This window comes from Sphingomonas crocodyli, assembly GCF_004005865.1.
GTDB lineage: Bacteria > Pseudomonadota > Alphaproteobacteria > Sphingomonadales > Sphingomonadaceae > Rhizorhabdus > Rhizorhabdus crocodyli.
In genome coordinates this window covers 166,448-223,384 of the sequence record NZ_SACN01000002.1, presented here as the reverse complement: position 1 = coordinate 223,384, position 56,937 = coordinate 166,448, and the positions used below count along the sequence as shown (strand labels likewise).

General features: G+C 64.7%; 54 protein-coding genes (2 of these 54 only partly in view). 27 read left to right on the top strand and 27 right to left on the bottom strand.

Annotated features, from left to right (window positions below; all coding sequences use genetic code 11):
• On the bottom strand, positions 1-1,201 hold the 5' portion of the coding sequence (locus tag EOD43_RS15665; protein WP_127744977.1) for a hydantoinase/oxoprolinase family protein. 893 nt of this gene lie to the left of the window's left edge; only the first 1,201 of its 2,094 coding nucleotides appear in the window; the start codon lies at positions 1,199-1,201; the stop codon falls past the left edge of the window.
• Positions 1,202-1,276: 75 nt separating this feature from the next.
• Positions 1,277-3,736, bottom strand: a complete 2,460-nt coding sequence (locus EOD43_RS15660) for a TonB-dependent receptor (RefSeq protein WP_127744976.1) — start codon at positions 3,734-3,736, stop codon at positions 1,277-1,279.
• A gap of 290 nt (positions 3,737-4,026) precedes the next feature.
• Here EOD43_RS15660 and EOD43_RS15655 point away from each other — a divergent pair, with 290 nt between their 5' ends.
• The gene (locus tag EOD43_RS15655; RefSeq protein WP_240653261.1) at positions 4,027-5,472 is read left to right on the top strand and encodes an aldehyde dehydrogenase family protein; all 1,446 of its coding nucleotides are present in this window, start codon (positions 4,027-4,029) and stop codon (positions 5,470-5,472) included.
• On the opposite strand, the gene EOD43_RS15650 is transcribed toward EOD43_RS15655, so the two are convergent.
• Positions 5,462-6,604, bottom strand: coding sequence for a CaiB/BaiF CoA transferase family protein (locus EOD43_RS15650; RefSeq protein ID WP_127744975.1), 1,143 nt, complete (start codon positions 6,602-6,604; stop codon positions 5,462-5,464). The two genes, EOD43_RS15655 and EOD43_RS15650, sit on opposite strands and share 11 nt — an antisense overlap.
• Positions 6,604-7,767: an acyl-CoA dehydrogenase family protein gene (locus tag EOD43_RS15645; RefSeq protein WP_127744974.1), complete on the bottom strand. Its 1,164-nt coding sequence runs from the start codon at positions 7,765-7,767 to the stop codon at positions 6,604-6,606. Before EOD43_RS15645 ends, EOD43_RS15650 begins: the two co-directional genes overlap by 1 nt.
• A gap of 246 nt (positions 7,768-8,013) precedes the next feature.
• On the opposite strand from EOD43_RS15645, the gene EOD43_RS15640 reads away from it, so the two are divergent.
• Positions 8,014-10,074, top strand: coding sequence for a hydantoinase/oxoprolinase family protein (locus tag EOD43_RS15640; protein ID WP_127744973.1), 2,061 nt, complete (start codon positions 8,014-8,016; stop codon positions 10,072-10,074).
• Entirely contained in the window at positions 10,071-11,840 is a 1,770-nt protein-coding gene (locus EOD43_RS15635; protein ID WP_127744972.1) for a hydantoinase B/oxoprolinase family protein, read from the top strand. Before EOD43_RS15640 ends, EOD43_RS15635 begins: the two co-directional genes overlap by 4 nt.
• Before the next feature lie 62 nt (positions 11,841-11,902).
• Here the strand turns inward: EOD43_RS15635 and EOD43_RS15630 are convergent, their stop codons facing one another.
• Positions 11,903-12,646, bottom strand: coding sequence for a cupin domain-containing protein (locus tag EOD43_RS15630; protein WP_127744971.1), 744 nt, complete (start codon positions 12,644-12,646; stop codon positions 11,903-11,905).
• A gap of 92 nt (positions 12,647-12,738) precedes the next feature.
• Between EOD43_RS15630 and EOD43_RS15625 the strand changes: the two genes are divergently transcribed.
• Both EOD43_RS15625 and EOD43_RS15620 read left to right on the top strand, forming a co-directional pair.
• Positions 12,739-13,530: a helix-turn-helix domain-containing protein gene (locus tag EOD43_RS15625; protein ID WP_164857264.1), complete on the top strand. Its 792-nt coding sequence runs from the start codon at positions 12,739-12,741 to the stop codon at positions 13,528-13,530.
• A 32-nt stretch (positions 13,531-13,562) separates the two neighbouring features.
• A complete protein-coding gene (locus tag EOD43_RS15620; RefSeq protein ID WP_164857263.1) occupies positions 13,563-14,801 on the top strand; it encodes an FAD-dependent monooxygenase in 1,239 nt (412 codons plus the stop codon).
• Here the strand turns inward: EOD43_RS15620 and EOD43_RS15615 are convergent.
• Positions 14,705-15,499, bottom strand: a complete 795-nt coding sequence (locus EOD43_RS15615; RefSeq protein WP_127744968.1) for an IclR family transcriptional regulator domain-containing protein — start codon at positions 15,497-15,499, stop codon at positions 14,705-14,707. The genes EOD43_RS15620 and EOD43_RS15615 overlap by 97 nt on opposite strands.
• A gap of 94 nt (positions 15,500-15,593) precedes the next feature.
• On the opposite strand from EOD43_RS15615, the gene EOD43_RS15610 reads away from it, so the two are divergent.
• Together EOD43_RS15610 and EOD43_RS15605 are read left to right on the top strand one after the other, a co-directional pair.
• On the top strand, positions 15,594-17,237 hold the full coding sequence (locus tag EOD43_RS15610) for an MFS transporter (RefSeq protein WP_127744967.1): 1,644 nt from the start codon (positions 15,594-15,596) through the stop codon (positions 17,235-17,237).
• Complete coding sequence (locus EOD43_RS15605) at positions 17,234-18,115, top strand: MBL fold metallo-hydrolase (RefSeq protein ID WP_127744966.1); 882 nt, start codon at positions 17,234-17,236, stop codon at positions 18,113-18,115. The genes EOD43_RS15610 and EOD43_RS15605 overlap by 4 nt, the downstream gene beginning before the upstream one ends.
• Before the next feature lie 13 nt (positions 18,116-18,128).
• Here EOD43_RS15605 and EOD43_RS15600 read toward each other — a convergent pair whose 3' ends face one another.
• Together EOD43_RS15600 and EOD43_RS15595 are read right to left on the bottom strand one after the other, a co-directional pair.
• Entirely contained in the window at positions 18,129-18,986 is an 858-nt protein-coding gene (locus tag EOD43_RS15600; RefSeq protein WP_127744965.1) for an alpha/beta fold hydrolase, read from the bottom strand.
• Between the two features lie 155 nt (positions 18,987-19,141).
• Entirely contained in the window at positions 19,142-20,041 is a 900-nt protein-coding gene (locus tag EOD43_RS15595) for a helix-turn-helix domain-containing protein (RefSeq protein ID WP_127744964.1), read from the bottom strand.
• Between the two features lie 146 nt (positions 20,042-20,187).
• Here EOD43_RS15595 and EOD43_RS15590 point away from each other — a divergent pair, with 146 nt between their 5' ends.
• Positions 20,188-20,421 (top strand): hypothetical protein, encoded by a 234-nt coding sequence (locus tag EOD43_RS15590; RefSeq protein ID WP_164857262.1) that lies wholly within the window; start codon positions 20,188-20,190, stop codon positions 20,419-20,421.
• On the opposite strand, the gene EOD43_RS15585 is transcribed toward EOD43_RS15590, so the two are convergent.
• The 4 genes from EOD43_RS15585 to EOD43_RS15570 all read right to left on the bottom strand — a co-directional run bounded on the left by EOD43_RS15585 (position 20,408) and on the right by EOD43_RS15570 (position 25,145).
• Positions 20,408-21,238, bottom strand: a complete 831-nt coding sequence (locus EOD43_RS15585; protein ID WP_127745343.1) for an alpha/beta fold hydrolase — start codon at positions 21,236-21,238, stop codon at positions 20,408-20,410. The two genes, EOD43_RS15590 and EOD43_RS15585, sit on opposite strands and share 14 nt — an antisense overlap.
• Before the next feature lie 113 nt (positions 21,239-21,351).
• Complete coding sequence (locus EOD43_RS15580) at positions 21,352-22,065, bottom strand: hypothetical protein (RefSeq protein WP_240653260.1); 714 nt, start codon at positions 22,063-22,065, stop codon at positions 21,352-21,354.
• 26 nt (positions 22,066-22,091) lie between these two features.
• Complete coding sequence (locus EOD43_RS15575) at positions 22,092-23,549, bottom strand: catalase (RefSeq protein ID WP_127744962.1); 1,458 nt, start codon at positions 23,547-23,549, stop codon at positions 22,092-22,094.
• 78 nt (positions 23,550-23,627) lie between these two features.
• On the bottom strand, positions 23,628-25,145 hold the full coding sequence (locus EOD43_RS15570) for a sensor histidine kinase (protein ID WP_127744961.1): 1,518 nt from the start codon (positions 25,143-25,145) through the stop codon (positions 23,628-23,630).
• A 163-nt stretch (positions 25,146-25,308) separates the two neighbouring features.
• Here EOD43_RS15570 and EOD43_RS15565 point away from each other — a divergent pair, with 163 nt between their 5' ends.
• A complete protein-coding gene (locus EOD43_RS15565; RefSeq protein WP_127744960.1) occupies positions 25,309-25,683 on the top strand; it encodes a response regulator transcription factor in 375 nt (124 codons plus the stop codon).
• Positions 25,680-26,363 (top strand): response regulator transcription factor, encoded by a 684-nt coding sequence (locus EOD43_RS15560; RefSeq protein ID WP_276318202.1) that lies wholly within the window; start codon positions 25,680-25,682, stop codon positions 26,361-26,363. The genes EOD43_RS15565 and EOD43_RS15560 overlap by 4 nt, the downstream gene beginning before the upstream one ends.
• On the opposite strand, the gene EOD43_RS15555 is transcribed toward EOD43_RS15560, so the two are convergent.
• Positions 26,360-27,415, bottom strand: coding sequence for a PAS domain-containing sensor histidine kinase (locus tag EOD43_RS15555; protein ID WP_164857261.1), 1,056 nt, complete (start codon positions 27,413-27,415; stop codon positions 26,360-26,362). The two genes, EOD43_RS15560 and EOD43_RS15555, sit on opposite strands and share 4 nt — an antisense overlap.
• 137 nt (positions 27,416-27,552) lie before the next feature.
• Between EOD43_RS15555 and EOD43_RS15550 the strand changes: the two genes are divergently transcribed.
• A complete protein-coding gene (locus tag EOD43_RS15550; RefSeq protein WP_206363572.1) occupies positions 27,553-28,242 on the top strand; it encodes an MOSC domain-containing protein in 690 nt (229 codons plus the stop codon).
• On the top strand, positions 28,232-29,014 hold the full coding sequence (locus tag EOD43_RS15545) for an NUDIX hydrolase (protein WP_127744958.1): 783 nt from the start codon (positions 28,232-28,234) through the stop codon (positions 29,012-29,014). The genes EOD43_RS15550 and EOD43_RS15545 overlap by 11 nt, the downstream gene beginning before the upstream one ends.
• 81 nt (positions 29,015-29,095) lie before the next feature.
• On the opposite strand, the gene EOD43_RS15540 is transcribed toward EOD43_RS15545, so the two are convergent.
• Positions 29,096-30,001, bottom strand: a complete 906-nt coding sequence (locus EOD43_RS15540) for a LysR family transcriptional regulator (protein ID WP_127744957.1) — start codon at positions 29,999-30,001, stop codon at positions 29,096-29,098.
• Positions 30,002-30,088: 87 nt separating this feature from the next.
• Here EOD43_RS15540 and EOD43_RS15535 point away from each other — a divergent pair, with 87 nt between their 5' ends.
• Complete coding sequence (locus EOD43_RS15535) at positions 30,089-31,123, top strand: aldo/keto reductase (RefSeq protein ID WP_127744956.1); 1,035 nt, start codon at positions 30,089-30,091, stop codon at positions 31,121-31,123.
• A gap of 12 nt (positions 31,124-31,135) precedes the next feature.
• Positions 31,136-32,317: an MFS transporter gene (locus EOD43_RS15530; RefSeq protein ID WP_127744955.1), complete on the top strand. Its 1,182-nt coding sequence runs from the start codon at positions 31,136-31,138 to the stop codon at positions 32,315-32,317.
• Between the two features lie 54 nt (positions 32,318-32,371).
• Here EOD43_RS15530 and EOD43_RS15525 read toward each other — a convergent pair whose 3' ends face one another.
• The 8 genes from EOD43_RS15525 to EOD43_RS15490 all read right to left on the bottom strand — a co-directional run bounded on the left by EOD43_RS15525 (position 32,372) and on the right by EOD43_RS15490 (position 40,354).
• Positions 32,372-33,133 (bottom strand): energy transducer TonB, encoded by a 762-nt coding sequence (locus tag EOD43_RS15525; RefSeq protein WP_127744954.1) that lies wholly within the window; start codon positions 33,131-33,133, stop codon positions 32,372-32,374.
• Positions 33,109-33,366, bottom strand: a complete 258-nt coding sequence (locus tag EOD43_RS15520) for a DUF3325 family protein (RefSeq protein ID WP_127744953.1) — start codon at positions 33,364-33,366, stop codon at positions 33,109-33,111. Before EOD43_RS15520 ends, EOD43_RS15525 begins: the two co-directional genes overlap by 25 nt.
• Positions 33,363-33,656, bottom strand: a complete 294-nt coding sequence (locus EOD43_RS15515; RefSeq protein ID WP_127744952.1) for a DUF3649 domain-containing protein — start codon at positions 33,654-33,656, stop codon at positions 33,363-33,365. The genes EOD43_RS15520 and EOD43_RS15515 overlap by 4 nt, the downstream gene beginning before the upstream one ends.
• The gene (locus EOD43_RS15510; RefSeq protein ID WP_127744951.1) at positions 33,653-35,218 is read right to left on the bottom strand and encodes a PepSY-associated TM helix domain-containing protein; all 1,566 of its coding nucleotides are present in this window, start codon (positions 35,216-35,218) and stop codon (positions 33,653-33,655) included. The genes EOD43_RS15515 and EOD43_RS15510 overlap by 4 nt, the downstream gene beginning before the upstream one ends.
• A gap of 73 nt (positions 35,219-35,291) precedes the next feature.
• Positions 35,292-37,733, bottom strand: coding sequence for a TonB-dependent siderophore receptor (locus EOD43_RS15505; protein WP_127744950.1), 2,442 nt, complete (start codon positions 37,731-37,733; stop codon positions 35,292-35,294).
• A gap of 132 nt (positions 37,734-37,865) precedes the next feature.
• Entirely contained in the window at positions 37,866-38,816 is a 951-nt protein-coding gene (locus EOD43_RS15500; protein ID WP_164857260.1) for a FecR family protein, read from the bottom strand.
• Between the two features lie 103 nt (positions 38,817-38,919).
• Entirely contained in the window at positions 38,920-39,432 is a 513-nt protein-coding gene (locus tag EOD43_RS15495; RefSeq protein WP_127744948.1) for an RNA polymerase sigma factor, read from the bottom strand.
• 274 nt (positions 39,433-39,706) lie between these two features.
• Positions 39,707-40,354, bottom strand: coding sequence for a cysteine hydrolase family protein (locus EOD43_RS15490; RefSeq protein WP_206363571.1), 648 nt, complete (start codon positions 40,352-40,354; stop codon positions 39,707-39,709).
• 666 nt (positions 40,355-41,020) lie between these two features.
• Between EOD43_RS15490 and EOD43_RS15485 the strand changes: the two genes are divergently transcribed.
• From EOD43_RS15485 to EOD43_RS15450, 8 genes are all read left to right on the top strand, one after another.
• Positions 41,021-42,232 (top strand): NAD(P)/FAD-dependent oxidoreductase, encoded by a 1,212-nt coding sequence (locus tag EOD43_RS15485; protein WP_127744947.1) that lies wholly within the window; start codon positions 41,021-41,023, stop codon positions 42,230-42,232.
• 80 nt (positions 42,233-42,312) lie between these two features.
• The gene (locus tag EOD43_RS15480; protein WP_127744946.1) at positions 42,313-42,705 is read left to right on the top strand and encodes a hypothetical protein; all 393 of its coding nucleotides are present in this window, start codon (positions 42,313-42,315) and stop codon (positions 42,703-42,705) included.
• Between the two features lie 125 nt (positions 42,706-42,830).
• On the top strand, positions 42,831-43,745 hold the full coding sequence (locus EOD43_RS15475; RefSeq protein ID WP_127744945.1) for an MBL fold metallo-hydrolase: 915 nt from the start codon (positions 42,831-42,833) through the stop codon (positions 43,743-43,745).
• 68 nt (positions 43,746-43,813) lie between these two features.
• A complete protein-coding gene (locus EOD43_RS15470; RefSeq protein ID WP_127744944.1) occupies positions 43,814-44,242 on the top strand; it encodes an organic hydroperoxide resistance protein in 429 nt (142 codons plus the stop codon).
• 37 nt (positions 44,243-44,279) lie between these two features.
• Entirely contained in the window at positions 44,280-45,029 is a 750-nt protein-coding gene (locus tag EOD43_RS15465; protein WP_127744943.1) for an SDR family oxidoreductase, read from the top strand.
• A gap of 96 nt (positions 45,030-45,125) precedes the next feature.
• Positions 45,126-45,776, top strand: coding sequence for a response regulator transcription factor (locus EOD43_RS15460; protein ID WP_127744942.1), 651 nt, complete (start codon positions 45,126-45,128; stop codon positions 45,774-45,776).
• Positions 45,777-45,858: 82 nt separating this feature from the next.
• Positions 45,859-46,221, top strand: coding sequence for a response regulator transcription factor (locus EOD43_RS15455; protein WP_127744941.1), 363 nt, complete (start codon positions 45,859-45,861; stop codon positions 46,219-46,221).
• A 35-nt stretch (positions 46,222-46,256) separates the two neighbouring features.
• Positions 46,257-48,272, top strand: coding sequence for a sensor histidine kinase (locus EOD43_RS15450; protein WP_127744940.1), 2,016 nt, complete (start codon positions 46,257-46,259; stop codon positions 48,270-48,272).
• Here EOD43_RS15450 and EOD43_RS15445 read toward each other — a convergent pair.
• From EOD43_RS15445 to EOD43_RS15430, 4 genes are all read right to left on the bottom strand, one after another.
• A complete protein-coding gene (locus EOD43_RS15445; protein WP_206363570.1) occupies positions 48,269-49,237 on the bottom strand; it encodes an oxidoreductase in 969 nt (322 codons plus the stop codon). The two genes, EOD43_RS15450 and EOD43_RS15445, sit on opposite strands and share 4 nt — an antisense overlap.
• A 4-nt stretch (positions 49,238-49,241) precedes the next feature.
• Positions 49,242-49,421, bottom strand: a complete 180-nt coding sequence (locus EOD43_RS15440; protein WP_127744939.1) for a hypothetical protein — start codon at positions 49,419-49,421, stop codon at positions 49,242-49,244.
• A 168-nt stretch (positions 49,422-49,589) separates the two neighbouring features.
• The gene (locus EOD43_RS15435) at positions 49,590-50,054 is read right to left on the bottom strand and encodes an Rrf2 family transcriptional regulator (protein WP_127744938.1); all 465 of its coding nucleotides are present in this window, start codon (positions 50,052-50,054) and stop codon (positions 49,590-49,592) included.
• Positions 50,055-50,142: 88 nt separating this feature from the next.
• Positions 50,143-50,823 carry an alternative oxidase gene (locus tag EOD43_RS15430; protein WP_127744937.1) on the bottom strand — a complete coding sequence of 227 codons (681 nt, stop codon included), beginning with the start codon at positions 50,821-50,823 and terminating at the stop codon, positions 50,143-50,145.
• Positions 50,824-50,986: 163 nt separating this feature from the next.
• Here EOD43_RS15430 and EOD43_RS15425 point away from each other — a divergent pair, with 163 nt between their 5' ends.
• From EOD43_RS15425 to EOD43_RS15405, 5 genes are all read left to right on the top strand, one after another.
• Positions 50,987-51,364: a group III truncated hemoglobin gene (locus EOD43_RS15425; protein WP_127744936.1), complete on the top strand. Its 378-nt coding sequence runs from the start codon at positions 50,987-50,989 to the stop codon at positions 51,362-51,364.
• 21 nt (positions 51,365-51,385) lie between these two features.
• The gene (hmpA, locus tag EOD43_RS15420; protein ID WP_127744935.1) at positions 51,386-52,600 is read left to right on the top strand and encodes an NO-inducible flavohemoprotein; all 1,215 of its coding nucleotides are present in this window, start codon (positions 51,386-51,388) and stop codon (positions 52,598-52,600) included.
• 10 nt (positions 52,601-52,610) lie between these two features.
• The gene (locus tag EOD43_RS15415; RefSeq protein WP_127744934.1) at positions 52,611-52,952 is read left to right on the top strand and encodes a TehB family protein; all 342 of its coding nucleotides are present in this window, start codon (positions 52,611-52,613) and stop codon (positions 52,950-52,952) included.
• A gap of 53 nt (positions 52,953-53,005) precedes the next feature.
• A complete protein-coding gene (locus EOD43_RS15410) occupies positions 53,006-53,302 on the top strand; it encodes a hypothetical protein (RefSeq protein WP_164857259.1) in 297 nt (98 codons plus the stop codon).
• 216 nt (positions 53,303-53,518) lie between these two features.
• On the top strand, positions 53,519-56,617 hold the full coding sequence (locus EOD43_RS15405) for a sensor histidine kinase (RefSeq protein WP_164857258.1): 3,099 nt from the start codon (positions 53,519-53,521) through the stop codon (positions 56,615-56,617).
• Here the strand turns inward: EOD43_RS15405 and EOD43_RS15400 are convergent.
• A protein-coding gene (locus EOD43_RS15400) for a response regulator (protein WP_127744931.1) crosses the window boundary here: on the bottom strand, positions 56,614-56,937 show its 3' portion. The gene runs 309 nt beyond the window's last position; 324 of the gene's 633 nt are visible here — the last part of the coding sequence; its start codon lies off the right edge, out of view; it ends in the stop codon at positions 56,614-56,616. The genes EOD43_RS15405 and EOD43_RS15400 overlap by 4 nt on opposite strands.

Sequence of the window (56,937 nt, the reverse complement as noted above, 5' to 3'; positions counted from 1 at the left end):
GCGTTTCGAGCGCGGCTTCGGATGCCGCGCGATCGAGCCGGACGGCGCCGCCCGCCAGTTCCTGCGGAAGTCGGCCGAGCAGCACGTTCGCGTCGGTCACGGTCGGCTCGGTGCCGCCGCGGCCATAGCAGGCCGGCCCCGGATCGGCGCCGGCGCTGCGCGGACCGACCTGGAAACGGTTGCCCGGAACGATCGACGCGATCGATCCGCCGCCCGCGCCCACCGACACCACGTCGACCGCAGGCGTGCGGATCGGATAGACATCCAGCTCGACCTCGCTGACGAGCGCCGGATAGCCCTTTTCGATCAGCGCCACATCGGTCGACGTGCCGCCCATGTCGAAGGTCATCAGATCGGGCATATCCGATCCACGCCCGATCCACGCCGACCCCATTACCGCCGCGGCGGTGCCCGACAAGGCGGTGTGGACCGGCTGTCGCGCAGCGAGTTCGGCCAGCGTGGCGCCGCCCGCCGACTTCATGATGTAGAGCGGCGCATCGATGCCCAGCGCCTTCAGATGGCCTTCGACATTGGCGATGTAGCGGCCCAGGATCGGCATCAGCAGCGCGTTGGTCGCGGTCGTGATCGCGCGCTCATATTCGCGATATTCGGGCAGGGTCTCGCACGACGTCGCAATCTGGCAGTCGGGATGCTCCTCGGCGAAGATCGCCTTGGCGCGCATTTCGTGCACGCCGCTGGCATAGGCATTGATGAAGCAGATCGCGACCGAGTTGATCCCCTGATCGCGATACCAGCGCGCCTGTTCGCGGCATTCGGCTTCGTCGAATCCGGCCAGCACCGCGCCGGTGCGATCGAGGCGTTCGGTTACTTCGCGGACATTGCCCAGCGGCACGATGCGCGCGGGCTTGGTCCAGACGTAGATCGATCCGCGCTCACCAGGGATCGTCTGCCGCCCCATCTCGAGCACATGCCGGAAGCCGCGCGTCACGAGCAGGCCGATCGGCGGGAATTTGTGCTGCAGGATCGCATTCACCGCCACGGTGGTGCCGTGCAGGACCGCCTCGATCCGCGACGGATCGCCACCCAGCCGATCGATCAGCGCAGCCAGCGCGTTGCGAACGGCCAGATCGGGGCTGGCCGGCGTCGATGGAACCTTGATGATCTCCTCACGACCATCTTCATCGACCGCGAACAGATCGGTGAACGTGCCGCCGGAATCGATTCCTACGCGAAATCCCATGTTGATCAGTCTTCCGTATTTTTCTGACGTAAGAAAGACCCGAGGGCGGCGCCGCCCTCGGGCCGTTCCTCCTGCTTAATCGAACTTGTAGCTGGCCCGGACGCCGAAGGTCCGCAGGCGCGGCAGCACCGTCGTCGCCACCACCTGCGAAACCGATGTCGTGCCGATCGAATAGACCGACTGCGTGCTGCGCAGACCCGACAGCCAGGTCTTGTTGTTCAGTAGATTTTCGACATAGGCCTCGACGCGGATCCCGTCGCGGGTACCGCCCACGCGCAGGTTCCACTTCACCCAGGGCTTGATCCAGCTCTGGTTGATTTCATCGACGTAGATCTTGCCGGTATAAGCGGCATCGGTGTTGATGAAGCCGTCCCAGCCGCCGGCGACGGGCATGGTGTAGCCGGTGGTGAACACGCCCTGGACCGAGGGGAAGCCACGGATCGTCTTGCCGCTGGCATTGGTCTGTCCGGTGGCGGCGGCCGCCAGCGGGGCGAAGTAGCGATCATATTTGGCGTCGGTGTAAGACCCGCTGATCGACGCCGTCCAACCGGTGGCGAGCTGCGCATCCATTTCGACTTCGATACCCTTGATCTTCGCCGACTGGCCGATCGTGACACCGGCAAAGGCGCCGAAGATCGTCGGGCCGCAGACGTTGCCGGGGCACGGGATGTTCACCGCATTCTTCAGATTCTTCCACTTCATCTGATAGCCAGTGATCGCGTAGCGGAACCAGCCGAGCTTCTGCTTCACGCCCAGTTCGTAATTGTCGATCTTCTCGTCCGCGACGTTGACCGAGAAGCCGGGGATCGCGTTGACCTGCGCCTGGATCGCGGCGCTGTAGAGCGGGAAGGACGAATTGGTCGTGCCCGGCAGAGCGCCGCGCGCCCAGCTGGTATAGAGCGTCAGATCCTCGACCGGCTGCCAGGTCAGGATCGCGCGCGGTACGAAGTTCTTGAAGGTCCGCTCGGTCTGCGTGGCGAGGCCCAGCGAGGTCGTCAGCTTGTCGATGACGTAGCGGCCCTCGACATCGAGGCTGAGGCCATCGAGGATTTCATAGCCAAGCGCACCGAACAGCGACTTGCTCTTCAACATGCTCTGATTGTTGAAGACGGTCGGCTCGTTATAGGCGACCACGCGGGTCGAATCGAGCGTCGAGGGGATGGCGCCGGTGCCGGCCGAGCCGCCGAGCGACTTCTGGCGGAAGGCGTTGGCGCCGACCAGCCAGGTGAACCGGTGCGACGGGTTCGACGAGATGCGAAGATCGGCGCTGCGATCGCGCAGGATGGCGGGCGAGATAACCCACGCATTGCCTGCATCGCCCGACGTCGTCTGCGCCGAGGTCGACCGCGCCTCGCTGTCCGACACGACCAGGTCGATCGACGTGCCGCCGTCGAACTTGTACCCGACTTCGCCCGATGTCCGGGTGAAGCGACCGGCGAGGCCGGCATGGTTCAGGCTGGGCGTCTGATCGAGATAGGGCAGGCCGTTGCGGACCAGCGGATTGCTGCGGTTGTTGTTCAGGATATCGACCAGGATGTTCGGATTGTTCGACCGCGCAAAGGCCGGCGGCAGTAGCGAGGTCGCCACGCTATAGACGGCATTGGGAACGCCGCGGCTGCCGAGGTTGGGCACCGAACCGCAGAAATAAGGCTGCGTGCCGGTGGTGCAGCGGTTGGGCGCATTGGCGAGCAGCGGGCTGCTGGCGTTCATGAAGACGACGGCGCTGCGCGAGTCATCCTGCCACACTTCGCTGTGGCGAATGCGGACACGGAAATTGTCGTTGGGCTTGAACAGCAGCTGCGCATTGACGGCCTTGGTTTCCTCGCGGCCCAGATCGCCGCCGTCGGCGGTGTGGAAGTGCGCGCCCTTCACATTGTTCGCGCCGCTGATGCGGAAATAGAGGCCTTCGGTGATCGGCCCTTCGGCGCTCAGCGAGAAGTTGCGCGTGCCCTTGGTTTCGACCCCGGCCGAGGCGCGGGCCGAGAAGTGGCTCGACGGCTCGCGGGTGATGAAGTTGATCGCACCCGAAAAGGTGCCGCGACCGAACAGCGCGCTCTGCGGCCCCTTGATGACTTCGACCCGTTCGATGTCGTCGAAGGTGAGCGACGAAGCGCCGCCCAGCAGATAGACGCCGTCGACGAAGGTGCCGCCCAGCTGCTGGATCGCGTCGTTCGTGTCGTTGTTCATGCCGCGGAAGCGGAAGGACGGTGCGGCGCGGGTCGAGCTGAAGCTCGCCTGCTGCGTGTAGTAGAAGCCCGGCGAAAGCTGCGCGACGGCCGCGATATCCTGCACGTTGGCGCGTTCGAGATCGGCCGAGCTGAGGCTGGTGATCGACAGCGGCGCTTCGAACAGATCCTCGTCACGGCTGCGCGCCGTCACCACGATATCCTCCAGCGCGCCGCCGGTGCTGGCGGCCGTGCTGTCCGGCGCGTCCTGCGCGAAAACCGGCGTTGCGGGAATCGACAGAGTCAGAAGCGAAACGGCCGCAAGCAGACTGGGCCTCGTCACGGCCTTCGAAATACGATCAGTGGTCATCGATAAACCCCCCTTGTCCCTTTTACCCGCCCCTGCCGGTCGCCAAGGTCGCAAGCCCCCGTTCGCCTCCGCAGCGCGGTGGCGATGGCTCGCTACCGTGACAGTCCGAACCACACGGGTTCAAACCGCTCACAGCCTCTCCATGTGACTGTCTCTGCCGCGCTTCCTCCGTTGCGCGGTGGACCGATACCGGCCACTCGGTTCGAGTTTCCCGGTAGGCGAAACATTGCACCGAGTGGAATTGTCTGCAAGTTAAATCAAATCACCCAACAGACCCTTGGAGACATGTGTTGAGCACCCCTTTCGGTGACCGCCCGATGCTGATCGGCGGAGAGTTCGTGACCGGCTCGGATTGGATAGAATCGACGTCCCCTGCGACCGAGGAATTGCTCGGCCGGGTACCCGCCGGAACCGCCGAACATGTCGATATGGCGGTGCGTGCGGCGGCCGCCGCACAGCCCGCCTGGGCGGCGCTGAGCGTGTGGGAAAGGGGGGTGAAATTGCGGGCTACGGCGGCCGCAATTCGCGCCAGGGCGGACGAGGTTAAGCAGCTTGAGGCGCAAGATTCTGGCAATACAATCAGCAACTTGAACGGAGACCTCTACAAGGCCGCCAATCAGCTCGAATATTTCGCCGGGCTCGCTACCGAGATGAAGGGAGAGACGGTTCCGGCCAGCGCCGCGAACCTCCATTTCACCCTTCGCCAGCCCTATGGCGTGGTCGGCCGGATCGTCCCTTTCAACCATCCTTACATGTTCGCGACAGCCAATTTGGCAGCACCGCTGACGGCCGGAAATACCGTCATCGTGAAGTCGCCGGAGACATCTCCGCTTAGCGCAACGATCATGGCGGAAATCGTCCGCGAGACGCTGCCTGCCGGGGTGGTAAATCTGCTATCCGGATTCGGCATGCCCGTCGGGGACGCGATCGCGCGGCATCCGCAAGTGCGCAGAATTGGCTTTACCGGATCGGTTGCAACGGGTCTCGCGATCCAGCGGGCGGCCGCGGAAACCTGCGTAAAGCATGTCTCGCTCGAGCTCGGCGGCAAAAACCCGCTGATCGTGATGCCCGATGCGGACGTCGAACAGGCGATGCGGATCGCCGTTGCCGGCATGAATTTCGCCTGGGCAGGCCAGAGCTGCGGATCGACGAGTCGCATTCTTGTCCACGAAAGCCTGTATAATCGCGCGGTTGAAATCGCTTCGGCGCTGCTGGATGCGATCGTGGTCCGCGATCCGCTCGATCCCGCGTCGCAGATGGGCCCGCTCAATTCGCGCGGCCATCATGCGCGCGTGCTGCAGCATGTCGCCAATGCGCATCAGGATGGCGCGCGGCTCGTCGCCGGCGGCGAACGCCCGGCGGGCGACAGCTTCAAGCGCGGCTTCTGGCTGCGGCCGACCTTGTTCGCGGATGTTACCCCCGACATGCGCATCGCGCGCGACGAGGTTTTCGGCCCCGTCATGGCGATCATGCCGTGGTCGGATCTCGACACCGCGATCCGGATCGCGAATGACAGCGATTATGGGTTAACCGCGGGAATCGTCACCAACCATATCGGCGACGCTCTACGCACCGCCAAGCGGATCGAAAGCGGCGTCGTGACGATCAACGGCAGTGCGATGCATTTCGTGGGCATGCCGTTCGGCGGCACGAAGGATTCGGGGATCGGCGGCGAAGAGGCGCTCGAAGAACTGCTGAGCTATACCCACGCCAAGAGCGTGCACATCATCCTGTAACCGGCTGGCGCTCGGGGTCGAACTCGGCCCTGAGCGCCGCGTCGTGCTGGCCTATGGCGGGAACCGCGCCCAGTGCCGGCACCTCCCCGTCCCAGCGCGCGGGCGGCGCCGGAATCATCGCAGGCCCGGTCGGCGTATCGACCGCGACGCGCCGCAGATGCGGATGCGTCGACAGATCGGCGACCTCGCTGACCGGCGCGCAGGCGATGCCGCCGGCGATCAGCCGATCCATCCAGGTCGCGGCGTCGGCGGTCATCATCGTCTCGGCGATCGTCGCGTCGAGCGCCGGTCGATCGGCGCAGCGCCCGACATTGGAGCCATAGCGCGCATCGGCCGCCAGATCGGGTCGATCGAGCGCGACGCAAAGCGCCTTCCATTCGCGCTCATTCTGGATCGACAGCACGATCTGCCGCCCGTCCGCAGTGGGGAAGGCGCCATAAGGCGTGATGCTGGGATGGTTCAGCCCGACCCGGCCGGGCGCCCGGCCGCCATAATCCTGATGCAGCAGCGGGACGGCCATCCAGTCGGCCAACCCATCGAACAGCGACACCGCGATGCCGCGCCCCTTCCCCGTCCGCGTCCGTTCGTAGAGCGCCTGAAGGATCGCGGCATGCGCATTCATCCCGCAGCCGATGTCGGCCACCGACACGCCGACGCGCCCCGGCGCCTCCGGACTGCCGCTGATCGCCGCCAGCCCGGCCTCGCACTGGATCAGCAGATCATAAGCCTTGCGATCGCGCGCCGGGCCTTCCTCACCGAAGCCGGAGATATCGCAGGTGATCAGGCGCGGGTGCCGTTCGCGCAGCGCGGCCGATCCGAAGCCCGCCCGCTCGGCCGCCCCCGGCGCCAGATTCTGCACGAAGACATCGGCCTGGGCGAGGATCGCATCGAGCAGGGCGCGATCCGACGCCTGCTTAATGTCGAGCGTCAGCGATTCCTTGCCGTGGTTCAGCCAGACGAAATAGGCGCTTTCGCCATGCACGACATGATCATAGCCGCGCGCGAAATCGCCCTCCGCCCGTTCGATCTTGATCACCCGCGCGCCGGCGGCCGCAAGCCGGCTGGTGCACAGGGGCGCGGCCACCGCCTGTTCGAGCGCGACGACCAATATGCCGGAAAGCGCCCCCGTCATCAGAAACTCTTCGGCAGCCCCAGCACATGCGTGCCGACATGGCTGAGGATCAGGTTCGTGCTGATCGGGGCGACCTGATAGAGCCGCGTCTCCCGGAACTTGCGTTCGACATCATATTCTTCGGCGAAGCCAAAGCCGCCGTGGGTCTGGATGCACATGTCGGCCGCATACCACGAAGCTTCGGATGCGAGCATCTTCGCCATGTTCGCTTCGGTGCCGCAGGGTTTGCCCGCATCGAACATCGCGGCCGCATCGCGCACCATGCCGGCCGCCGCCGTCAACTGCACATAAGCGCGCGCGATCGGGAATTGGATGCCCTGATTCTGCCCGATCGGCCGGCCGAACACCGATCGTTCGCGCGCATAGGCGGATGCGCGATCGATGAAGAAGCGCCCGTCGCCGATACACTCGCTGGCGATCAGGATGCGTTCGGCGTTCATGCCGTCCAAGATGTAGCGAAAGCCCTTGCCCTCCTGTCCCAGCAGATTGGATGCGGGCACGCGCAGATCATCGAAGAACAATTCGGTCGTGGCGTGATTGATCATCGTCCGGATCGGCCGGATGGTGAGGCCATTGCCCACCGCCTCGCGCATGTCGACCAGCAGCACGCTCATCCCGTCGGAGGGCTTGGCACATTCCTCGCGCGGGGTAGTGCGGACCAGCAGGACCATCAGGTCGCTATGTTCGGCGCGGCTGATCCAGATCTTCTGACCGCTGACGATATAATCGTCACCGTCGCGCCGGGCGAAGGTGCGCAAGCGGGTGGTGTCGGTGCCACTGGTCGGCTCGGTCACGCCGAACGCCTGCAGCCGCAGTTCGCCGGTCGCGATCTTGGGCAGATAGGCGGCCTTCTGCGCGGGCGATCCGTGCTTGAGCAGGGTGCCCATCGTGTACATCTGCGCATGGCAGGCGCCGCCGTTGCAGCCCGAACGATGGATCTCCTCCAGGATCGCGGTGGCGGCCCCCAGCCCCAGGCCCGACCCGCCAAACTCTTCGGGGATCAGCACCGACAGGAAGCCCGCCTCGGTCAGCGTGCGGACGAACTCGGTCGGATAGGCACGTTCCGCGTCCAGCGCCCGCCAATATTCGCCGGGGAAGCCCGCGCACAGCCGGCGCACGGCCTCCCTGATTTCGGGAAAGCTGACATCTTCGTTCGCAGACATGGCGGCCCTTTCGCTCGTGACCACTCCCTTCCCCACTGTCCGCCGCGCGTCCAGCACTTGAGCGTGATTTCCGCTATGCCTCGAAGCTATGGGCCTGCGTATTGCCTTTGCGCGGGCCGTGTCGGAAGCTGAGGACACCAACAAGCGAACAGGGAGGGGGCGACCGAAAGGCGTCACCGGGCGAGCGGCAGCACAGGCTGTCGCCCGGCCCTGTCTTGCGCCCAATTCAGATCGAGGAATCCTATCATGCGGCTTGGTATCGATGTCGGTGGCACCTTCACCGATCTGCTGCTGCACGACGCCGATGGCGGGCGCACATGGCGGGCCAAGACGCCGACGACGCCGCAGGATCAATCGATCGGTATCCTGAACGGCATCCGCCTGATTTCCGACATCGCCGGGGTCGAGGCGGGATCGATCGAAACGATCCTGCACGGCACCACCGTCGCCACCAATGCGGTGCTGGAGGGCAAGGGCGCGCGCGTCGGCCTGCTGGTGACGAAGGGGTTCGAATATACGCTGCACCTGGCCAAGAGCTGGACGCCGGGGCCGTTGTTCGGCTGGATCATCATGGACAAGCCCGAGCCGCTCGCCGCGCTGGAGGATACGCGCGGCATCGTCGAACGGCTCGACGCGCAGGGCAATGTCATCGAGGCGCTCGACATCGAACAGGCGACCGCCGCGATCGAGGATCTGTGCGCATCGGGGATCGAGGCGCTGACGATCTCGCTGATGCACGCTTATGCCAATCCGGCGCACGAACGCGCGCTGCTGGCGATCGTGGAGGAACGCTTCCCCGATCTGCCGGTGTCGCTGTCGTCGTCGGTTCTGCCCGAATTCCGCGAATATGATCGTACGATCACCACGGTGATGAACGATTATGTGCGCCCGATCATGCGGCGCTATCTCGATCGGATCGAAACCAGCCTGTCGGCCGAGGACGTCCATAGCCGGCTGCACATCGTCCGATCCGACGGCGGCCTAATGAGCGCCGCGGCCGCCGCCGAACGCCCCGTTCACACCGTCCTCTCCGGGCCGGCGGGCGGCGTCACCTCCACCGCGCAGATCGGCCGGCAGACGGGCCGATCGAAGCTGCTCGCCTTCGACATGGGCGGCACGTCGACCGACGTGTCGGTGATCATCGACGGGCAGCCGACCATATCGCGATCGACCGAAGTGGGCCTGTTCCCCGCCAAGGTGCCGACGCTGGACGTGCGCAGCGTCGGCGCGGGCGGCGGATCGATCGCCGACGTCTCCCCGCTCACCAAATCGCTGCGGGTCGGGCCGCGCAGTGCCGGGGCGATGCCCGGCCCGGTCTGCTATTCGCGCGGCGGCACCGAACCGACCGTGAGCGACGCCAACGTCGTCCTGGGCTATCTGCCGCCTCGTCTGCTGGGCGGCGGCATGGCGCTGGACGTCGAAGGCGCGCGCGGGGCGATCGGGCGGTTGGGCGAGGATCTGGGTCTCGCGCCCGAGCCGACCGCCAAGGGCATATTGGCGATCGCCAACGAAGTGATGCTGGGCGCGCTGCGCGTCGTGACGGTGCAGCGCGGGCTCGATCCGCGCGATTTCGGCATCGTCGCCTTCGGCGGCGCCGGCCCGCTGCACGCCAATGCGATGGCCGAAGTGCTCGGCTGCTATCCGGTCGTGGTGCCGACGCATCCGGGCGTGATGTCCGCGCTGGGCTTTCTCCAGTCGGAGTTCAAGAACGAGTTCGTCGAAACCTTCATCCGATCGGTGGGCGCCGTCCCCGCCGATGCGGTGGCGTCGCGCTTCACCGATCTGGTCGCGCGCGCAGACACCTGGCTGGTCGAGCAGGCGGTCGACCTCGCCGATCGCCGCATCGTCCGCACCATCGACATGCGCTACGAACAGCAGGGCTTCGAAATCTCGGTCGAGATGGATGCGGACACGGCCGCGAGCGGCGATCTGACGCAGGCCATCGCCGATTTCGAAGCGATCCACGAACGGCTCTATGGCGTCCGTTTCGACGTGCCGACCGAACTGGTCGCGCTGCGCGTCACCGCCCTGGGCGCGGTGCCAACGCTGGAAACCAAGCCCGCCGCCACCGACGCCGCGACGCTCGACGAAGCCTTGATCGAAACCCGCCCCGCCTGGTTCGACGACGGGTGGATCGACACCCCCAATTACGACCGCGACCGGCTGCCCGCCGGCGCGCGCATCACCGGCCCCGCGATCATCCGCCAATATGACAGCACCGCCGTCCTCCTCCCCCGTCACTGGGCGGAGATCGACACCCACGGCAACATCCTGATCTGGCCCGCAGCCAAGGAGAGCGCACAATGAGCTCCGTCGACCCCATCACGCTCGACATCATCGAAAATGCCCTGAAAAGCGCGCGTTTCGAAATGGACACGGTCGTCGCCCGCATCTCGCTATCGCCGGTGATCCGCGAACAGCATGACGAATTTCCGATGATCTGCGACGCGCAGGGCCGCATGGTCGTGGGCCAGTTCGGCTCCTACATCCCCGGCGTGCTCGAACAGTTCGGCGACGCGATCGCCGAAGGCGACGTGTTCGTTTGGAACGATCCCTATGCCTGCAAGGGATCGGTCAGTCACCTGAACGACTGGTGCGTGATGCTGCCGATCTTCCACGAAGGCGAACGCGTCGGCTTCGCATCGATCTTCGGCCACATGGTCGATGTCGGCGGCAAGGTGCCCGGATCGATGCCGTTCGATGCGCGCAGCATCTGGGAAGAAGGGCTGCGCATCCCCCCGGTCAAGATCTACGACAAGGGCGTGCTGAACCAGGGCGTGCTCGACATCATGCTCAACAACAGCCGCACACCGGACATGAACCGATCCGATCTGTCGGCGCTGATCGGCGGGTGCCGCACAGCGGCGACGCGCGTGCAGGAATTGTGCGACCGCTTCGGGCGCGAGACCTACACCGCCGCCTGCCAGCGCCTGCTCAATCGCACGCGTGAGGCGATGCAGCAGCTGATCTTCAAATATATCCCCGAAGAGGCTGTCAGCTTCACCGACTATGTCGACGATGACGGCCGCGGCAACGGCCCGTTCCGCATGACGCTTTCGATCTATCGCCGCGGCGACATTGCGGTGTTCGACTGGACGGGCACCGACGATCAGGCCGAGGGGCCGATCAACTTCTTCATCCACGAAGGGCTCTGCAAGCTGTTCTTCGGCATCTACATGATCATGGCCTTCGATCCGGAGATCCTGTTCAACGAAGGCTTCTACGATCTGTTCGAGATCGTCCTGCCCGAAGGTTCGTTGCTCAACCCGCGCTTTCCGGCTGCGCTCGGCAACCGGCTCAACACGCACACCCGCTTCTTCGATTGCCAGGCGGGCGCGCTGGGGCAGCAGGCGCCGCACCTGTCGATGGGTGCAGGCTATGGCACCAGCCCGCACTTCATCTTCACGGGCAAGGATGGCGACGGCAAATATTTCCAGGTGATGGAACTGTTGTTCGGCGGGGTTCCCGGCCGGCCGCGCGGCGACGGGCTGGACGGGCACGCCTGGTGGCCGCTCTTTTCGGCGACGCCGATCGAATATCTGGAGAATTATTACCCGGTCCGCGTCGAAAGCTATCGCCCGGTCCGCGACAGCGGTGGCCCCGGCCTGCATCGCGGCGGCTGCGGGATCGAGAAGGTCTATGTCCTGCTCGAAGCCGGCGAAATCTCGATCCACGACGATCGCGAGACCATTCCGCCGTGGGGCATCAACGGCGGCCTCGCCGGGGGTACGTCGAGCAAGTGGATCCTGCGCGCGGGCACCGACACGCCCGTCCGCATCCCATCGAAGATTGACAATCTCGCGGTCGATAAGGGCGATCGTATCCTCTATCGCACTGCCGGATCGGGCGGCTGGGGCGATCCCCTCGATCGCGCGGCGGACGATGTGCTGCGCGACGTGCGCCGCGATCTCGTCTCGGCCGATCAGGCACGCGAAGGCTATGGCGTGGTGATCAAAGACGGCCTGATCGATGCTGTCGCGACCGACATGCTGCGCCGCCGCCTGCGCGAGGAGCGCGGCGAAGCGCCTCGGTTCGACATGGGCGCCCTGCCCGCCGAACTGATGGTGGCGTGAATATGCGACGGGCCGGCGACCGCGAAGGACGCCGGCCCGTTCGCGCGGCAGACGCTATCGGATCAAGCGCGCTCGGCGCTGATATGATGGTAGATGATCGAATCCACGATCGCGCGGAAACGCGGACGGAGCGCGCCCGGCATCAGGCAGGCATACCAGCCTTCGGAAAAGCGCCGGCCGTCCTGATCCTCGACCATGCCTTCGTAGATGTAGAACTCCTCGCGCGTTTCCAGCACGTCCGACGCCGGTTCGGCATCCCACGCGCCCGGCGCGTAGCGGCGCAGCACGCTATGTTCGATGCTGGACGGATCCTGTGCATAGGTGAACTGGCGGATGCGCCCTTCGGCCGAAGGAAGCTCGTCCCAGCGCGTCGCCCAGGGGCTCGGCACCACCACCGCCTGCCGGCCGGCCGTCTCGCCATAGCGATGGTGCAGGAAATCGTCGGCCGGCGCTTCGAAAAAGGTGAAATCGAGGTCCGCGCCGCTGCGCCACAGGAAGGTCGCGACCGGGGTCTGCGAACTTTTATAGCCGTGAATCCAACGCGGGGGATGATAGACATAACCCCCCTTCGCCAGCCAGCAGCGGCTGTCGAAGGTCAGTTGCCCGTCGAGGACCATGATCTCCTCGGTCGTTTCGTGGCAATGCGGCACCGACGGCGGGCCGCCGCCCTCGGGCTGGATGAGGCGGGTGATCACCGTTTGCGCGGTCGTTTCCTCGTCGCGGCTCAGCACCTTGCGCATCAGGCCCGGCTTGGGGCTGACCCAGGGCAGCGCGTTGGTGTCCATGAAATCGACCTGAGGGCGCATTGCACGATCCTTTCGGCAGGCAACCTATGCCCTGCCCGATCGAGCGCCAATCGCCGGAGCGCCGCGCGTTCGGATCGCGGACGGCCAGCAGCATGAGCGAGGAGGTCGCCACGTTGCGCAAGGGGCTGCGCCTCCTGCTGCTGATCAACCAATATGACGGGCTGACCGCCGGTGAGGCCGCCACCCACCTCGATCTCAATCGCACGACGACCTATCGGCTGCTCGAAACGATGGTCGATACCGGCCACATCGCACGCGATCCTTATGACCACCGCTACCGCGCGACCGCCCGCGCCGAACGGCTCAGCCTGCCCGATGGCGAGGCCGAGGGCTGGCATGCCGATGCGATCCGGCCCGTTCTGGCGGGGCTGGGGCAGCGGATCGCATGGCCCCTGTCGATCGCAACGCTGGATGGGGATGCGATCCGCATCGTCCACGAAACCGACAGCGACAGCGCGCTCGTCACGCGCCGCATGCCTTCGGGCACGCGCCTGCCCCTGCTCGATACGGCGGCAGGGTTGCTCTTTACCGCGCATGCTTCGCCGGATCGCCGGGGCGAGTTGCTGGCGCGCGCGCGATCGAGCCTGCTGACCCAGCCGATGAATGCGGGCGCGACGCTGTCCGAACTGTGCGATCAGATCGCGTCCGACGGCTATGCCCTGGTCCGCCAGCCGGCGTCGGGCACCTATGTGCTGGCCGTGCCGATGATCGTCGATGGCGCGATGACTGCATCGTTGTCCGTCCGGATCATCGAACGGGCGATGACGGCCATGAGCGCGATCGCCGCCTATCTGCCCCTGCTGCGCGAGGGCGCAGATGCAATCGCGTCCGCGATCCGAACGCCCCCTGCCGATCGCGTTGCCGGTGCATCGGCGCGCCGATAGCCCCGATGCCACACGCGATCAGGGAGCAGACAATGGGGATCGGACCGCAGCAGGTAGTGATCGTGGGCGGGGGCATTGGCGGCCTCGCGACCGCACTGGCGCTGCTCCGCCGCGGCGACAGCGTCCGCATCTTCGAACAGGCGCCCGAACTGAAGGAAATCGGCGCGGGCCTGACCATCTCCCCCAATGCGACGCGCGCCCTGATCTCGCTAGGCCTTGGCGATGCGGTCGCCGCGATCGGCAGCGTTCCCGACGAATCCGTCACCTATCATTGGGAAAGCGGCGACGTGATCCGCCGCCGATCGATGGGCGATCATTATCTGCGCGAATATGGCGGCCATTATTACCATATGCACCGCGCCGATCTGCACGCCGCATTGCTCGCCGAAGTGCGCAAGCTCGCCCCCGACGCGGTCCACACCGATCATGTCGCGACCGGCGTCGAACAGGATGAGACGAGCGCCACCGTACGCTTCACCAACGGCGCCCGTGCGACCGGCGATCTGGTGATCGGCGCGGATGGCGTGCGATCGATCACCTATGCAACCCTGTTCGGTGCGACCCCGCCGACCTTCACGAACCGCGTGGCATGGCGTGCCGTGGTCCCCGCCGCCGCGGTCGCCGATCTGGGCCTTGCCAAGATGGGATCGATCCCCGGCCCCGAACGGACCGCATCCTGGTACAATCTGCGCGGCGGCGAACTCATCAACCTGGTCTTCATGTCGCGCTGGGACGCGTGGGTGGATGAGGATTGGCGCGCCCGCGCCACGATCGACGATGTTCGCGAGGCCTTTGTCGGCTGGTGCCCGCTGACGCGCGAACTCATCGAACGCCTCCCCGCCGACGGTATCCTTCGCTGGGGCCTGTTCGATCGGCCGCCCTACGAACATTGGTCGCAGGGGCACATCGCCTTCGTCGGCGACGCCGTCCACCCGATGCTGCCCTATATGGGCCAAGGCGCGGCGATGGCGATCGAGGATGCGGTGATCCTCGCCCGCCTGTTCGATGCCGAAGCATCGCAGGCCGACGCGCTGGCGCGTTATGGCGAAGTACGACGCCCACGCACCGACTGGATCCAGATGGCATCGCGCCAACGCGCCGATTTCTGGGAAAAGACCGATCCGCGCGCGCAGCTGGGCACCGCAATGGCCGACGCGCATCTCGCCATCTATCCTTATGATGCGGCGACGGCTCCGTTGACCGCCGGCGCCTCGCGACCGCCGATCGCCGACGATATTTCCTCGGCTGTCGCCTTGAGCAGCGGCGCATAGCGTGCCTCGGCCGCCTGCAAGCGCATCGCCGACGCGATGATCCGGACGGTGAGGCAGCCGACGATCCCGCGCGGCCCGAAGATCGGCACCGCGACGAACAGGAAATCGGGGTCGCGCCTTTGCATGGCATAATGGCCACGCGCTCGGGTCGCCGCGAATTCGGCGACGATCGTGTCGACCGACACGGGCAGGCTGCCGCGCACATCTGGATCGGCCGCGGCTATTGCCAGCAGATTTTCGACATCGGCCAACTGCGCGAAGGCGAGATATGTCCGCCCGGCCGCCGACGCCGTCAGCGTCATCCGCGTGCCCGGCGCAACGGGGCGGAAGGCGTAGGGGCTTTCATCGTCGGTCGCATAGCGGACCAGCATGTGCGATCCCGCAAAGGTCGACAGCGCGATCGGCCAGTCGATCGCCTTCGCCAGCCGCCGGATCGGATCGACCGCGCTTTGCGCGATCCAAACCGACTCACCATAGCCTTCGGACAGCGCGCGCGTGGCCGGCGTCGGTTCATAGCGTTTGCCGCTCCGGGCAAGGAATCCTTCGGCCACCAGCGTGTCGGCGATCCGATAGACGCTCGTGCGGCCGAAACCGCTTGCCGCCGCCAGTTCGAACACCGTTCCCCCGCGCATCGCAACGGCGGTTTCGAGCAGCTTCAGCCCGCGTGCCAGCGAATGGACGCGATCGGATGATTTCATGGCACGAGCTTATGGGCGGGCTGGCGTCGGCACAATCGGCCAGAAGCCGCGTACCGCCGTCTAACAGCTATGCCGCGCGCGGGGGCGCCTGCCGATGACGAGCGCCGCCGACGAACCCCGCTCGCCCTTTGCGGTGCCCATCTACCGCGCAGTCTGGTTCGCCAACACCACATCCAATTTCGGCGCGATGATCCAGTCGGTCGCGGCGTCGTGGACGATGGCGTCGATGACCGCATCGCCGCAGATGATCGCGCTGGTGCAGGCATCGTCGACGCTGCCGATCATGCTGTTCGCCTTGCTGGCCGGCGCGGTTGCCGACAACCTCGATCGCCGCCGGGTGATGATGGCGGCGCAGATCTTCATGCTGATCCTGTCGCTGCTGCTGTCGGCAAGCACCTGGGCACAGTTGCTGACGCCGTGGACCTTGCTGACCTTCACCTTCCTGATCGCCTGCGGGACCGCGTTCAAGGCGCCGGCGTGGCAGGCTTCGGTGGGAGAAATGGTGCCACGCCCCGTCCTGCCCAGCGCGATCGCGTATAATGCCGTCGGCTTCAACATCGCGCGCAGCGCCGGGCCAGCTGTGGGCGGGCTGCTGGTCGCGACGGCCGGATCGGCGGCCGCCTTCCTCGCCAATGCCTTCAGTCATCTGGGCCTGATCGGCGTCCTGGCCCGCTGGCGCACCGACACACCCACTGCCCGCCTGCCGCGCGAGCCGCTGGGCAGCGCGATGGCGGCGGGCATACGCTATGTCGCCATGTCGCCGTCCATTCGCAGCGTCCTGCTGCGCGCCGCCCTGTTCGGCTTCGGATCGAGCGCGATCCCGGCGATGATGCCGCTTGTCGCACGCGACATTCTGCGCGGAGGCCCGACCACATACGGCCTGCTGCTCGCCGCCTTCGGCTGCGGCGCGGTCGGCGCGGCGCTGTCGAGCAGCCGGTTGCGGCGTAGCCTGTCGTCCGAGGGCATCGTGCGGCTGGCGATGGCCGTCGTGCTGATCGGCCTCGTCACGATCGCGACGGCGCCTCTGCTGGCGCTGATCCTACCCGCGCTGATGCTGGCGGGGGCCGGCTGGGTGCTGGCGCTGTCGACCTTCAACGTCAGCGTCCAGTTCGCCTGCCCGCGCTGGGTCGCCGCCCGCGCGCTTTCGCTATATCAGTCGGCCGTGTTCGGCGGCACCGCGATCGGCAGCTGGTGCTTCGGCCTGATCGCCGAACATCATGGCCCGACCGCGGCCCTGATGGCCGCCGCTATGATCCAGATCGTGGGGCTGATCACCGGACTGCGCCATCCGCTGACCCGGCTCGAGGATGTCGATCTCTCCCCCCACGGCTGGAACGCGCCCGAAACCGCCGTAGCGATCGAGGCGCGCGCCGGCCCCATCGAGATCCTGATCGAACATCGGATCGACCCCGCCGACATTGCGGCATTCCGATCCGCGATGATCGAACGCCGCCGCATGCGCCGCCGCGATGGTGCGCGCGACTGGCGGCTTCTGCGCGACCTTTCCGATCCACACCTCTGGATCGAACGCTATATGGTCGCGAACTGGACCGAATATGTGCGCCACAACGAACGGCGAACCCGCGCCGACGCCGCCAATAGCGAGATGCTGCGCACGCTGCAGATCGGCGGCGAGCCGGTGATCATACGCCGCATGCTCGAACAGCAACCCGCCACGCCGACCGACGGCGCCGGCCCCCGCATGATCTCCACACCCGACATGGAGGGCAATGCATGACCGCGCGACGCTGGGCGATCGGGCAGGCCACCGTGACCGCGATCATCGACGAACCCTGTTTCGAAATCGAACTGTCCCGCATCTTCCCAGGCGCCGATCCCGCGCGCTTCGCCGACGAACATTGGCTCGATCCCGATCATCTTGATCGCGCCCGCGCAATGGTGCGGATGGGGATGCAGAGCTGGCTGATCCGGACCGGGCGGCTCAACATCCTGATCGACAGCTGCATCGGCGCACACAAGGATCGCGCCGCCCACCCTGCCTGGCACATGCGCGATACGAACAGCCTGATGGACGGGCTGCGCGCCGAAGGATTGGGCCCGGCGGACATCGATCTGGTGTTCTGCACGCACCTCCACGCCGATCATGTCGGCTGGAACACCGAATTGCGCGACGGGCATTGGGTGCCGACCTTTCCCAACGCCCGCTACGCCATGTCCGCGATCGACTATGACGATATGGCGCAGCGCGATGCCGCCAGCGCGACCCCGGTCAACTTCGGCGCCTTTCGCGACAGCATCCTGCCCGTCGTCGCGACCAACCAGGCGATGTTCGTCAGCGGGGGCGACGAGTTGGCCCAGGGCATCTCGATCCTGTCGCTGGCGGGCCACAGCATCGATCACCTGGGCGTCGAAGTGCGCGGCGGCGGCAAAGCCGGCCTCTTCTGCGGCGACGCGATCCACTCCCCGATCCAGCTGATCGAGCCAGCCCTTCAAAGCGCTTTCTGCACGCTGCCGGAAGCCGCCGCCGTCACACGGCTTGCGATGCTGGAGCGCGTGGCGGAGCACGGCCACATGCTGTTCCCCGCGCACTTTCGCGGCGCGGGGATGGCACGGCTGGCACGGAAGGGTGCGTCCTTCCGGCCGATCGAAGACTAGCGGCCTTCAAGCCTCAGTGGCTGTCGAGGAAGTCGAACAGCACCTTATGGAAGGCGTCGGGCGTTTCGATATGCGCGCAATGGCCGACGCCCGGCATCTCGATCGCGGTGGCCGACGGGATCTGATCGGCCAGCTCGTGAGCAAAGCCGCGCGGCTTCAGCTTGTCCTCGGCGCCCGCGATCAGCAGGATCGGGGTCTTCACCGCATCGTAGCTCAGCTGGTTGCGGGTCGCGCGCTCATAGGCGCTTTCGCGCACGATGTTGGGCGCATGGAGGCGCGCGGCGGCGCTGCATTCCCACGCGCCCGGAATGATCGAGCTTTCGAAGCGACGCTGCACATAGGCCTCATCCTCCGCCCAGACATCGTCGTGAAACAAAGCCCACAGGACACGCTTCATCGACGGGATCGTGCAGTCATAGTCGGTCAGCGCCGCGCGCGCCTCATTGGCGGGCACAGCGCCGCCGCCGCTGATCGCGACGAAGCTGCTCGCCGGGAACAGCGGCTCGGCATTCGCCACGTCGCGGATCAGGAAGTTGGCGCCCATCGAATTGCCGACGAAGGGCACGTTCTCCAGCCCCAGCTGACGGCAGAAATTGGCGATGTGGCGAATCTTGAAGACGACGAAATCGTTGAAGTCATGCGCCTTCGCCGTCTCCCCGAAGCCGACGAAATCGGGCGCATAGACATGATATCGTTCGGCCAGCGCCGCGAAATTATACTCCCAGCTCAGCTCCGCACTCGCCCCGAACTCGCCGCTGTGAAGCAGCACGAGCGGCGGCCCTTCGCCGCATTCCCAATAGCGCGTTTCCAGCCCGTCGACCTGAATGACATGCGAGCGCGCTTCATGCTTCGCGGGCTTGGGGACGGGCATGCGGGTCTCTCCTGTGCGGGGCGGCTTATAGGGCCATGATCCGCCGGGTGATGTGCCGCGCGCAATCCCAACACATACCCTATCTAAAATAGATCGCGCACGATCCGATATGCGCGATCGTCGCTAGAAGGCGCGAAACGGCGGGGCCCTCAGGATCATGCATTCGCTTTGCGGAAGTCGCCAGGGGACATTCCAGCATGGCGGCCAAAAGCGCGTGTGAAGGTAGCCTGGGATGAGAAGCGGCATGCAAATGCGATGTCGGCCAGACTCAGGTCTGAGCCTCTGAGCAGCTGTTTGGCTCTCTCCAGCCGGCGTCGGCTGAGATAGCGGCTGGGCGGCAGGCCCGTCGCCTCGCCGAACGCGCGGACGAAATGGTGGCGGCTCAGGCAGGCGACCTCCGCAAGCTGCGCGAGACTCATGTCCGCTTCGATATTGTCCTCGATGAAGGCGAGCACCCTGTCGAGCCGTCGGCGATCCAGCGCGCCCCGGCTGGTGCGTTGGTCGTCATGTGTGCGAGCCTGCGCCGAATAGCGGCCGACCAGATGCGCGATCAGCGATAGCGACAGATGTTCGATCAGCAGCGATCCGGCCGCGCTTTCGGACGCCAGTTCGTCGACCACGCGGTAGCCGATCTGCCGGACCAGCTCGTCCTCCACACCCGCCAGATAGAATATGTCCTCGGGCGTCACCGGCTGCGACAGCGCCTCGCTGGCCAAGGCGAACTGTTCGGAAGGGAGGTAGAGGTGCATCACCTGGTCGAGCGGGTTCGTGATGCGGATGGAATCTTCCTGGACGCCGATCGGGCAGAGCCAGAGCGTGCCCGTCCGCGCGACGGTCCGCTGAAACGTGCCGTTGCCGCGCCGCTCGACCACCGCATTCGGCGTGCCGCGCACCGCCAGCGTGATTTCCATCTGATCGGGGCAGATCGCGGGAATGTCGCATGCGGGATGCGATCGCAGCTCGGCCGCGATCCCGCGCCAGCCGCGCCCCGACGAACTGTTCAGTAGCCCGGCCGAAGGAAATTTCTGTTCCCCGAATGCCAGCAGTGACGCCAATGCACGTCTCCGAAGCTTCGCCCCCGAAAGCCTGAATGTGCCCGTGCTGCGGCATCGGATCAAGCATCGCAATCGTGGCAAAGGATGCAGCAATCCCGGCCAAGACGAACGGCGCGATTCATGATCGATTGCGATCGAGAGGGTCGATGATGCGTGCTGGGCAGATGGATGATGGAGCCGATCGCGCCCTGTGCCGGCACGATCTTACCGAAGCCCTGACCGCCGCGATCATGGCGGCCGAAGCCCATCGCCGCTGGACCGCCAGCCCGACCGCCGATGCGCCCCAGCAAGCCCGCGCCGCGCTGAACCTGCTGATCGAGGAGGCCGAGCGCATGGCCGCCGCCGCGCGCGCCCTCCTCGGCGATGTCAGCTTCGGATGAAGGCCAGAAGATCGGGGTTCACGATGTCGGGATGCGTGGTGCACAGCCCGTGCGGCAGCGCCTTGTAGGTCTTGAGCGTGCCCTTCTGCAGCAGCTTGACCGATAAGGGCGCGGAATCGGCATAAGGAACGATCTGGTCGTCATCGCCGTGCATGACCAGGGTCGGCACCGCGATCCGCTTCAAATCTTCAGTGAAGTCGGTCTCGCTGAACGCCTTGATGCAGTCATAATGCGCCTTCGCGCCGCCCATCATGCCCTGCCGCCACCAATTGTAGATGACGCCCTGATCGATCTTAGCGCCAGCGCGGTTGTAACCGTAGAACGGCCCCGACGGCACATCGAGGAAGAATTGGGCACGGTTGTCGACCAGCGCCTTGCGGAACCCGTCGAACACCTCGATCGGCAGGCCGCCCGGATTGGCCGTGCTCTTGACCATCACCGGCGGGACGGCGCCGATCAGCACCGCCTTGGCGACGCGACCGGGCTTCGCGCGGGCGACGTAGCGGGTCACCTCACCCCCGCCGGTCGAATGGCCGATATGGATCGCGCCCTTCAGGTCGAGCGCGTCGGTGAGCGCCGCGACATCGGCGGCATAGGTGTCCATCTCATTGCCCGTCCACGTCTGGGTCGATCGCCCGTGGCCGCGGCGGTCATGCGCGATCACGCGATAGCCGTGCATCAGGAAGAACATCATCTGATTGTCCCAATCATCGGCGGACAAGGGCCAGCCGTGATGGAACACGATCGGGGTCGCATCCTTCGGCCCCCAATCCTTGTAGAAGATCTCGGTCCCGTCTTTCGTCTTGATGAAGGTCATCGTCATATCTCCCGGATTCGAGGGCGCGGCGAGCAGCGGCGACGGCAACGCCGCCACGCCCGCAAGGGTGAGGCCCGCGCCGATCGCGGCCCTGCGTGAGATCGCGTCCATGATCAGCGCCCGATCGTGCCGGGCAGGCTGAGATTGCCCGACGCGACATCGAACACGTTGGAGATGCACAGCAAAGGCGCGTGCAGATTGGCGTTGACCTTGAGCGCCGACGTCACCCCGTCGAAGCGGACGCCCTCGGTCGCGCCGATCACCTTGGCGGGCACCTTCACCTCGACCGTGTCGGTTTCGAGCGCGGTCGGATAGGTCGGGCTGTCGATCAGCAGCGGCACCTTGGGCCAGGTCGGCGGCACCTTCGGCGTCGTGCCCTCGGCAATGTCCTTCACCTTCAGCGATCCCTTGCCGCAGGCATCGTCGGGGACGAGCACCACCCAGTGCGGATGCCAGACGTGCCGGTTCACACCGCCATAGGCCGCATCGTCGAAATCGGGATGGAAGGTGACGGCCAGCGCGAGGATGCCCTGCTTGGTGTCGAAGCCCACGCTCGCGCTGTCGAGTGTGGTCGGCCACACATAGGAATAGACCGCGCTGCCGGCGAAGGCGCCGACGGGCTTCGGCCGGATCGCCCCGGCCTTGCCGCGCACCTGCACGCGGAAGACGATGTCGGACCCGACACTCTTCACGTCGGTGCGCACGATATCGAAAGATGCGTCGATCTTCTCGTCGGTGGGCGACACGACATGGCCGCTATGCTGGGCCAGCACGGCCGCGCCACTGAACAGAAGCGCGAACGACAGCGCGATACGGAACTTGGGCATGATGCTCTCCTGATGAATGCGCCGGATCATTCGGCGGCGGCGGCGATTTCGAGGTTGAGGGCGCGCGCGACGCCCGCGCCATAAGCGGGGTCCGCACGGGTGCAGTTGGCGATGTGACGCAGCTGGATCGGCACGGAAGCGCCGCCGATCTGGCGCGCCGTATTGTCGAACAGGCGCTGTTGCTGTTCGGGCGACATCAGGCGGAAAAGCTTGCCCGGCTGCTCCCAATGATCGTCATCGTCGCGATGATCCCAGTGGGTCGCCGCGCCATCGATCGGCAGCGCGGGTTCGGCGAGCTGGGGATGATCCTCCCACACCGCATGGCTGTTCGGATAATAGCTGAGCGTCGCGCCCAGATTGCCGTCCATGCGCATCGCGCCATCGCGATGATAGCTGTGGAACGGGCATTTCGGCGCGTTGACCGGAATGTGGACGTGATTAACGCCCAGCCGGTAACGCTGCGCATCGCCATAGGAGAACAGCCGCGCCTGCAGCATCCGATCGGGCGAAAAGCCGATGCCCGGCACGATATTGGCGGGCGAGAAGGCGGCCTGCTCAACCTCGGCGAAATAATTGTCGGGGTTGCGGTTCAGCTCGAGCGTGCCGACCGGGATCAGCGGATAGTCCGCTTTCGGCCAGGTCTTGGTCAGATCGAACGGGTTGTGGCGATGCGTGGCCGCCTGCGCCTCGGTCATCACCTGGATGCACAGGGTCCAGCGGGGGAAGTCGCCCTTCTCGATCGCCTCGAACAGATCTCGGCCGTGGCTTTCGCGGTCGCCGCCGATCACCGCGGCAGCCTCATCGTCGGCCAGATTTTCGATCCCCTGTTCGCAGCGGAAGTGGAACTTCACCCACACGCGCTCGCCCGCATCGTTGACCATGCTGAACGTGTGGCTGCCGAAACCGTGCATGTGGCGATAGCTGCGCGGGATGCCGCGTTCGGACATCACGATCGTCACCTGGTGCAGCGCCTCGGGCAGCAGCGTCCAGAAATCCCAGTTGTTCTCGGCGCTGCGCAGGCCGGTGCGCGGATCGCGCTTCACCGCGTGATTAAGATCCGGGAAGCGCAGCGGATCGCGGAAGAAGAAGACCGGCGTATTGTTGCCGACCAGATCCCAATTGCCTTCCTCGGTGTAGAACTTCACCGCGAAACCGCGAATATCGCGTTCGGCATCGGCCGCGCCGCGTTCGCCCGCCACGGTCGAGAAGCGGAGGAAGACCGGGGTCTGCTTACCGATTTCGGCAAACAGCCGGGCCTTGGTGAACGCCGTCACGTCATGCGTGACGGTGAAGGTGCCATAGGCGCCCGATCCCTTGGCATGCATCCGCCGCTCGGGGATCACCTCACGATCGAAATGCGCCAGTTTCTCGATCAGCCAGATATCCTGCAGCAATGCAGGACCGCGGCGGCCGGCCGTCATGATGTTCAGATTGTCGACGACCGGTGCCCCATTGGCATGGGAAAGGGGTTTGTCGCTGGACATGGTTTGCTCCTCGCTTTGCCGTGCGAGGAAGCTGCCGGAATCGATGGTGCCGATCGATTGAACGGTGGGATTGCCGAACTATACCAACGTATGGTCCTCGTCCGGATCGGGCGCGGTCTGCAGATCGAAACGGAAGATCGCGCCGTCGCCGGGCCGGCTGTTCACCCACAGGCGCCCGCCATGTGACGCGATGCAGGTCCGGCAGATCGCAAGCCTCATCCCCATCCCGCCCGGCTTGGTGGAGAAAAAGGGATCGAAGATGGACTTCTGCGTTTCCTTGTCGATGCCGTGGCCGTGATCGCGGACGCTCACCTGCACCCGCCCTTCGTCGAGCCATGCGGCGATCTTCACATCGCGGGGGCCATCCAGATCGCGCATCGCCTGCGCCGCGTTCAACGCCAGATTGACGATCACCTGCTGGATGTTCACCGCATCCGCCATCACCGGCGGCAGCCCCGGCGTCGCATCGATGTGGATCGACACGCCCGACGCGCGCAATTCGCGCTCGATCAGCAGGATCGCCTCCTGGATCAGCCGTGCAACGTCGTGTCGCTCCATCGTGCCGGGTGAGTTGCTCAGGAAAGCGCGGGTCCGTTCGACCACCGCCTTCGCCCGCGATGCGGCGTCCACGACGTTGCGGAGCGCCACCGCCGCCTCTTCGACATCGGGCCTTTCGCGCCGGATCCAGCGCATCGATGCCTCGGCATTGGAGATGATCGCGGCGAGCGGTGAGTTCACCTCATGCGCGATCGAGGCGGAGAGCGCGCCCATCGTCGTGACCCGCGCCGCGCGCGCGACATCGAGTTCGGCCTTCGCAAGCCGTTCCTGCGTCGCCTTATATTCGGTGATATCGAGGTCGCTGACCAATATGTCTTCGAACCCGCGCATGTCGGTGGGCAATCCGGCCGTGAATAAAGTGTCGACGGCATTGCCGTTCGCGTCGGTCAGATGCGTTTCGGATCGATAGACGCTGTCGCCCCGCGCGAACGCGACCAGCCACTGAACGAAGGTCTGATCGGTGTCGGGCAGGATGCGATCGAGCGATCCGGTCAGTTCGGTCTTGTCCGTGGCGCCCGCGCGAAGCAGCGCGAAGCTGTTCACGTCCTTGATGATCACCGCCTTGCGCAGCGCCCGCAGTTCATCCGGATGCGCCGCGAAGTAGCCCTGCATGTCGCGCACGCCATCCTGCAGCAGCCGCAGCACTTCATCGCGCGCCACGGACCAGTCCTCACGCCACAAGGCAATACCGGTCCGGTTGAAGATCGTCTCGTTCCAGCGCCGATTTTCTTCGAGTCGGAGGTGCAGAGCCGTTACCGTGCGCCGATGATGTAGCAACCCGGCGACGGCCAGTCCGATCGCGAGAATGGCGAGGGCCAGCGCCGCGATCGTGCTGACCAGATCGACGGGAACGATCAGCGCAAGCGCCGCGACAAGCGCGGTTACGATGGCGATCATGAAGCCGTCGGCTCGCGTCCAGCGAACCGGCCGCATCACCTGTCCGCTGCGCCGCGACCATAGGGGCATGCCCGCGGAATCGAGCCCCTGCCCCGCGAGGTTCGCGCTATCGGTTGGCCACAGGGTGAATACCTGCCGCATTCCGCCCTCCCGATGCGGTTCTGGGCACAATCTGGCCGCACTGCTACTGAACGATGGTATAGTTGTCCGGGGAACCGGACGAGATCAAGCTTCCCGCAAACGACGAGGACATGGCGATGTACGACGGCAATAGCGCGCCCGCCTCCCTGTCCGAGGATAAGGAATGACCCCATCCCCCCTGATCGCGATCGTCGATGATGACGGGGCCATCCGCAACGGACTGTCGAGCCTGCTGCGATCGGAGGGTTATGGGGTGGAGCTGTTCGCCAGCGCCGAAGCCTTTCTCGATCGGTCCGCGCCCAACGCGCTCGATTGCCTGATCACCGACATCCAGATGCCCGGTCTCACCGGGCTGGAATTGCAGGCGATCCTTCGGAAGGATCGCCCGTCCATGCCGGTCATCATCATGACGGCCTTTCCCGAACCGACCTATCGCGAGCGGGCGACGGCGAACGGCGCAATCTGTTTCCTGAGCAAGCCGTTCAACGCCGACGAGTTGCTGAACTGCGTCGGTCGGGCGGTCAGGCAGCCCCGATGATGCCCGCGCCACGCGAAACGCCCATAGTGTCGCATCTGGGCGCGGTCGATCCGGACCGGTTCGAACCGGCCGCAACCGTCCATGTCATCGATGACGATCCATCGATGCGGCGGGCCATTTCCGCGCTGCTGCGCTCGGCCGGGGTCGCTTCCTGCACCTATGAAAGCTGCGCGGAATTCCTGCGCGCCGATCGCCCCGATGGCCTGGCCTGCCTGATGCTCGACGTGCGCCTGCCCGGCATGAGCGGCCTCGATTTCCAGGCGCAGCTCGCCGCGCAGGGGATCGATCTGCCCGTGGTGATGATCACCGGGCATGGCGATGTGCCGATGTCGGTTCAGGCGATGAAGGCGGGCGCGGTCGATTTCCTGACCAAGCCGTTCCGCGATCAGGATCTGCTCGACGCCGTCAACGCCGCGATCGACCGCCACAGGACATGGCGTCTTACCCATGCCCGGACCAGCGACCTCCTGTCGCGCTACGCCAGCCTTTCGACACGCGAGAAGCAGGTGATGGAACTCGTCACCACGGGACGCCTCAACAAGCAGGCAGCGTTCGATCTGGGGCTGAGCGAGATCACCGTCAAACTCTACCGCGCATCGGCGATGAAGAAGATGAAGGCGCGAACCCTGGCAGATTTCGTCCGCATGGCCGAAAGACTGCAGGTCGGCGCGGAAGACTAGACCAGAGCGGGCAACGTCACCGAGAAGCGAGCGCCGTCAGCACGGTTTTCCGCAGTGATCCGGCCACCATGCGCCTGAACGATCGAGCGACAAATCGGCAATCCCATCCCCATTCCGCCGCTCTTGGTCGTGAAGAAGCTGGAGAATATCTGATCCTGATCGACGGCGGCGATGCCGGGGCCGCTATCGTCCACCTGGATCAGAATGGTGCCGCCCGCGGCCTGGGTGGTGACGATCAGATGCCGGTCGCCGCCCCTACGTTCGGCCATCGCCTGAACAGCGTTGATGGCGAGGTTGACGATCACCTGCTGGAGCTGAATCCGGTCCGCCATCACGAGGGGAAGCGCGTCCGCAAAGGCGGTGCGAACGGCCACGCCACGTTCCAGACATTCATGGCGCACGATCAGCAGGGCATCGCCGATCAGGTCGTTGATCGCGATCGGCTGGGGCGCCGGATCATGCTTGGTCGCCATGCTTCGGATGCGCGTGATGATCTCGCTCGCCCTGCGCGTGTCGGCGACGATATCGTGGAGCAGGATCGCCGCCTCAGCGGGCTCGGGTTCGGGCCGTTCGATCCACCGCAGGCTGGCCTGCGCGAAGGCAAGGATGGCGGCGAGCGGCTGATTGAGTTCGTGCGCGATCGACGCCGTAAGCTCACCCAGGATCGAAATCCGCGCGGCGTGGGAAAAGGATGTTTCGGCCAGCGCCGGCGTCGGGATGCGACGCGACCATTCCCACAGATAGGCTCCGTCCCCATCGGCCAGATGCACTTGCTGCCGCACCGACACATCGATCGCGCTGCCATCCGCCTGCCTGCGGCCGCACTCCCCCTCCCAACGACCGACCCGCCATCGTTCGGCCAGTTCGGGCGACTTTGGCATCGCCAGCAGTTCGTCCATGTCGCGGCCGAGCGCCTGTTCGCGCGGCCAGCCATACAACAGGGTCGCACCGTCATTCCAAAAGGCGATACGTCCGCTTTCGTCGCACCCGATGATCGCGTCGGACACAAGATCGCCGACGGTCTGAGCATCGAGTGTCAAGGAACCGCGCATCAATCCCCCATCCGGTGCACGAAACGACCGGGTCGATGACTGGCATGTTTCAATCATTTGATCGAACCAAACCTTCGGACATATTCCGCACGCGGTGCGACCGGGGATAGGATGGAATGGCCGCGACGGAGACGCCCATGATGATCGACCGCAGCATCGCCGCCATACTCACCGGCCGTATTCAACCGCTCGGCACACGCGCGATCGAAAGCGGCATCGCAAAGCGCGCGCATCGGGCGCCGGTGCGGATCACGCGCAATGGCTTTGCCGGCGACGAGCAAGGCGATCGCCAGCATCATGGCGGTCCCGACAAGGCGATCCACCATTATCCCCGCGATCATTATCGCGCGTGGCGGGCCGCCATAGGCGATCATCCCCTGCTCGACGATGCGGGCGCCTTTGGCGAAAATGTCTCGACCACGGGATTGATCGAAACCGACGTCGCGATCGGCGACAGATTCCGGCTCGGCACCGCGCTGGTCGAGGTTTCGCAGGGGCGGCAACCCTGCTTTCGGCTCAATCTGCGGTTCGGCATGGCCGGCGTCGCCCGGCAGATGCAGGATAGCGGACGGACGGGCTGGTATTATCGCGTGATCGAAGAGGGCAGCGCCGCCCCCGGCGATGGCCTGACATTGGTCGATCGCCTGACGCCCAGCTGGACCATCGATCGTCTGCGCCGCATCTTCTACGTCGATGTCGGCGATCGCGAGAGCCTGGCCGCCATCGCCGCGCTGGCGCATCTGCCGCTCCGCTGGCGCGAAATGGCTGCAAAGCGGCTGCAGACCGGTGCGGTCGAAGATTGGGGCAGGCGGCTAGATGGCGCCTGATCCGCCACCCGCCATCCCCGCGGCGACCGTGATCCTATTGCGTGACCGACCCGATGGCGCCCCACCCCAGATCCTGATGGTGCAGAGGGCGCCGACGATGGCGTTCGCGCCGGGCGCGATCGTCTTTCCCGGCGGCCGGGTCGACGAGGCGGATCGATCGCTGGCGTGCGAAATCGATCACGGACTGACCGAGGAGGATGCCGCGGCCCGCATCGCCGCGATCCGGGAGACGATCGAGGAAGTCGGTCTCTTCATCGGCATGCCACCACCGCCCGCCGCCACCGGCACGGCCGTTCGCCTCGCCATGCGTGACGGAATGGCGTTCGCCACCGCCCTGAGGCGCTGGAATCTGACGCTCGATCTCCCGGCGCTCGAACCGTGGTCGCGCTGGCGCCCCGGCGCGGCGGAGTTGCCGAATGTGACGCGGATCTTCGACACGCGCTTCTATATCGCCCGCGCGCCGGACGACACCAAGTCCGCAGCTGTCGACGGCATCGAAACTATCCGCCTCCGCTGGGCAAGCGCCGCGGAGTTCATCGCGGATTGCGACGCCGCGCGCGAATTCGCGATCTTTCCAACCCGTTGCAATCTCGAACGGCTGACACAGGCGAACAGCCACGCCGCATTGATCGACTTCGCACGCCGCTTCGATCACCCGCCGATCATCCCCTGGATCGACCATCGCGGCGACGAACCGCACCTGCGCATCCCCGACACACTTGGATATCCGATCACCTCGCGCCCGACCGAAGAGGCGCAATCGCCGCCTTGATCCTCATCAAAAAGGGCGGCCGTTTTTGCACCATATCCTTGCTTGACGAACGTCCATGATTGAGGCGCATACGAGCGCCAATCAGCCTAAATTCTCAGCCAGGAAATCGACGAACGCCCGCACGCGTGCGGGTGTGTTCGCGCCGCCGACGAACACAGCGTGGATCGCCTCGATATCGCCGGGGTTGAACGCCTCCAGGATCGGGACGAGCGCGCCGCTCGCGATTTCGCCCGCCACGCTGAACGCGCCGACGCGGGCGATGCCGATGCCGATGGCGGCGAGTTGGCCCAGCGTTTCGCCATTGTTCGCCTCGATGCTGCCCTTCACGGACAAGGAGAAATCCTGGCCGTCGCGGCGGAACGGCCAGACCGGTTCCGCGCGGCGGAAATTGAAGTTCAGGCAATTGTGATCATGCAGATCCTCGGGGCGCTGTGGCGTGCCGTGGCGGGCGAGGTAATCGGGGGAGGCGACGATCACGCGTCGCGTCTCGCCCAGCTTGCGCGCCGTCAGCGAACTGTCGGCGAGCGGGCCGAAGCGGACGGCGATGTCGGCCTGGCCCGCCGCGATGTCGATCAAAGTGTCGGTCAGCGCGATGTCGACCAATATGTGCGGATAGAGTTCGGCGAAGCGGCCCAGCAGCGGCACCACGCACAGCCGGCCATGTGACAGCGCCGCGCTGACGCGCAGCCGTCCGCGCGGTGCGCCCTGATCGGCGATCTGCTGTTCGGCGTCGTCGAGGTCGGCCAGGATGCGCCGCGCCGCCTGCAGATAGGCCTGCCCCTCCGCCGTCAGTGATAAAGCGCGGGTCGATCGCAGCAGCAGGCGCACGCCCAGCCGCGCCTCGATCCGATCGACCGCGCGGCTGACCGCCGACGGACTGAGCCCCAGCATGCGTCCGGCCGCGGAGAAACTCTGCTGCTCGACCACCGTCGCGAACAGGGCGAGCGCGCGGGCGCGATCGTCCCCGGTGGTATCTTTTGCGTCCATTGCAAAAATCCTTGGCGTCGGCGGGCGCTATTCAGTCGATATGCGGGCGTCCATTTATGCGCCTGTATAGCAAGGCACGGGTGAAACATGGAATATCGGCAACTCGGCGCCTCGGGCCTGCGCGTTCCCGCGCTCAGCTTCGGCACCGGCACCTTCGGCGGCAAAGGGCCGCTGTTCAGCGCGTGGGGGCAGAGCGACACGGCCGAGGCACGGCGGCTGATCGACATCTGCCTCGACGAAGGCGTGACCCTGTTCGACACCGCCGACGTCTATTCGGACGGCGCGGCCGAAGAGATATTGGGCGAAGCGATCGACGGTCGCCGGGATTCGGTCCTGATATCGACCAAGACCGGCCTGCCGATGGGCGATGGCCCGCAGGATTGGGGCGCATCGCGTGCGCGGCTGATGCGCGCGGTCGAGGATGCGTTGCGGCGGCTGCGCACCGATCATATCGACCTGCTTCAGCTTCATGCCTTCGACGCTTCGACCCCGACCGAGGAACTGATGGGCACGCTCGACGGGCTGATCGCGTCGGGCAAGGTCCGCTATGCGGGCGTTTCCAACTATCCGGGCTGGCAATTGATGAAGGCGCAGGCGCTGGCCGATCGCCACGGCTGGCCACGGCTCGTCGCGCACCAGGTCTATTACTCGCTGGTCGGCCGCGCCTATGAAGCGGATCTGATGCCGCTCGCCGCCGATCAGGGCATCGGCGCTTTGGTGTGGAGCCCGCTCGGCTGGGGCCGCCTGACCGGCAAGATCGGACGGGACCGCCCGTTGCCCAAGGGCAGTCGCCTCCATGAAACCGAACAATTCGCGCCGCCGGTCGAAACCGAACTGCTCTATCGCGTGATCGACGCGCTCGAAGCGATTGCGGAGGAAACCGGAAAGACGGTGCCCCAGATCGCGATCAACTGGCTGCTGCGGCGGCCGACCGTGTCGTCGGTGATCGTTGGCGCGCGCAACGAGGCGCAGCTTCGCCAGAATCTGGGCGCGGTCGGATGGGCGCTCACCGCCGAACAGGTCGCTGCGCTCGATGCCGCGAGCGACGTGCTGCCGCCTTACCCCCACACCCCCTATCGCCAGCAGGAGGGCTTTGCCCGCCTGAACCCTGCGCTCGTCTGAGGATATAGATCGATGAAGCTCAATCCCGGATTGATCGCGCTTTCGGTGGGCGCGTTCGGCATCGGCGTGACCGAGTTCGCGCCGATGGGCCTGCTGCCGGTGATCGCCGCCGATCTCGGTGTGTCGATCCCGTCCGCAGGCCTGCTGATCAGCGCCTATGCGCTCGGCGTGATGATCGGCGCGCCGTTGATGACGCTGACGACCGGCCGCGTGCCGCGTCGCACCTTGCTGATCGCGCTCGCGGGTATCTTCACCGTCGGCAATCTGCTGGCGGCAGTGTCGGACAGTTATGCGATGCTGCTGGCCGCGCGCGTGCTGACGTCATTCAATCACGGCGCGTTCTTCGGCGTCGGATCAATCGTGGCAGCCAGTCTCGTCCCGCCGCAGCGGCAGGCGGGGGCCGTCGCCGCGATGTTCATGGGGCTGACGATCGCCAATGTCGTTGGTGTGCCGCTGGCGACCTGGGCGGGCGAGCATCTGGGCTGGCGCGCATCCTTCCGGGGTATTGCGGCGCTCGGCCTGGCGACGATGGCGGCGCTCCGCCTGACGCTGCCGGCGCTGCCCGCACCACGCGGGGGCGATGCGATGGCGGAGCTGCGGGTGCTGGGGCGCGGGCGCGTGCTCGGCGCGCTGGCGCTGACCGTGATCGGATCGAGCGCGATGTTCACCGTCTATACCTATATCGCGCCGATCCTGCGCGATGCGACCCACGCCTCGCTGGGCTTCGTGACCGCGATGCTGGTGACCTATGGCGTCGGCATGACCGTGGGCAACTGGCTGGGCGGTCGCTTCGCCGATCGTTCGGTCGATCGCACGTTGATCGTCACGCTGGGCGCTCTCTCGGCCATCCTCATCGCCTTTGCGATGTTGATGGCGCATGCGAGCGCGGTCGCGATCCTCGTCTTCCTGTGGGGCATCGCCAGTTTCGCGCTGGTGCCGCCCTTGCAGGTGCGCGTGATGACCGCGGCGGCCGATGCGCCCAATCTCGCCTCGGCGATCAACATCGGCGCTTTCAACCTGGGCAACGCCTTCGGCGCGGCGCTGGGCGGCGGCGTGATCGCGGCGGGCCTCGGCTATCCGGTCGTCGCATTGGCGGGTGCTGCCGCGTCAATGATCGGTCTCTCAGCAATGCTGGGCATGTCTTGGCGGCGAAAGAAGAAGAGTATTTCGAGTCCGCTTTGCCTCCAATCGTAAGAGAACGCGAACGCCCGATACTGCGTGCATAGCTGCAAGTGCTTTTGATTGAAGCTATCGCAGGAAAAACTCCACCGGCACCACAAGTTCGATCGTACTCTGCGAAGAGTTTGAAGGTGGTTTGGGTAGCGGGGTCGCTCGCCGGGGAAGTTCGGTCGCTTCTCGATCGAGATCTGCAAAGCCAGAGGATCGTTCGAGACGCGAAGACAGAACCCGCCCGTCACGATCCACAACGAACCGGATGTAGGGCACGCCCTGCTGCCTGCGGACCATCGCCAGGCGCGGATAGCGCTTAACGCGGTTAAGCGCGCCGAGCACCAGATCCTCCCAGGCCGGCTTGGCGTCATTGGCAGAGGCGGGGGGTGGGGCAGGAGGCTGAGCCGGCGGGGCTGCTGGCGGTTGGGGGGCAACGGCCCTTGGCAGGATCAGAGGCGCTTCGGCGCGTGGGGGCAGTACGGGTTCGACGAGAAGTTCGGGCGCGGCCTGCGGTGTCCGCGCCTGTTCCGGAACCGGGTCCGGGTTGGGATCGGGCTGTACTTCTGGCGGCTGCGGCTGGGCGATATCGAAGACGCTGAGCGCAACGGGCGGCGGCGGTGGCTGAAAGCGGGTCCAGGTGAAGAATATGCCGACAATGATTCCCAGAGTGATCAGGGCAACGCCGCCAAGTCCGCACAGGCGAGCGGCAAGACTGACTGGCTGATCGGTATAGCGGCGGGATGCTTCCCATTCCCGATCCAGACCGGGCGTGGGCTCGCGCTCAGCGGCGCGTTCCAACAGAGTGTGTGGCACATTCATCGTGCGCGCACCTTGCGCCATGTCTGCGTCAACGCGACGATGATCGTCGCCACCATTCCCGCGCCACACCATGCCACTATACCGATCGACGGCCCCCGTTCGAATATGGCTATGAAAAGGCTCGTCCCGACCAGCGACCAACCCGCGACGCGCAGGGCGACACGACGGCTGAAGTCTTTTCGGCCGGGCAGGTTCATCGCGCTGGCCAGCACGCCCAGGCCGATGATCATCGTCAGCAGGATCGCCGCTGTCATGGCACGATCACCTTTGGCCCGACCATCAGGAGCATGACTCCCGTTATGGCCGCCGTCGCGGTCAACGCGCCCAAGGCGCGCCGCACGGCGCGGGCATGAAGCACGGCCATGATGATCCCCGCATAGGCAAGAAAAGCGATCATCATTGCGGTCATCGACGCTTCGACCCCGGACAGCGGCAGGGTGCGGGCGACCAGCATGGAGAGGAGCGATGCGACGCCATAGCCGCCGACGATGGCGACCAGCAGACGGGCTGCGATGGCGAGACGCGGCCGCCGATATCCGCTCATGCGAGCGCCTTCCGTCCGAGGCGTCCGACCGGACGAACGGGCGTGCGCTTCCTGTTGTGGAGGTGCAAAGCCGCGGCGGCGAAACATATCCCCGCCAGCAGCGCCATCAGATCGAAGCTCGCCAGCGCCCAGTCTGCGGCGGGCAATGTTCTGCCAAGGTGCCGGTCGGTCGTGAGCATGTTGAGCAATGGAAGGCCGGCGAATAAGCCCGCCGCAGCGCCGAGCACCTCGATCCACGCCCGCCTCGCGGGGCGGAGCGAAGACCAGAGTAGCATCGCCCCCCAACCCAGAAACAGGCAATGCGCCTCCCATGCGGCCCGGCCGGTCAGGTCGACGGGCAGCAGCCGGTTCGCCCAGAAATAGGCGGCGATCCCAACCGGCAGTCCGGCCAGCGTGCCGATGTTGAGGCATTCCACCATGCGCAGGCCGAAGCTTTGTCTTCCATTCTGCTTGCGCTGGCGCTTGACCGTCCACAGCACGAGGCCCGTCGCGATCATGCCGCATCCCAGCAGGCCAGACGCAAAGTAGAGCCAACGCAGCCACCATCCCGAGAATATGCCTTCATGCAGACCCAGCAGCGCGCTGCGCACGCCGAGGACCGGCGACTGGCGGGCGGTTTCCCGCTCCAGAAGCGCGCCGTCGGGAGCGGCATAGTGCAGCCGCTCGTATACGTTACGCATGATCGTGCGGCTGCCATCGTGGATCAGCATCACCTCGGCGGCGGCATCGCCGGGATGACGGACCAGGATGATATCGGGCATCCCGCCCCGCCACTCGCGTGCAGCGGCACCGGCAAAGCCCGAAAGCGGCAGCACCGGCGCCGATCGGCCTGATGGCGCCACGTCGCGTTGCGGCTCGAGTGCTTTCCAATAGCGATCCATCGTGCCGAAATTGGCGGTGACGCCGGCCGGCATGTAGAATTCCATGTAGAAGACGAGGCCGCTGAAGCTGATCATCAGGAAGAACGGCAGGGCCGCGACGCTCAGCAGGTTGTGCAGATCGAGCCAGGATCGCTGCCCCTTGCCGGGCCGGAAGGTGAAGAAATCGGCGAAGATCTTCTTGTGGGTCACGATGCCCGTCAGAAGGATCACGAACAGCGCCATCGTGAACAGACCGACGATCATCAACCCGGCATATTGTGGCAGGTAATGCAGCTTCCAATGCATCCGATACAGCGCGTAGCCGCCGCCGGTTTCACGCGGTGTTGCGACAGGCACGAAAGCGCCCGTCGCATCCAGAACGCGCTGCTCCCGATCCCGGCCGAAGGGCGAACCGTTGCCCCAGGCCAGTTGCAGAGCCTGGCGCCGATCGTCGGGCATTTCGACCACCCAGAAATCTGAACCCGCCGCGTGTTGGCGCAGATAATGGTCGGCCCGTTCCAGCGCCTGAGCCGGCGCCATCCGCGCGCCCGCAAGCGGCAGTTCCGGTCGCATCCAGCGATCTATTTCCTTATGGAAATAACCCAGCGTGCCGGTCACGAAGATGAAGAACAGCACCCAGCCGGCGACGAGCCCGCCCCAGACGTGCAGCCAGGCCATCGATTGCCTAAAGCTGTCCTTCATCCGATCCGTCCGCTTCGCCGATTATCCGATCGAAAAGGGCGCGCCGCAGCTTAAAGCCGGGCGCGCCATCGCCTCAATATTTGAACCGCAGCGTCGCCATCACGGACCGTGGGGTTCCGTAATAATTGTTGGCGGTCGCGTTGCCGACCTTGGTGTAATATTTGCGGTCGAACAGGTTCTCGACGTTGACTGAAAGCTTCACCTTCTCGTCGAAATTATAGGCGAGCAGAGCCGACGCCACCGTGTAGCCGCCTGCCGCGAAACGGACGGTGCCGATCTGGCTGTAGAAGTCGCTGTTGGCGCGCAGACCGCCGCCCATTTCGACCCCGGACAAGGCCGACGCCGCCGGGAAGCGGTAATTGCCCCACAAGGTCAGATTATGTTTGGGCGTTGTCGGCGCATAAGCCTGCCCGACCTGCGAAACGGCGGCCACCAGGATTTTGGTCTTCGTATAGGCATAGCCGGCGGTGACATGCAGCCCCTGCGCCAGTTCGCCGTTCACCTCGGCCTCGAAGCCTTCCGCGCGCCTTTTGCCACCGCCGATCGAGAAGCCGGGATTGGCCGGATCGACCAGCGCCTCGTTGCTACGCGTTGTCCGGTAAACGGCGGCGCTGAGGGTCAGCCGCTGATCCATCAACGCGCCCTTGACGCCCAGTTCGACCTGCCGGCCGGTGATCGGATCGAGCAGCGTTCCCTGCACCGTAGTCGCCGACTGCGGCTGAAAGATCTCGGCATAGCTGCCGTACACGAACCAGTCGGCCAGTGGCTCCAGCGTCGTCCCGAAATAGGGGGTCACTTCGCCCTTGATATCGGGGCCGGATGTGCGGCGATTGGTCAGGCGATCGAAATTGCGCACGTCGCGCCAGCTGGCGCGCAACCCGCCGATCAAGGTCAGCGGCTGGACCGGCTTCACGCGCAATTGCCCGTACAGGCCGTAGGATTTGGTCTTGGCGACAATGTCCGTCGCGGTCGGCTGCGCGGCGAAATTGGGCTCGGGGATCGCGCCCGGATCGAATGTGAAGAAGTTAACCCGAGGAAAGCCCGAAAAGGCGCGCCGGAATGTGGATTGCGAATAATCCTGAAAATCGCCGCCGATCAGGATGTTGTGCTGCGATCCAAAGGCCGTGAACGGCGTGTCGACGAACAGGTCGGCCGCGGTGTTGCGGTTTTCGATCGCCTCGTCATTCGACGCGAGCGACTGCATCCCCAGGGCGTCTACGCCGCCGCCGGAGAACAAGGTCTGAGACGATCGATCCGAGTTGGAGCGACGCAACGTCCCCTTGATGCGTCCGCCATTGCCCAGCCGATGTTCGAGTTCGGCCAGAAGATCCAGATTCTCGAGTTTCCCGCCTGCCCAGGGCGTGCCGTAGGATGTCGAGCGGGGAACGTTGACGAGCGTGCCGTTCGCATAAGCCGGCAGCCCGTAGAAATAGTCCATCCGCGCATCCTGATAGGTCGCGGCGAGGGCTAGCGTGGTCGCATCGTCGAAGTCGAACTCGACCGTGCCGTAACCCAGATATTTGCTGTTATCGATCCGATCGAGGAACGAGCCGCGATCCTCGGCGACGGCGACCACGCGGGCGCGGATATTGCCGGACTCGGACAGAGACCCGCTCACATCGCCTTCCGCCCGCAGCGTGCCCCAACTGCCCACGCCTGCGGTGCCGCCCGCATGGAAACCGGAAAGCGCGCGTTTGCGCACCAGATTGATGGTCGCGCCTGCGGAACCGGCGCCGCGGAACAGCCCGGCCGGCCCACGCAGCACTTCGACACGGTCGTAGATCGCAAGGTCGAATTGCGCCGCCCGACTGTCGACGCTCTGGTTGATGCCATCGAGCTGATAATCGGCGCTGGCGCCGCGTGAGAGAGCCGAATGTTCGGTATAAACGCCGCCGACCGACTGAAGCGTCATGCCTGTCGTGAACTTCAGGGCCTCACCCACATCGGTGATATTCTGATCCTCGATGCGCTGCCGTGTCACGATCGACACCGATTGTGGCGTTTCGCGGATCGAGAGTGCGGTCTTGCCGATCGTGACCGCGTGGGTGGTGTAGGCCCGCGTGCCGTCGGTCGCGCCGGGATCGCGTGAGGCATCCGCCCGACCGGTGCCTTCACCTGCCGAGCCACCCTCGACGCGGACTGGCCCAAGCTGCCTGGCATCGCCATTCGGCTGCGGGGCGCGCTCGATCGTATAGGCGCCTTCACCTGTCTGACGATAAGCGAGGCCAGACCCGGCCAGCACGCGCGACAGCGCCTCCGCCGTACCGAAACTGCCACGCATGCCCTGGCTCGACAGGCCGTTGGTGAGCGACGCATCGTAGAAAAGCTTGATGCCGGATGCCTCGGCAAAACGATTCAGCGCTGTCGCCAGCGGGCCGGCGGGGATGTCGTAGCTGCGCACACCTTGCGCGTGCGCTGCCTGCGGCATCACCATCAAAGCGCTGCCCAGCACCGCCGTCATTGCCATTACCGAGCCCATCGCACGTCCGAAACCGCGGCACGCGCGCTTGTTCATCCCAATCGCCGTCACTCGACCCCCCGTTTCTGTATCAAGGAGGCAGCCGCACTGCGCTGCGAACGCCTCTCAATAGCTATGACGTCTCAGGTCGCGGAATGTGGAAAGGACGACGGATTTTTATTGAAGGCGTCAGGAATGGAGCAAGATCAGCCGGTTCGTGATCCTCGTCGATCCGATACCAAGCGAACGCTGGATCGTATCGAGCGCGCCCATCGGGTCGTTCAGCGGAAAGACACCGCTAAATCGCCGCTGGCTCAGTTCGCCGCCGATCACGCCGATATAGCCCGGATGATAGCGATTGAGTTCCGCCACGACCTCCGCGAGCGGCCGATCTACGAAGACGAGCTTCCCGCGTGTCCAGCCTTCGGCATCATAGGTATCGATATCGTGGCGATCGGTCGCGCCGTCAGGGCCATAGCTTATCGCCTGCCCCTCCTCGACGACAGCCGACCAGTCGGGCGTTTCGGCATCGGCCGACGCCGCGACCCGCACTTTATGTTCGGTGACGGATACATCGGCCTGCGCGCCCCTGAGCCGCACGATGAAGCGTGTGCCCAGCGCTGTGGTCGTCCCCGATCCGGCCTGCACGGTGAAAGGGCGGGCGGCATCGGCGGCCACGGTGAAGGCCGCTTCGCCGGACAGGAGGCGCACGGCGCGTCGTCCGTCAGCATAATCGACCTCGATCGCGCTGTCGGTGTTCAATCGTGCAATGGATCCGTCGGGCAGCGTGACATCGCGGCGTTCGCCCGTGCCGGTGATCGCGTCGGCCCGCAGGCGCATAGGCATATCGAGCGTGGCGCCTACGATGGCGATCACGGCAACCGCCGCGACGACACCCGCGATGCGATGTTTCTGGCGCGTCGGCTTGCTTTCCAGGATTCGCGCCTGCGCCGGCATGTCATCCATCGCCTGCCAGCTGCCCTCCAGGCGACGATAGGCAGCCTCATGCAAGGGATCTGCGTGCAACCAGATCAGAAAGGCCTGCTCGTCGTCGGCAGACAGCAGGCCTGCGTCACGCTCCGCGATCCAGCGCGCGGCCTCGTGCCTGACCTCCTCCAGAATCCGCGATCCTGACGCCAAACTTGCCCCCTTCCCGTTCCCCGCCAGAGGCACGAGACAATCAAGGTCTCATAGCTATGACGTTGGAGATATGATTTTGTGGAATCTAGTGACGCGAGGCGGATCAGTCGCCGTCGTCATGCAGGCGCGCGTCACAGTGCAAAAGAGCGCGCTGAAGCATTTTCGCAATCGCGCTGCGTGACAGACCTAGCCGATCGGCGATCTCCGCCACCGGAAGTTCGTCGAACTTGCGCATCACGAATACCTGCCGAACGCGCGGCGGCAATTCGTCCAACGCAGCCAAGACCTTTTCGAGACGCTCGCGACCGATAAGCGAGCGTTCAACAGACGGGCGATCATCCGCAACTTCGGTCGGCAGCATCCCGCTTTCGAACAGCGCGCTATGACGTCGGGCGGCCCTGACATGATCCGTCGCGAGATTGGTCGCCAACCTGAACAGGAAGGCGCGTTTGTTGATGATCGGGGGATCATCCTCGATCCGTTGAATGCGGAACCAGAGGCTCTGGGTGACGTCCTCGGCTACGGACAAGCTACCTGCTATGCGCTGCGCCAGCCTCTGCAAAGAGAGGCGCTCGACCAACAAAAGTCGGGTGAGGGCAGCGGCATTGGTGGGCATCGAGGCCCGCCTACCCATATTAAGAACCATTCGCAATATGGAAGTGGCAAGCAGTTGACGGGCCGCAATCAGAACGACTGATAGTTGGAAAGCTGACCGGCGGCTTCCGGGATTCTGAGCGTTTCCCGGGAATAGCTGATATTGGGGCGCGAAGCGGCCTATCACCACGGCTTTCGGACAGGTCGATCCAAGCACCGAATGTTGCCTCGATCCCGCTCCCATCCCGGACAATTTCGCAATTTGGCCGTCGGAGGACGACATTTACAACCACAGCCTATCGCTTCATCATCTTGACGGTCTCATCGGTCGTCCACAGCCCGTTGGCCATGTAGCGAAAGTTGATGAGAGCCGAGAGGTTGCCGTCGCCCTCCGGCAGCTTGGGCGCGGCGATCGCGTCGCGGACGACCGCAACCTCGAACCCTTGCTCAAGGAAGTCGCGAACATGCGATTCCACACACATGTTCGAAAGCATGCCGACGATGATCACTTGATCCACATGCTGCTTGCGCAGCTGAAATGACAGGTCATTGACCTGCGGACCATAGAGCTTGTGGGGTGAGGCGATGATCGTCTGACCGTCGAGGATATATTGTTTGAACTCGGGCAGAAAATCCGCGCCCGATCCTTCGAACCCCTCCAGCGTATAGGGTCCCTTGCGATCGAAGATACCGATGTCGTGCTGGAAGACCTCAAGCGGCCCCTGCACCTTCCACTGATGATCCCAATGATAATAATGGTGCGGTGAGATCGCGACGACCATGCCCGACGCCTTGGCTGCAGCGAAGAGTTGGTGAAGATGCGGGATCAGCTTTTGCTCGGTGACGGCTTCGCCAACCACCGGCCAGGCTCTGCCCTTGGGATCCATGAAGTCGTTCTGCGGGTCGATCACCACCAGTGCGGCCCGCTTTGGCGCGAGCACCATCGCTCCCTTCTTGAGCGCAGGGTTTGCGGGGTCCGCATAAGTGGCTGACGGCGCGGCTGCACCCGCTGGTGAGAGATAAAGGTGCGCGCATAGCGCCAATGCCAAGAAGCGACTGGCGCGCGCGGCGGCGGGACGGGTTCTCTTTGTTGAAAACATTCGGCGTCTCCAGACGATTGTTGAGGCACAATCGCGGCACAGCGGCTCCGCGCTGCTCCACACCTGGAGACTGGATTGCCTAGATCGGCTCAGCGATCGAACAAGGGGGCAGGACGAACCATGCGAAAGGTTAGGCACCGTCAAACCGAAGTCAGATCGGTGTCACCGCCGCAGTTGCGGCCAATGCCCTAAACCTCCGGGCGCAGCTTCCTACACCTTTGCATAGGCCCTCCCATTCTCGACAGTTTCAGGCGGGCGGCGCTATGAACGGGGTGTCGACCGGATGACCGTCCGATCGTGAGTTACTGACGGGTGAGGCAACGCGATCCTCACCCATTTGAGGGCTTCAGGTGGCACGCCGCCGCAGGCTCGATCCGTCAACAGTCATCATTGCTGATTTCCGGCTGACATCGTCAGCCTGCTTCGGGTGCTCGCAAGAGCATGACGATGCGCGCCATCGGAAATGGGCTCTGAATCTCTGTTGCCATCCATCAAGGCGAGGAGGTTGTCATGTCGAAGAATATCGCAATTATCGGCTCGGGCTTTGCAGGAATGATGGCGGCGCTGGGCGCTTCCCGCCTGCGCCACGAAGCCGGCGTATCGCCCGAGGAGATGACGATCACCGTCATCTCCCCGAAGCCCGAATTGGTCATCCGCCCGCGCCTGTACGAGCGCGATCCGCAGCAGATGGTTGCGTCTCTCGTCGATCTGTTCGCGGCGACCGACATCCTGCATCATGCGGGCAGCGTCGAAGCCATCGATGCCGCCGCGTCCACCATCGGCATCGTCGGTGCGGATGGCAGCGCGACCACTCTGCCCTTCGACCGACTGGTGCTCGCCGCCGGCAGCGACGGCTTCGCACCGCCGATCCCCGGCTTGGCGGAATTCGGTTTCGCAGGCACTCAGCTCGACGAAGCCGTGGCGCTCGATCGCCACCTCCACAAGCTGGCGACAAAGCCGGCGTCGGCAGCCCGCAATACCGTCGTTGTCGGTGGCGCCGGTTTCACCGGGCTGGAATTTGCGACCGAGATGCCCGCCCGTCTTCGCGAAATTCTGGGCAAAGATGCCGATGTCCGCGTCATCATCGTCGATCGATCGGCGCATGTCGCACCGGCGATGGGCGATGATCCGCTGCCGTTCATCGAGGAGCGGCTGCGCACGCTTGGCATCGAAACGCGGATGAACGTCGGCATCTCGTCGCTCGACGAACGCGGCGTCACCCTGGCCGATGGCCAGCATATCGAGACGATAACCGTGATCTGGTCCGCCGGGATGCGAGCTTCTCCCCTTACTGTGCAATTGCCGGGCGAACGCGACAATCTGGGCCGCATCGTGGTCGAGCCGGATCTGCGCGTGCCGGGGGCACCCAATGTCTTTGCAACCGGCGACACGGCCAAGGCCCGAACCGACGCGCACGGCAATTTCGCCGCCATGTCCTGCCAGCATGCCCGCCGCCTGGGCGCGTTCGCCGGGCACAATGCCGCCGCCGATCTGCTGGGTCTTGAAACGCTTCCCTACGATCAGCCCGCTTATGTCACCTGTCTGGATCTTGGCCCCGACAGCGCGATCTTCACCCGCGGCTGGGACTCGCGTGTCGAGGTGAGCGGCGAACAGGCGAAGGCGATCAAGCGGGAGATCAACGAGATCTGGATCTATCCGCCCGCAGCCGATCGGACAGCGGCTTACGAGAATGTGCTCGCCGCCCGCACGATCGACTTCTGAGCGCGCTTATCGCGGAACCTGAGACAGCGGGAGATCGGACATCGATTTCCCGCTATCTGCATTTCGGACGGGAGGACCACATGCTCCTGATGCAATTGGATCGGGCCACTGCAAGCCCGCACACATCCTTTACCGCTCACTCCGCCACCCCTGCTCTCCTGCCGGGCAGGCCGCGCCAAAGCGCCTTGACGGCGCTTGAGCGCAGTGTCGTGGCGCTCGCACTGTTCGATCATCCGACCAGCATCGATCCGCCCTCCCGCACAGCCCGTTTCCTTTTCAGCCTGTTCGGTTTCAGGCCCGTCAACCAGCTGGCCGACAATCGGCTGGAGGCGCTTCGTCGCTTCTGTATTCGCTTGCGCGCTGCCGGTGATGCGATGCCGACAGCCGAAATCGCAAAGCTGCGCGGCGCGGGTTATTCGCGCGCCGCATTGGACGAAGCCCGACGCCTGATCGAACGCTCCGGCCGGGGCTGAGCCCATCGTGTTGCCGAACCTGTACCTTCGTATGGGCCATTCGCTCCCTCAACCCAAATCGACCGCCGACGCAGCCCTTCATAGCCTTGTCATCGCCGCACCGAGGCGGCGTCCAGGAGGTTCACATGAAACAGGATAATATCGCGCGCTCCGGCGAAACGGCCGTCGAAGAACTCGTCCCGTCGCGCTATGCGCTCAGCATCGGCGAAATCGACGTGCTGATCGTCAGTGACGGCGTCCTGCCCCTGCCGACCGAGACGATGGCGACGAACGCCACGGCATCCGATCGGGCCGGCTGGTTCAAGGACATGTTCCTGCCGGCGGACGCCTTCGACTGGCCGCTGAACGTCCTCGTCGTGCGCAGTGGCGAGCAGCTCATCCTCGTCGATGCAGGGCTGGGCGGGCAGTTTCCCGGCTTCCCCCGCGCCGGCCAGTTTCCCAAGCGACTACAGGCAGCGGGCATCGACCTCGGCTCCGTGACCGACATCGTCATCACCCATATGCACATGGATCATATCGGCGGCCTGCTGGTCCCGTCGGTGCGCGATCAGCTGAGCCCGGATGTGCGCATCCACGTCTGCGCCACCGAAGTCGATTTCTGGGAGACGCCCGATTTCTCCCACACCGCCATGCCGTCACCGGTCCCCGACGTGCTTCGCTCTACCGCCGCGCAGTTCATGGATCAGTATCGCGGGCAGGTGGAGACGTTCGAGCAGGAGCATGAGGTTGCGCCCGGCGTCCTCGTCTGGCGCACGGACGGCCATACGCCCGGCCACAGCGTGGTCCGCCTGACGTCGGGCAAGGATCGCCTGACCTTCCTGGGCGACGCGATCTTCCCGGTCGGTTTCGATCACCCCGACTGGCACAACGGGTTCGAGCATGACCCGGCGGAATCGGTCCGCGTGCGCGTCCAACTTCTGCAGGATGCGGTCGAAACCGGCGAGCTGCTGGTCGCGACGCACCTGCCCTTCCCCTCGGTCGGCCGCGTCGCCGCCGATGGCGATGCCTTCCGCTGGGTGGCGGGCTTCTGGGACTTCTGACCGGCCATCCGGCCGCGAACTTCGGCGGGGCGTCAGCCCGACGCCCCGCGCTCTCGAAAGGACACATCATGACCACGAAGATTCTGTACTCGACCACCGCCCGCGCCAATGGCGGCCGTGACGGCAAGGCGGAGACCATCGACGGCGCCTTCGCTGTCACACTCGGCACGCCGAAGGAATTGGGCGGCAACGGCCAGGGCAACAATCCCGAACAGCTTTTCGCGTCGGGCTATGCCGCCTGCTTTTTGGGCGCGATGAAGTTTGCGGCGGCGCAGAACGCATCGCTGCCCCGCGTTCCGGCGGACACCACCGTCGAGGCGACCGTGGGCATCGGCCCGCGCAGCGACAAGGGCTTCGGCCTGGCCGTCAAACTCGTCATCGCCTTGCCGGGCATCGATCGCGCGGACGCAGAGGCGCTCGTCGCCGAAGCCGACACGATCTGCCCATACAGCCATGCGACCCGCGGCAACATCGACGTCGCCATCACGGTCGCGTGATCCCGGCGCGCCCTGCATCCCACAATCGAGGTGAACCATGAAAAGTCTTGAAGGCAAGATCGCCGTCATCACCGGCGGCAATAGCGGCATCGGCCTTGCGACCGCCCAACTCTTCGCGTCGGAAGGCGCCAGGGTGGTGATCACCGGTCGTCGCAAGGACGCTCTCGACGACGCCGTACAGTCGATCGGACCGGATGCTCTGGGGATTCAGGGCGACGTCGCCGACATCGAGCACCATCGCGAAATTGCACAGGTTGTCCATGATCGCTTCGGCGGCGCGGATATCTATGTGGCCAATGCCGGCATGAATCTGATCACGGCTTCCGGGCAGGTATCGGAAGCCGAATATGACGCGCAGTTTGCGACCAACGCGCGCGGTATATTCTTCGGCGTGCAGAGTATCACCCCCGTGCTACGCGACGGCGCGTCGATCATCCTCGTCGGCTCGCTCGCGAGCGAAAAGGTTCTGGAGGGGCACGCGGTCTATGCTGGAACGAAGGCCGCGATTGGCGCCTTCGCCCGAAGCTGGGCGCTTGAGTTCAAGGAACGCGGAATCCGGGTGAACGTGCTGAGCCCCGGCCCGGTCGAAACCGCGATCCTCGACAAGATGGGCATCGCCCCCGCCGACCGCGCGGCCTTCATCGAAGGTTTCGCCTCAGCGATCCCACTCGGGCGCTTCGGTCAGCCCAGTGAACTCGCAGATGCTGCGCTGTTCCTGGCATCCAACGCCAGCAGCTTCGTCACCGGCATCAACCTGCGCGTCGACGGCGGCATGGCGCTCCTCTGAACACAGCGACGCCACTTGCTCTACGAGGGGATCGGTATCATTCCGCGACACTGCACATTGCAAGCGCGTCCCAAACCAAAACGGGGATGAGATAAGATGAGCAAGGCAGACACCACGGAAACACCACCCCTCGTCCTGATCGTCGATGATGATGAGGAGGTTCGAGAAGCCATACGCGAATTGCTTCTGTCCGTGGGACAACAGGCGATCTGTTACGGTTCGACGCGCGAACTTCTCGACGCGCCATGTCTCGACCAGGCCGCCTGTCTCGTCCTCGATGTACGCATGCCGGGATCGAGCGGTCTGGACTTGCAGCAGCGGCTCGTCGCGGGCGGCATGAGTACGCCGATCGTTTTCCTAACGGGGCATGGCGACATTCCGATGTCGGTGCAGGCTATGAAGGCCGGTGCCATCGATTTCCTCACGAAGCCGGTGCGCGATCAGACGCTGATCGACGCCGTCATGCTCGCGATCGAACGCGACACCGCGCAACGCGCCAGTGCGCAGGCGATCCAACAGCATGTCGATCGCTACGCAACCCTCACCGCGCGCGAGACGCAGGTGATGCGCGAGGTCGCTCGCGGCCGGCTGAACAAACAGATCGCCTACGATCTCGGCATCAGCGAAATCACGGTCAAACTCCACCGCGGCAATCTGATGAAGAAGATGCAGGCCGGCTCGGTCGGCGAACTGATCCGGGCTTGGGAGGCCCTGCCCACCGGCCTGCGCGAGATGCGGCCAACCTAGACCTTGGTATGGTTATAATTTCGCGTCGATCGCGGGACACCGGCTTCAGGCCAGCCCTGTGCTGAAATGAGGCTCGAACAGTTTGTCCAGAGTTCCTGCTGTCGCAATCGTTGACGATGACGAAGCCATCCGTGAAGCCTTGGAGGATTTGATGGTGGTTGAGGGTTTCGACTGTCAGGCCTTCGACGGCGCCGCCGCCTTCCTTGCCGACTATGATCGCACGCACTTCGATTGCCTGATCACCGATGTGCGGATGCCGGGGATGAGCGGGATCGAACTACTCGAATATCTGCGATCGCTGGGGTCGCGTCTGCCCGTCATTGTCCTGACATCGGTCATCGATGAGCAAAGCCGTGCGCGCTCGCTCGCGCTTGGCGCGAAGGCGTGGCTGACCAAGCCCGCCGCCGAAAATGTGTTGCTCGGCGAACTGCGCAGGGCGATCTGAGCCGTGATCTGCGCCCGCTCCACGGAGGCTGGAGAATGACGATCTCGAGGCCCGATACGATCGCCGCGCGAAGCGATCTGCACATCGCCGATCTCGCGACGGAAAGCATCGTCATCTTCGATCAGGATGGACGCGTCCGTTACTGGAATCCCGCATCCGAGGCGCTGTACGGCTGGCCATCGCTCACCATGATCGATCAGAATATCGATGCCATCACGAAGCGGAATGGCGAGGAGCCGATGCACTGGCCTCTGCTACTGCAGGAAGGCGTCTGGCGCGGGCGGGTCCGGCGTCGCCATGTTTCGGGCGCGTCGATCATCGCTGACATCAGGCAATATGTCCGTTTCCACGCGGATGGCTCCGCCGGCGAAGTCATCGAATATGGGCGCCGCGCGCCGTCCGGTGAGGAGAGCGATCGCGACGACTGGAACATTCCCGATCGGCTGATGGCCGCAAGCTGGGAAATCGACATGTCCGCCGCACGATCCCTGATCGAGGCACATGCGACTGAAGGCAGCCCGCCTGAAGCGCTGGCGATCGATATCGTGACCGCGCTGCGCGTCATCGACGTCAACGAACGCACGGCGCGGCTCGTCGGCGGGAATCGCGGTCGGGCGGTGATGATCGGGCAGTCCGTTGCCAAATTCTGGCCGATCGAAAGCCGTGCCATCCTCGGCGAACTGGTGATCGAAGCGGTAGCGGCGGGCGTGCCGGGGCACACCGTCAAACGCCAACTGGCATCCGATGGTATTCTGCGCGATCCGATCGTCACCTTATGGCTCGGCGACAAGCCCGACCGTATTTTCGTCGCGGTCAACGGCACGGCCGACGATGACCGATCCTATCTCTATCTGCGTGCCAGCGAGGCGCGCTATCGCAAGCTCATCCACTATATGCCGACCGCGCTGCTCCAGGTCGACGCCAGCCATATGGGCCGTATCTACGCCCAGATAAAATCCAGCGGGGTCGAAGATTTCGGGCGCTATCTCGACGATCATCCCGAGCTTCTGGACCTTGCGAACGAGACAGTGACGGTGACGGACGTCAATCGCCGCGCGGTCGACATGTTCGGCGGGGACAATGCGCTCGATCTTGCTGGACCGGTCGGCTTTCTGTTTGCAGCCAATCGGGCCACGTTGAAAAACGTGATGGTCGGCCGCTTCAACGGCCAGCCGAGCCACAGCGAACTCACCAAGGTCCGCACATTTGACGGCCGGATTCTCGACGTCCAGCTGTCCGTGACCTACCCGATCCCGCCGCGCGAACTGGATGTCACGATCTTCAGCATCCAGGACGTGACCGCGCAGCTTCAGATCGAAGCGCAATTGCGCCAGCTACAGGCCGATTTCACGCACGCCGCGCGGATATCGACGCTGGGCGAACTGACCACATCGATCGCACATGAGGTCAATCAGCCCCTCGCCGCCATCCTCACCAACGCCGAAACCAGCCTGCGCTGGCTCTCAAAAGACGATCCCGATCTGGCCAAGGTCGCGCAACTGACGACGCGGATCGTCGCTGGTGCGCAGCGCGCGAACGGCATCGTCCAGCGTATCCGTGGCATGGCCACGAAGCATCAGCCGGAGCGGACCAAACTCGATATCAACGAAGTGGCGCAGGAAGCGTTGATGTTTCTTCGCCACGAGATCGAGACGCGCGACATCCGCATCGCGACGACGTTCGCGCATCGCCTGCCCAAGGTCACTGGCGATCGCATCCAGCTGCAACAGGTGATCGTCAATCTCCTGCTCAACGCTATTCAGGCCATGACGGCGGCACAGTCGGCCGACTGCGCCATTGCGATCGCCACGACCACGGACGGCAATGGTGGCTTGTCCTTTTCGATCCGCGACAGCGGCCCCGGTATTCCCGCCACCGACATCGATAGGATCTTCGAGGGATTTTTCACCACCAAGGAAGGCGGCCTCGGCATCGGCCTGGGCATCTGCCAGTCGATCATCATGGGGCATGGCGGCCTGATCCACGCCCTCAACCACCCGGAGGGCGGCGCCGAATTCCGTTTCAATCTTCCTTCTGCGTCGAGCAACTAGCCACCGATCGTCATGCCCGTCCAATGTTCGGAAATCGCCCAAAGGCGCTCGGCCGCTTCGTCGTCGGCCGCCCAGGCGGCGACCCCCTTGCGCCCGATTTCGGACTGGTTGATCCCTGCAATATCGCAATCCTCGCAATAGACGCCGCCCATTCCCGCCAGCATCGGGCTGGTCGCGCACCACAATTGGGTGGCGGCGCCCTGCTCCACCGTTTTCATGCCGAGCTCCGGGTCGACCCGCGGCTTGCCATCGGCATCGCGCGCATCGAAGCTATCGATCTCCTCGGTCGAAAGATGCCGCGCGAGATCGGTCAATATCTGCCCCGGATGCAACGAGAAGGCTCGCACGCCAGCCGCCGCGCCACGCCGGTCCAGCCCGCGCGCGAACAATGCATTCGCGGTCTTCGACTGCCCATAAGCGACCCATTTATCATAGGCGCGGATACGAAAATCGATGTCGTCGAACATCACGGGCGCGATCTGGTGGCCGCGCGACGATACCGACACGACACGGCCCGCACCGGCCACGAGCGCAGGCCATACGGCACAGACCAGCCGATAGTGCCCGAGGTGGTTGACCGCAAACTGCCCCTCATGCCCGTCGGCATCGCGGAATAAAGGCGTCGCCATCACGCCGGCACTGTTGATCAGGATCGACAGCGGCTGCCCCGTCTCCAGAAAGTCGCGGGCGAAGCGCACGATCGAGCCGGGATCGGCAAGGTCCATCTCCGCAAGCGTGATGCCCGCTTGCCCCTCAAGCGCCGCGCGCGCCTTCCCCACGTCGCGCGCAGGCACGATCACCGACGCGCCGGCCCTTGCCAGTGCCAGTGCGCTGACCAGACCCAGGCCCGAATAGCCGCCGGTCACGATGGCCGTGCGACCGGCGAGATCGATACCCGCCATCACGTCGGCGGCGGTGGAAGCCGGCCCGAAGCCGGACAGGATCGGAGATTGCGGGGTCATCATGGGATCAGCTCCATTTGTAGGAACAGGACGCGCGCAGCGTTCGCGTCCAGCGACTGACGAGCAGGGCAAGGCCGGCGAGCAACGCGCCGGACAGGCCAGACACCATCACCGTCACGGTGATCGCATGCGCAAGTTCCCTGAACCGGCCCTCACCGATATCGAGCAAATGGATAGGGTCGATCATCGTCGGCTCTCCCGATCAGGCAATTTCAAACTGCTTCATGGTCGGCGACGGATCGGCCGCATCCACGATCGTGAGATAGCGGACATCGCCGCCGAGGTGTTGAGCGCGAAGGAATAATGCGACCATCCCGAAGTCTAGGGTGGCCTGCATCTCGATATGAAACGCACCTCAAACCGAGGGCGTGACATCCTTGATCTTGTCCTCAAGCGTCCTGAAATTGCCGAACAGCCCCCGCAGGTCCGCGCGCCGGCTCAGCACATCGGCAAGGGTGTAGCGATCGAGCACCGCCAGAAAGGCGCGCGTCGCTTCATTGAGGATGCGGGGCAGCGTGCAGGCCGGGGCGACGATGCATGAACTGCAGTCGACAAGGTCAAAGCCCGTCTCGGTGTGGCGCACGATCTCACCGATCGAAATCTCATCCGCCGGCCGGCCCAGCCGCAGCCCACCATTGCGACCGCGCACCGTTTCCAGAAACCCCGCCTGGCCGAGATCCTGAACGACCTTCATCAGATGGTTGCGCGAGATGTCATAGACATGCGCGATCTCGGCAATCGAGGACAGATCCCCCTCGTCGCGCGCGCCGACATGCAAGAGAACCCGCACGGCATAATCGGTATAGCGGGTCAGTTGCACGCGAAACTCTCTCCCTGGTCGATGGCACGGACAAGGCGGCCCGGCTGATGCCGAACCGCCCTGGCTTCAGGATATAGGTCAATCCGTATCAGGCCGCGATCCTGACGTCCGCGGCATGTTCGGGATAGGGCGCGATGGTGCCGGCAGTCTGCCCGTTCAGCTCGTCTGCGAAGCCATGATTGACGTCGCGATGATGCGCTTCGTCGGCACGCACCACCAGCACCACGTCGCGCAGCGTCGCATCGGCGGGCAGCTTCCAATAATGGAGCGCTATCGCAGGCGCGGGGCCATTCGCAATCTTGCCCGCATCGATCGCCTGCAGGAAGTGGGTGTAGCTGATCACTGCCTCTTCCTCGAAATAGCCGACGACGCGGTGCGCGACGCGCGGGGCGACCAGGTAGAGGCCGAAGAACGCGCAGTAGAAACCTGCCTGCACCAGCAGGATCAGCAGCCGTTCGAAGGCATTGGGCTGCGCCACCTTGATGAAGGTCATCAGGTGCATCCGCTCATTCTCCGCCTCCTCCATCAGGGTGCGGATCCAGCCATTGTCGTCGGTCATCCGGCGCAGGCATTTCAGGTGGGTCAGCGTCGCCCCCACCATGCCCGGCACAGCGGCGACCGTCTCGATCACGATGGCACGGTGGCCGTGACGCTGCTGGAACAGCAGGTCGGCGAAGAAGCGCATCGTCTTGGTGAAACCCCAGGCGATGCGATCGCCCGCATCCTGCGGGCGGCGATGTTCGATGCTCACGGCGACATGGTCAATCATCTTGCGTCTCCCTGATCAGCGGCGCGTCACAGCGGCGAGTCGCGGAAAAGATGCACTCCAAATACTCCTTCACCGGAACCGCCACAACATAAAAGATGCAGTTGACATACATATTTTAGAATCCGAATTAACAGGCATTGAAAATGCATCTTTGGAGTCGGCCATGAGTCCGATCATCGAGGAAGGCGCGATCCGCGCGCTGGTTGAAGCTTTTTACGAACGGGTTCGCGCCGATCCGCTTCTCGGCCCGGTGTTCGGCGGCGCCGTCCACGACTGGACCGATCATCACGCGCGGCTGACCGATTTCTGGTCGTCGGTGATGCTCACCACCGGCCGTTACAAGGGCAATCCCGTCGCGCTGCACATGCTCCACGCCGACGCCATGACGCCCGATCGCTTCGCGCGCTGGCTCAGCCTGTGGCGCGAGACGAGCGAGGAACTGCTCTCTCCCGCCGCGGCGGCCGCGGTGCAGGCCAAGGCCGCCCGCATCGCCGAAAGCCTGCAACTCGCCATTCAGTACCGGCGCCCCGCCGCCGCCTGATCATTCCCAAAGGAGACTCTGATGCCCCAGCCGCTCACGCCTGCCACGATCGCCATCGTCAAGGCGACCACGCCCGCCATCGCCGAACATGGCACCGCCATCACATCGGCTATGTACGCCCGTCTGTTTCAGGACGAACATATCAAGGCGCTGTTCAACCACGCCAATCAGGGCGAAAGCGGGATGCAGGTTCATGCGCTTGCTGCCGCGATCCTGGGCTATGCGCGCAACATCGACAATCTCGGGGCGCTCGCGCCGGTGGTCGAACGGATCGCCTACAAACATGTCGGCTACCACATCCTGCCCGAACATTATCCCTATGTGGCGAACGCACTGCTCGCCGCGATCAAGGATGTGCTGGGCGACGCAGCCACCGATGAGGTTCTGGCCGCGTGGGGCGAAGCCTACTGGTTCCTGGCGGACGTCCTCAAAGCGCGCGAGGTGGTGTTGCGCGACGAGATTCAGGCCGCGCAGGGCGGGTGGAACGGATGGCGCCGCTTCGTCGTCGCTGACAAGATCCGGGAAAGCAGCACGATCACCTCGTTCATCCTGCGTCCCGAAGATGGCGGCCCCGTTTTGCGGCACAAGCCCGGCCAATATCTCACCTTCCGCCTGAAGCCGGCTTCCGCGCCCGATCTCAAGCGCAACTATTCGATCTCGTGCGGGCCGAACGGCGAATATTATCGTATCTCGGTGAAGCGTGAGGCCGATGGGCAAGGCGGGTCGCGCTTCCTCCACGACCACGTCCATGTCGGCGACGTTCTGGAGACCACGCCGCCGGCCGGCGATTTCTTCCTGCCCGAAGATCAGCAGCGGCCGATCATCCTGCTGTCGGGCGGCGTCGGGCTGACCCCGATGGTCAGCATGGTGGACGCGGTCGCGCGCGACCACTCGGGGCTGGAGGCGCACTATATTCACGGCACGATCAGCAGCGAGACGCACGCGCTCGACGATCATGTGCGGGCGCTGACCACCACCTGCCCTTCGCTGCGTGTCGCGACCTTCTACAGCGATCCGCTACCGTCCGATGTGATCGGCGAAAATCACGACGGGCAGGGTTTCGTGCCGATCGAATGGCTCCAGGCCAACACGCCGCTGCTCGATGCCGACATCTTCCTGTGCGGACCCAAGCCGTTCCTGCGCGCCTTCGTCAGCGGCCTTGCACTGGCGGGCGTGCCGGCAGCCCGCATCCACTACGAATTCTTCGGCCCCGCCGACGAACTGCTCGCGGCATAGGAGACGAACAATGGCTCAGATCGAAAAAGCGGCCACCCAACGCCACATTCCCGGCAGTGACACCGCCCCGCCATCGCAGCCCTATCGGTCGTCGCCGGTCTTCACCGAGGCGACCCTGCCGCTGGCGCTCCAGCACGATCACCGCACGAAACGCGGCGTATGGGGCGTCATCCGCGTGCTCGAAGGCGCGCTGCTCTATTGCCTGGAGGATGGCAGCCCGCCGCGCATCCTCCTGCCCGGCCGACCGGGTATCGTCCGGCCGGATGAACCTCATCATGTCGAACTGATGGGACCTATGCGGATGCGGGTCGACTTTTTCGACCACGAGCCGACGCTTCTCGAAGATGGTTAACCCTCTGGAAGCTTTCTCGTTTTAGGCACGCAACGAACCGATTGGAGCAGAAAATGTCTCTTTCCATCAGTGCGATGCGCAACATAGCCTTTCCCACCGGATATAGCGGCCCCGCCCGGCAGAAGAGCGACGAAAGCGGTTTCGACCTCGCCCTGGCGGAACTCAAGGAATTGGCCAGCAAGACCCCGGCGGAACGTGCCCGCGACGCTGTGCTCAAGCGCCACGGGCTCGACGAGAAGTCCTATGCGGAAATGCCGGAGGACAGCCGCAAGCTGCTCGAACGCGAAATCGCCGAAGCCGTGCAGCGCGCCATCCAGACCAAGGATCAGGCGACCACCCGTTTCGCCTGACGGGAACACCCGGCCGTCCGCATGTAACTGGGTCAGCAAGATACCGATCATACGAAAGGTTAGGGTCATTAATCTGAACGGCTCTCCTGCCGCTCGATCGCATGACGCATCCGGGAACCCATGCTATTGAACGCGTGCATGTGAAGCGGAGCATCGGTGATCCATGCTGCACAGCCGATGGCGCCAAATCTGGCGAGTGCGAGCAAGAGGACCGGGGTGGTTTCAGGTGATCTGGCGGATCGATGTTCGATAGCGCGGCTTGCGCTCGTCTTATGTCTGTCGACGTTCCTCGCCCCGTGCTTTTCCACCATCGCCGCCAGCACGACGCCGACCATCGCCACGGCTTACACGCATCAGAAATGGAACCGCGAGCGCGGTGCGCCGAAACAGATTTTCGGCATCGCCCAAGGGAAGGACGGCTATCTCTGGCTCGCAAGTGGTGAGGGTTTGTACCGCTTCGATGGCGTCCGTTTTGACAGAATACAGCCTTCCGGCCCGGCCATTCACGGCGCTCCATCTGCGGTCCTCGCCACCCGCAACGGCGATGTCTGGACCAATTATGATCAGTCGCATCGGTTCGCCATCTATCGTGGCGGCCGGCTGACGCTCGCCCCGCCCGCGCCGGTCACGCACCGCGTGGTCAAGATGGCGGAGGCGCCCGATGGCACCATCTGGGTTCTGAACGATGGCGAGGATGATCCCCTGTTGCGGCTCAAGGACGGACGTTGGACAGTCTATGGATCACGCCAGGGAATTCCGGTCGACAACCCTTTCGATCTGGTGATCGCGCAGGATGGCACGCTCTGGCTGTCGCATGGCCTTGCCGTCTTTCGGCTGCCCCCAGGCGGCACCCGCTTCGAACGATATTTTAGCCGGGATAATTCGATCGCCCGGCTGGCGATCGATCCGGCCGGGCGCATCTGGATCAGCGAGACTTTTGGCAGCTATCCGATCACCGGGCCGAACGGTCGCGGTGCCCCGCCGCCCCTTCGCCACGCCTATCAAACCGATCGTCCCCAGATACGAGGTTTCTCGCTGTTCGATCGTGCGGGCAACCTCTGGATGGCGACCGAATATCGCGGGGTTCAACGCGTGGCGAAACCCGATCCGCGCGGCGCGCCAAATCCCGAGGCTGCGGCAGCCGCGATCGAAAGCTTCACGACGCGTGAAGGCCTGTCTTCCGACGTTACCGAACGCGCTTTCCAGGACCGGGAGGGCAATGTCTGGATCGGCACCGAAAAGGGCTTGGACAAATTTCGACCGGCAACGGTGACGAACGAGCCGGGGCTGAACGATCCGCATGTCTTCGGCGATCAGTTGCTGGCGGCACGCGACGGCACCGTCTTCATCCTGCAGTCGCGAACCGTTTACAGCGTCGCTTCCAACGGCAACCCCACCGCCTTCCTGACGACCAGGGTTAAGCCGACAACGGTGTGCGAAGCGCCCAATGGCGACATCTGGATAGCCGTCCACACACGCATCTCGATATGGCGGAATGGACGCAACATCGGATCACGACCGGATATTCCGACCGATATCACCGTCTATGACTGCGCCTTCGATGCCGCAGGCAATTACTGGATCAGCGCGGCAAGGGGCGGACTGTTTCGGCTACGCGGCCAGCATTGGGAGCGGATGTTCGGCGAAACCTCGCCGCAATTTCGTCCCCGATCGATGATCGCCGACGCGCAGGGCAAGATCCTGATCCAGTGGAACAACCGCGAACTGCGCTTCGTGGGCGATCGCCCCGGCCCCGCCATCCTCCACCCTTTCCGCATCGACGATCCCGAGCCGGTCAGCCTCTACGCGCCGCCCGCCGTGCTAAGCCGTGCGCACTTCTACGCCGGCGGCCCCGATGGCGTCGCCCGGATGATAGACGGGCACTGGCAGATCATTCGGAAGGATCGGCTGCCCCAGCTCATCGGCGTGAACGGCATCATCGTTACGGCCAATGGCGATCACTGGTTCACAGCAAGCGGCGGTATAATCCATCTGAAGAAGGCGGAGGCCGAACGCGCCTTCGCCGATCCCGCCTACCGCCCGAAGGCCGAGATATTCGACGAGGATTCGGGCCTGAAAAGCCTTCCGCACAGCCGAAGCCGTCACGCGATCGTGCAGGGGGGCGACGGCCGGCTCTGGATCGCTACGCAGGCCGGTAGTGTCTGGATCGATCCCGACAATGTCGTCCGCAATCCCCACCCGCCCAAGCTCGCGATCGGCATGGTGCGAACCGACAGCCAGCTTTACCGCGATCCAACCCATGTCCGGCTGCCTGCGGGGCAGGGCAAAGTGGAAATCGACTTCGCGGTTCTCAGCCTCTCCAACCCCGGTCGCGTCAGCGCTGAATATAGGATGGAGGGTCAGGATGACCGCTGGATCGACAGCGAAGGACGGCGCCAGGCTTTTTACACCAACCTCCCGCCTGGCCAGTATCGCTTCAGGCTGAGGGCCGCAAACGAAGATGGCGTCCGCAGCCCCGATGAGGCCAGTGTCCTGATCGAGGTACCGCCGACCTTCTTCCAGTCGATATGGTTTCTCTTCATCCTCGCGCTGGTAGCGCTCGGCCTGCTGTGGGCCTTGTTGCGTTTGCGATCAGCGCAAGTCGCGGCCCAGACCCGCACTTCTCTGGAACAGCGGCTGATCGAACGCGAACGCATCGCCCGCGATCTGCACGATACTCTGCTGCAGGGAATTCAGGGCCTGATCTTCCGCATCCAGGCGGTCGCGGATCGCATGACGCCGGGCGGTGACGATCGGCGCCTGCTCGACACCGCACTGGACCGGGCGGACGAGCTGGTGATACGTGGGCGAGACAGCGTGCGCGATCTTCGCATGAACGGCGACGGCAACGACCTTCGACGCGTGATGCAGACGGCGGCCGATGGCGCATTGCTCGACGAAGCGATCGCGGTTCGCTTCGTCGAGGCGGGCCTGCCCCGGCCGATCCATCCGCTAGCGCTGTCCGAGATCAAATTCATCACGGGCGAGGCGCTGTTCAATATCGGCCGTCATGCAGGCGCGTCCGCGATCGAGGTAGCCACCACTTATGGTCGGCGCATGCTCCGGCTCCGGATCCACGATAACGGGCGCGGCATCGACGCCGACATCATCCAGAAGGGCGGCAAGGACGGCCATTACGGCCTGTTGGGCATGCGCGAACGTGCGGAGGCGATCGGCGGGCGGCTGATCGTTCGCAGCGAATTGGGCGGAGGCACCGAGGTGATCATCGAGGTGCCGAGTAAGATCGCCTATGAGCGCAGTTCGCGCCGCACCGCGCTCTGGCGGCGCATTCTTGCGCTCCGTGGTCGCCTCTAGATGTCGAGGAAACCCCGGCGCGTTGCGATCATGGCGGCCTGGGTTCGATCCGAAGCATCGAGCTTCAGGAAAGCACTCTTCAACACCACCTTGACGGTTTCTGACGAGATGCCCAGATCGGCCGCAATCTCCTTGTTGGTGAAGCCTGCGGCGACGAGACGCATGACCTCTACCTCACGCGCATTGAGGTGATCGCTGGCGGGGTTTTCCTCCAACTCCCTGAGCACCTCCGCCTGGATGAACCGATTGCCCGCATGTACGCGCCGGATCGCGTCCAACAATTGGGTGCGAACCCCGCTTTTCAGCAAATAGCCGCTCGC

Excerpts from the sequence above, each read along its gene's own strand:
- EOD43_RS15660 (WP_127744976.1), bottom strand. The coding sequence starts at position 3,736 with ATGACCACTGATCGTATTTCGAAGGCCGTGACGAGGCCCAGTCTGCTT.
- EOD43_RS15650 (WP_127744975.1), bottom strand. The coding sequence starts at position 6,604 with ATGACGGGGGCGCTTTCCGGCATATTGGTCGTCGCGCTCGAACAGGCG.
- EOD43_RS15645 (WP_127744974.1), bottom strand. The coding sequence starts at position 7,767 with ATGTCTGCGAACGAAGATGTCAGCTTTCCCGAAATCAGGGAGGCCGTG.
- EOD43_RS15640 (WP_127744973.1), top strand. The coding sequence starts at position 8,014 with ATGCGGCTTGGTATCGATGTCGGTGGCACCTTCACCGATCTGCTGCTG.
- EOD43_RS15635 (WP_127744972.1), top strand. The coding sequence starts at position 10,071 with ATGAGCTCCGTCGACCCCATCACGCTCGACATCATCGAAAATGCCCTG.
- EOD43_RS15630 (WP_127744971.1), bottom strand. The coding sequence starts at position 12,646 with ATGCGCCCTCAGGTCGATTTCATGGACACCAACGCGCTGCCCTGGGTC.
- EOD43_RS15625 (WP_164857264.1), top strand. The coding sequence starts at position 12,739 with ATGAGCGAGGAGGTCGCCACGTTGCGCAAGGGGCTGCGCCTCCTGCTG.
- EOD43_RS15620 (WP_164857263.1), top strand. The coding sequence starts at position 13,563 with ATGGGGATCGGACCGCAGCAGGTAGTGATCGTGGGCGGGGGCATTGGC.
- EOD43_RS15615 (WP_127744968.1), bottom strand. The coding sequence starts at position 15,499 with ATGAAATCATCCGATCGCGTCCATTCGCTGGCACGCGGGCTGAAGCTG.
- EOD43_RS15610 (WP_127744967.1), top strand. The coding sequence starts at position 15,594 with ATGACGAGCGCCGCCGACGAACCCCGCTCGCCCTTTGCGGTGCCCATC.
- EOD43_RS15605 (WP_127744966.1), top strand. The coding sequence starts at position 17,234 with ATGACCGCGCGACGCTGGGCGATCGGGCAGGCCACCGTGACCGCGATC.
- EOD43_RS15600 (WP_127744965.1), bottom strand. The coding sequence starts at position 18,986 with ATGCCCGTCCCCAAGCCCGCGAAGCATGAAGCGCGCTCGCATGTCATT.
- EOD43_RS15590 (WP_164857262.1), top strand. The coding sequence starts at position 20,188 with ATGATGCGTGCTGGGCAGATGGATGATGGAGCCGATCGCGCCCTGTGC.
- EOD43_RS15585 (WP_127745343.1), bottom strand. The coding sequence starts at position 21,238 with ATGACCTTCATCAAGACGAAAGACGGGACCGAGATCTTCTACAAGGAT.
- EOD43_RS15580 (WP_240653260.1), bottom strand. The coding sequence starts at position 22,065 with ATGCCCAAGTTCCGTATCGCGCTGTCGTTCGCGCTTCTGTTCAGTGGC.
- EOD43_RS15575 (WP_127744962.1), bottom strand. The coding sequence starts at position 23,549 with ATGTCCAGCGACAAACCCCTTTCCCATGCCAATGGGGCACCGGTCGTC.
- EOD43_RS15570 (WP_127744961.1), bottom strand. The coding sequence starts at position 25,145 with ATGCGGCAGGTATTCACCCTGTGGCCAACCGATAGCGCGAACCTCGCG.
- EOD43_RS15565 (WP_127744960.1), top strand. The coding sequence starts at position 25,309 with ATGACCCCATCCCCCCTGATCGCGATCGTCGATGATGACGGGGCCATC.
- EOD43_RS15560 (WP_276318202.1), top strand. The coding sequence starts at position 25,680 with ATGATGCCCGCGCCACGCGAAACGCCCATAGTGTCGCATCTGGGCGCG.
- EOD43_RS15555 (WP_164857261.1), bottom strand. The coding sequence starts at position 27,415 with ATGCGCGGTTCCTTGACACTCGATGCTCAGACCGTCGGCGATCTTGTG.
- EOD43_RS15550 (WP_206363572.1), top strand. The coding sequence starts at position 27,553 with ATGATGATCGACCGCAGCATCGCCGCCATACTCACCGGCCGTATTCAA.
- EOD43_RS15545 (WP_127744958.1), top strand. The coding sequence starts at position 28,232 with ATGGCGCCTGATCCGCCACCCGCCATCCCCGCGGCGACCGTGATCCTA.
- EOD43_RS15540 (WP_127744957.1), bottom strand. The coding sequence starts at position 30,001 with ATGGACGCAAAAGATACCACCGGGGACGATCGCGCCCGCGCGCTCGCC.
- EOD43_RS15535 (WP_127744956.1), top strand. The coding sequence starts at position 30,089 with ATGGAATATCGGCAACTCGGCGCCTCGGGCCTGCGCGTTCCCGCGCTC.
- EOD43_RS15530 (WP_127744955.1), top strand. The coding sequence starts at position 31,136 with ATGAAGCTCAATCCCGGATTGATCGCGCTTTCGGTGGGCGCGTTCGGC.
- EOD43_RS15525 (WP_127744954.1), bottom strand. The coding sequence starts at position 33,133 with ATGGCGCAAGGTGCGCGCACGATGAATGTGCCACACACTCTGTTGGAA.
- EOD43_RS15520 (WP_127744953.1), bottom strand. The coding sequence starts at position 33,366 with ATGACAGCGGCGATCCTGCTGACGATGATCATCGGCCTGGGCGTGCTG.
- EOD43_RS15515 (WP_127744952.1), bottom strand. The coding sequence starts at position 33,656 with ATGAGCGGATATCGGCGGCCGCGTCTCGCCATCGCAGCCCGTCTGCTG.
- EOD43_RS15510 (WP_127744951.1), bottom strand. The coding sequence starts at position 35,218 with ATGAAGGACAGCTTTAGGCAATCGATGGCCTGGCTGCACGTCTGGGGC.
- EOD43_RS15505 (WP_127744950.1), bottom strand. The coding sequence starts at position 37,733 with ATGAACAAGCGCGCGTGCCGCGGTTTCGGACGTGCGATGGGCTCGGTA.
- EOD43_RS15495 (WP_127744948.1), bottom strand. The coding sequence starts at position 39,432 with ATGCCCACCAATGCCGCTGCCCTCACCCGACTTTTGTTGGTCGAGCGC.
- EOD43_RS15490 (WP_206363571.1), bottom strand. The coding sequence starts at position 40,354 with ATGGTGCTCGCGCCAAAGCGGGCCGCACTGGTGGTGATCGACCCGCAG.
- EOD43_RS15485 (WP_127744947.1), top strand. The coding sequence starts at position 41,021 with ATGTCGAAGAATATCGCAATTATCGGCTCGGGCTTTGCAGGAATGATG.
- EOD43_RS15480 (WP_127744946.1), top strand. The coding sequence starts at position 42,313 with ATGCTCCTGATGCAATTGGATCGGGCCACTGCAAGCCCGCACACATCC.
- EOD43_RS15475 (WP_127744945.1), top strand. The coding sequence starts at position 42,831 with ATGAAACAGGATAATATCGCGCGCTCCGGCGAAACGGCCGTCGAAGAA.
- EOD43_RS15470 (WP_127744944.1), top strand. The coding sequence starts at position 43,814 with ATGACCACGAAGATTCTGTACTCGACCACCGCCCGCGCCAATGGCGGC.
- EOD43_RS15465 (WP_127744943.1), top strand. The coding sequence starts at position 44,280 with ATGAAAAGTCTTGAAGGCAAGATCGCCGTCATCACCGGCGGCAATAGC.
- EOD43_RS15460 (WP_127744942.1), top strand. The coding sequence starts at position 45,126 with ATGAGCAAGGCAGACACCACGGAAACACCACCCCTCGTCCTGATCGTC.
- EOD43_RS15450 (WP_127744940.1), top strand. The coding sequence starts at position 46,257 with ATGACGATCTCGAGGCCCGATACGATCGCCGCGCGAAGCGATCTGCAC.
- EOD43_RS15445 (WP_206363570.1), bottom strand. The coding sequence starts at position 49,237 with ATGATGACCCCGCAATCTCCGATCCTGTCCGGCTTCGGGCCGGCTTCC.
- EOD43_RS15440 (WP_127744939.1), bottom strand. The coding sequence starts at position 49,421 with ATGATCGACCCTATCCATTTGCTCGATATCGGTGAGGGCCGGTTCAGG.
- EOD43_RS15430 (WP_127744937.1), bottom strand. The coding sequence starts at position 50,823 with ATGATTGACCATGTCGCCGTGAGCATCGAACATCGCCGCCCGCAGGAT.
- EOD43_RS15425 (WP_127744936.1), top strand. The coding sequence starts at position 50,987 with ATGAGTCCGATCATCGAGGAAGGCGCGATCCGCGCGCTGGTTGAAGCT.
- hmpA (WP_127744935.1), top strand. The coding sequence starts at position 51,386 with ATGCCCCAGCCGCTCACGCCTGCCACGATCGCCATCGTCAAGGCGACC.
- EOD43_RS15415 (WP_127744934.1), top strand. The coding sequence starts at position 52,611 with ATGGCTCAGATCGAAAAAGCGGCCACCCAACGCCACATTCCCGGCAGT.
- EOD43_RS15410 (WP_164857259.1), top strand. The coding sequence starts at position 53,006 with ATGTCTCTTTCCATCAGTGCGATGCGCAACATAGCCTTTCCCACCGGA.